This is a genomic window from Pandoraea sp. NPDC090278, assembly GCF_044772185.1.
GTDB lineage: Bacteria > Pseudomonadota > Gammaproteobacteria > Burkholderiales > Burkholderiaceae > Pandoraea.
In genome coordinates this window covers 571357-620735 of the sequence record NZ_JBIVYJ010000004.1, presented here as the reverse complement: position 1 = coordinate 620735, position 49379 = coordinate 571357, and the positions used below count along the sequence as shown (strand labels likewise).

Below are 49379 nucleotides of genomic sequence, written 5' to 3'. Positions count from 1 at the left end.
CGACGCCCGACGTTGAACGTCTCCCAGTTCAGAATGGCCTTCTCGCCCGTCTGCTCGATCTTGACGTTGGTGTTGCCTGCGGCGTCGCGCGATTGCGCGATGTCCTTCTTCGCGTTGATCCAGCCTGCGGTGAGACTGTTCGTGTCGACCTTCAGGCCGCCTTCGGTGAGCCCGTCGGGAATCGTTTCGGGAGACGCGGCAGCGGCCTGACGCGCCGCCGTCTGCGCGGCCTGCATCGCGGCGATGCCTTGCGCAGCTGTCGCGAGATTGGCGATGGAGTTCTGCAATGCCTGATTGGCGCGTTGCTGCTGTTCGCCCGGATTTTGCAGCGACGTGACGGGCATCCCGTTCGGCAGACGTCCCGTTTGTGCCGCTGTGGTCTGCGCAGCGCCGCGCGCGGCGAACCACGCACTGCTGAATGCCTGTTGTGCATGGGCCGCGCCGATCATGGCGCTGCTCGCGGCGAACACCGCGACTGCCTGCGCGAGCGGGCGGATGCGCAGCACGCGCAGTGGCAAGGAGGGCACGGAGGGCGAAGAAGAAGCTACGCGCTTACGCATGGTGGTTTCAATCCCGTCTGTCGTCTGGTGCGGCTGTGGGGCGGTGTCTCGCGACAACGCCAGCGAACAGCCTCTGGCAGGTTTTCGTCCAAACGTTCCATGCATAGGAATGCGAAAGGAACACTTGACGCTCTCGGGACTAAGACCCTTCGACGCAGGCCAATCGGCAAGGATTTATTTGAATCTTTCGTGACATGACCGAACCGTCACGGCGAACGCCCGGCTCGCGGCGTTCGGAGACTGCTTTGACTGAGGGGATCCGAGCCAATCAACCGAGCAACACGATGCCACCGGGCAGCGTGCGCGCCGACAGACTCAGTGAATGCTCGATCTGACCGAGCGCCACATCGAGCGAGCGGATCGCAAAGCGCCCGGTCACCGGACGCGCGGCGATCTTGTCGTTCAGAAGTACGACTTTCCCCGGACGATAGCGGTTGATTTCGTCGATGACATCGCCCAACGGCACCTCGGCAAAGCGCAAATAGCCGTCGCGCCATTCGGGCATGGCGTTGGCGTCGACATTGACCAGCGATTGCAGGCTGTGCGCGTCGTAGACGAGTTGCTGACGTGCACGCAGCGTGACACGCCCGGCGGTATGCACCACATCCGCCGCGCCTTCGATACAGGTCACGCAAACCTTGTCGGCCACGTTGCGCACTTCGACACGGGCGTGATGCGCAATCGTGCGTCCCGCGCCTGCGACGATTTCAAACGGGCGCGACGCCAGCGTGGTGTCTACGGCCGCTTCACCGCTCAGCAGGTCGATGCCCGGCGTACCGGCTGCAGTGCCCCCAGTACGAAGCGCCACGCTCGTGCGCGTATTCATTTCGACGGAGACGTCGCCTGCCAGCGCGACCGTGCGCTGCTCGCCGGTTCCGGTGCTGTAGTCGGCGTGAATGGATGCGGCACTGGGCAGCAGCCCGAGCGGCCCGCCGATAATGGCCACCCCGGCGGCCGTCGCGAATGCGCCCGCCGTGCCCGCCAGCACCCAGCGGCGACGCGGGTCGAAACCACGTCCGGTCTCCCGCTCGGCCTTCGTCTTCGTTTTCGTCTTCGCTTTGCGCGACGGGGCCGGACACGCGGCAACCGCCGCCTCGGCCGCCGCCGATTGCTGCGCCGCCTGCGTCAGCTGCTTCCACTGACGCTGTGCGTTCGCCAGCGCCTGTGCGTGTTTCGGATCGCGCCGCGCCCACTCGCGCAGCGCGTCACCGTCGGCGTGCGTCATCTCGCCGGACGCCATGCGTCGCACCCAGCTCATCGCCTGCCGCTCGGTGGCATCGAGACGCCGCTTGTGTGGCAACGGGGTATCTGGTCGGGACATCATGGCGTCACCTCTCGCATGAGACGGAAGGTCTCCTTTGCTGAGACGGTTTTGCCCCGCGCCATCGGCAATCCCCGGTTCATTCGGACCTCGGCATATGCGCCATGCAGTACTCATGCGCACGCTTGAGTTCAAGACCGACGAGGCGCGGCGACACACCGAAGCGGCGCGCCACGTCTTCATTCGACATTTCATGGACGCGCACCGCGATGAAGATCGCGCGACGGCGCGGCGGCAGATCGGCCAGCAGACGTTCAAGCGTGGCGATATCGTCGCGCGCTTCGATGGTCTGCGCGGGCCCCGGCGTCGGATCGATGAATTCGGTCATGAGCGCATCGATCTCGTCGTCGCTCATGTAACGACGTTCGCGCTGCACGCGGTCGAACGCCATGTTCATGGCGATGCGCATGAGATACGCGCCCGGACTCTTCACGTCGCTCTGTCGGTCGGCACGGTCGTCGAGATGTACCCACGTGTCGTGCAGGGCGTCGCTCGCCAGCTCGGCCGAGCCGAGTCGCCAGGTCAGTTTGCGTTTGAGATCTTCGTAACGCTGCGCGAGCAGGTCACGCAGGAAGGCGCGCGGCGTGTCGGCCATCTAGTGCTCCGTCATCGCCTGACACGGCGACTGAACACACGCAACACGACTCTCTCGACACCCCGTGGGCAACAGCAGCATGACGAACGGGCGCGTCGTATCCGCAGGCACGCGGCCGACATCGAGCCCTTGCAACCGTTGCACGATGGCCGCGTCCCGGCGTGCATCCCCGGTGGTATCGAGCAGACGCACCCGGCTGACCCGTGCATTCGCGCCGACCTGAACCGTCATCGCCAGGCGATAGTCGCCGGGCGAGAGCGTCGGCGGCGCGCACAAGGCGCTCAGCACGACATTCTGCAACGTCCCGTGGTAGCTCGCGGCAACGTTCGCCTCGCCGCGCTGCGCATCTTGCGAAACAGGCGAATTCACTGGCGCCAGCACGAACGCGTTCTCCGCCGTCAGCTCTGCCGCCACACCCGTGCCGGAGAGCATCTCGTCGAGCGCCTCATGCGGGGCGTGGATTCCGGACACGGCATGCGAACGACGGCCTTCCACCAGCGACGACGGGTAAAAGACAGACATGCGCGTGAGCGCGTCGAAGCGGGCGAGCGCGTCCTTCAAGGGGAGCTCCGGGATATCGAACGACTGCGCCTCATAGGCAGTCGTCCGGGCAATGGCGGCCGGACCGAACAGCAGACACGCGAGCCACCCAAGCGCTAATACGCCAGCCAGCCAACTCACTCCGGCGGGCGATTTCCGCATCCCCGTTGATCCACTAATGATTTGTAAGAATTCCTGACAATTCTCGTGTCCGATTGTGACGATGCTTTGACAATGCGCAGGATCGCCTTCTCAAAGAAAAAAACCCGTAACGCGCCCACGGGGTAGTAAGCGCGCTACGGGCCAACCAGTCGTCTACTGGACGTGATACTGCCGCGCGGGGAGGTCCCCAGGCTCGAGAGGAAAACGCGCTTGATGCGCCGCGCGGCGACGCTTCAGTTGAGCGTCATCGGTGCCTGCGACTCTGCGGCATCGACACCGGCGAGGGCGTCGCCCGGCGTAGCCAGGTCGTCACGCGGCGCGACGGTCTGACCGGTCGCCTGCTGCGTGAAGTTGCGCAGATGCAGGAAAAACTGTCCCATCATTTCGACCCACAGACGCATCGAGAAGCGCAGGAATTCCGACGTCACGCCACCGGCGACGAATACGTCCATCTCCAGCACGAGGAATTCGCCGTGTGCGGCCACGCGCGCAAAGCGGCGCGAACGATGCCATTCGTTGATGAGTCCTTCGGGCAGATCGCCACCCTGAATGCGCAGCGGGCAGCTCAGCGTGAGATCCAGATACTGATCGACGCCCGCCTGATTGCCCCAATGCACCTGATAGCCGATGCCGTGGCTGGCACTGTGCAGACGCGTCACCAGATCGTCTTGCTGAACCGAGACGGCGCAACCGGCGGCACGAATTGCGTCGGCCACCTGTGCGGACGTCATGAAAGTGATGACATCCTGGGGTGACGACTCGCTTGACGTCACCGGCGCGGCCGCTTGTGCTGCGTCGTGGTTGTCTTGTTGCATCGTGTTTTCTTCGTTCATGCCAGTGGTCCTCAACGTCCGTTTTTGATATCTGATACTGCGTTCTGATTACGCTTTACAGAAGCGCGACGGGGCGCGCTGCGCTTGCCCCGTCACGCCGTCTTACTTCGCGGCCTGAGCGGCTGGTGCAGCCGTGTCGGCCTGAGCCGACGGGGCAGGCTGTGCTGCCTGCTCCGCCTGCGGTGCCGGTTTGGCCGACGCGGCAGCCATCGCCTGCTGCTCGTCGAACTTGCCCTCGTAGAGCTTGTCGCCGTACTGCTGAGCGATCTGCTCATATTTCACGCGCGCCTGTGCGGCGAACGGCTGGCGTGCCACCACAATCGTCGCCACATCCATCGTCTCGTAGGCCGTCAGGATTTCCTGACCGACGGCATACAGACGGTCGTTCTTCTCTTGCGCAAGCTTGAGCGCGGCCCGTTGTGCGGCCGTCTCCTCGGCAAGCTGCTTGCGCTGCGCATCGGCCTGACGTGCGAGCTTAAGCAGTTCGTCGTACGCGTTGCGATACTGCGAGATCTGCGTGTTGGCCTTGTCGGCGATCGTCTTCACTTCCGACTGCGAGGCGCGGGCGTCCTGCGCCAGACGCTCACGCGACTGACGCTCCGCCGCCAACTGCTGCTGCGCGTCGTCCAGTTGCTTGCGCAGCGCTTCGGGCGAGTCCTTGCTGGCCTTGCCCGCAGTACCGGCGGTCGCACCACCGGCCTTGAGCGCCGCGAGTTCGTTCTTCGCCTGCTGAAGCTGATCCGTCGTCGTGCGCAGTTGCGTGCGCAAACGCTCTTCCATCGTCGGCGCGCCCTGCGGCGTCTGCGCCAGCGCGGCCGAGCTCACGGCGAGCAGCATGGCCGCTGCCGTGACCTTGGCGCCCGAGGTCAGACGCGACACCGTGCGCGGGGGCTGTTGGCTCATGACACCTCCTTAGAATCGCGCGTTGACTTCGATTTGCAGCGTGTCGATCGACAACGGCTGACCGTAGACTTCCTTCGTCGACAACCAGCGGCCCGTGATCCAGGCGTTCTTGTCGAATGCGTACGAACCGCCCAGGTAGTAACCCTTCGCGTTCGTACCACCGCCGTGGAACGTCGAATCGTTGTAGGCATCGGGCACGGCATCCGGCTCGATACGCTTGTAGCCGAACAACACGTTCCAATCGCCGCGTGCGGCCATGACCGGCTTGCCGAAGGTCGCCTGGAACATGTACGCGTTCGGACCGCTCTTGAAGTTCGCGCGCGTGGCCGTGCCCGACGCGAAGTTGTTCACGATGCCGCCGTTCGAGCGCGCCCACATCTCGCCCTCGTTGTAGGCCAGGTTGCGGATGTAGTTCACGTCGAAGCGCAGCGGGTAGCGGCCTGCAAGCACCGTATCCCAGCGCGCCGACAGATCGAGCAGCTGGAACTTCGAGGCGTAGCCTACATATTGCGGCTGCGCAGTGTTGGCCGGATCGAGCGGGTTGAGCGCGATGTTACGCAGCAGCATGAGCGTGTTGCCCTTCTGCATGAACGCCGGGCGCGACCAGTCCGAATCGCAGCTCGTCGCGCCAGCATACAGCGCGCACGGCGACGAGAGCTGACCCGTAATGTTGCGGAAGTCGAAGTAGCCGACCGTGCCGCGGAAGCTGTTCTTCGAGTCGAGCTTCCAGTTCGCGCCGAACTGCGTGCCGAGCATCCACTTCGTCTGGCTCGACATCTTGCTCTGGCTGTTCGACGGCGAGTTGTCGCCCGAGTATTCCAGCGGGATGAAGCCCAGCGAGCCGAACAGTTCGACGTTCGGGTTCGTCGGCAGCGCCTTGTTGAACTGTGCGGCGATGCCGTCGATGTTCAGGTCGCTCGAGAACAGCATGTCGCTCGTGACATACGGAGGCGCAAAGCGACCGCCCGTCACCTTCATCCACGTGAACGGCTGATACGACATCCACATCTGATCGAGCCAGACGCTCTTCTTGTTCAGACCGCCGCCCAACGTGCTGTTGGTCGAAACCGGGCTGTCGTCGTTGCTGCTCGCCAGACGCACACCGGCCTTCACCTGCTCGGACACGTCGGCAAAGATGCCGAAGCGTGCGCGCGCACGGAACTGGTTGGTGCGGTTCTGCGTGGTGTTGAGCAGCGGCGGGAGCGTGAGGTTGGTGTTCGAGTTGACGTCGAAGCCATTGCCCTTGTTGATCTGCGCCCAGTCGATCTGCGTGTTCGTGTTGCTGCTGGAGTAGAAGCGCGATTCGTTACGCAGGCGGAAGTCGCCTTCGATATGAATGCGCTTGGTCCACTCCGGCGTTTCGTTCGGCGCGGCCCAGCCTTCGGTCTTGGCTTGCGCCATGACTTCGTTCTTCACCTCGTCGCGAATCTGATCGCGCGTGGTCTGGGAGATGTACGGGATGCGCACGTCGCCCGGTTCGGCGGCGAAGCCTGCACCGGCAGCGGCGCCGACCACGGCAGCGCCCGCCGGGGCGGCAGCAGCTTGCTTCTGCGCCGCTTGCGACGCGGCATACGCTTCGGTCTCGGCCTGCGCGAGCAGCGCTTCGCCGGTGGCCTTGTCGATCGCGCCGCTCTTGATCAGGCCGCGAATGAGCTTGACCATTGCGGTCTCTTGCGGCGCAGCCTGCGCTTGCGCCTGTGCGAGTCCGGCGGTGCCCAGCAGCGCGAGCGCCAGTGCAACGGCACCCGCCGTACCGGCGGCCCGGCGGGGAACCGCCCAGCGCGCGCCCCCGTCAGTCATACGTTCCAGTGCTTTCATTTTGTGTGTGACTTTTGCGTAAAAAGGATGGTCTGCTTCAGCCCGGTCGGCCGCTTGCACTGTGTGACATGTGATGTCGGTCATGGGCGACGTCCCCGAATGCTCATGGCCATCGGATAGCGCAGCGACGCAGGCGGCTTCTCTTCCGCACGGAAGTCGCGCAGCATGGCGAGCACCGCTTCGTCGATGGTCGAGCTACCCGTGCCGCGCACCAGTTGCACACGCGTTGCACGGCCGTCGGCGTCGAGCCAGAGATCGATGCGAACGTCGTCGAACGCGAGCGTGCGGGTGCGCTGATCGCGACCGAACGCCTGTTGCAACGAACTGGCGAGCCAGGCGCTGTACGAGCGGCTGCCCAGACCACCACCACCGCCGGTCATGCCGCCGCCGCTGCCTGCGCCAATGCCGAAGGCATCGGTACCGGCCTGAGCGTCGCCATTGATCGTCACGGCGTCACCCAGATCCTTGGTCGGGCTGGGCGGCGTGTCGTCCTTGGGCGGCTCGACCGGATCGGCAGGCTTGGGCTCGACGACCTCAGGCTTGATCTTCTCCGGCGTCGGCTCAGGCGGCTTCTCCTGAGGCGGCGGCGGGGGAGGCGGCGGAGGCAGCATGAGCATCGGCGGGCTGTTGACCTCGCGGCGCATGCTGGCCTTGTCGGTGAGCAGATGCCAGAAGAGCGCTGCCAGACCGATGACCACGACGGCACCGACGATCAGTCCGCCACGACGCCGCAAAAGCGCGAGCGCCGGGCTGGATGCCGTCGAATTGACCGGGGGGCGAGACGCGAAATCGCGAGGTTTCACGCTGCGCTCCTTACTGCGGCTTGCCGGTCACGAGGCCGACCTGATTGAGATCGATGCGACGCAACAGGTCGAGCACTTCCACGACCTTGGCGTACTGCACCTGCGCGTCGCCGCGCACGATCACCGGGAAGTCGGGCGTGACTGCCTTTTCCGTGCGCAAGCGATCCTCAAGCTCGTTGAGCGTCACGGGATAGGCGTCGAGAAACACCTGCCCCGAGTTGTCGACCGTGATGGCCTTGGTCTTCGGCTTCTCCAGCGCCACCGAAGAACTCGCCTTCGGCAGATCGACCTTGATGCCGGGAATGCTGGCGTTACTCGTGAGAATGAAGATCACCAGCACCACCAGCAGCACGTCGACGAACGGCGTGATGTTGATGCCACCCGCGCGCTTCTTCGCAGCGAATCGCGTTGCGTTAGCCATGATTCGTCCCCGTCACGCGCGCTGCAGCACGGGCTGACGGCGGCGTTCGCCCTGCTCTTCTGCGAGGCGCGTCGTGAACTCGTCGACGAACACCGCCATGTCGGCCGACAGAGCGTCCGAGCGCGAGACCAGCCAGTTGTAGCCAAACAGTGCAGGGATAGCGACGCCGAGGCCAGCAGCCGTACACAGCAGTGCTGCGGCCATGCCCGGGGCTACCGAGTTGATATCCACCGCGCCCGCCATCGCCGCCACGACGAACACCAGCATGATCCCGATCACGGTGCCGAACAGACCCACGTACGGTGCGCCTTCAATCGACGTCGAGAGCCAGTTCATGCGCTTGCTCATCGTTTCGACTTCGCGGACCATCAGGCCGTCCATCGACGCGCGAATGGCGCTGATGGTCGCGTCGGAGACAGCGCTCGTGTCGTAGCCGAGTTCGTGGCGGCGGTGCAGTTCGTCGAGCGCGACTTCGTACAGGCGCCACAGCGGCGATTGTTCGCGCACTTCGTCAGGCACGCGGTTGGTGCGCGCGATCTGATCGAGCGGCGCGCCCGACGCCTGGCGAAAGTGCTCCATGAACACGGTGTTGGCGCGCGTCTTCGCGCTGTAGCTGCGGCTCTTCGTGATCATGATGACCCACGACACCAGCGCCATCAGGCCGAGTACGACCACGACCACCCAGGCGTCGACCGGCATGGCCGCGAGGATGAACGCGAAGTGGCTCTTGCCCGCTTGCTGTTCGTCCGGACCGAAGGCGATCAGACGCGATTCGGCACCTTGCGAGACGGCATCCGTCTGAATCAGTGCAGCAGGACGTGCCACCTTCGACAGGCGCACTTCGTCCACCGCGCCAGAGAAGCGGCCCAGACCACCCGTCACGCCATCGGCGTCGCCACCGATGATCGTCGGCGAATTCAGTGCCGGGAGTGCTGCGGCGACCGAACCGGCCGCGTGACCGGCGACGTACAGCGTCACCGTCTTGCCGTCGCTCGTCACTGCGAGATGCGACCACTGACCGGCCTGAATCGGCTGGCCCGGCTGGCTACGCTGACCACCGACCTGCACGAACGGCACGCCCTGATCGACACCCACGAGCAACTCGCTGCCGCCATCGCGACGCGTGTAAATCCCTTCGTTCGCGCCGAGCTTTTCCGGACGTACCCAGGCCGAGAACGTGAAGTTGCTACCGGCTGCGATGGACAGCGACGGCGAAGCAGGCAGCACCAGCGGCGAAGCGCCCGCCTGAATGCCACGACCGATGATCGCGCCGTCGAGCGTGACGACCGGGTTCTGACTGTTGTTGCCGTAAGCGGTCGTGTCGCGGGCAGGCACGTTCGGCTCGCCGAAGTGATAGACCGCCGTGTAATCCGGGTCGAACACGCGCTGACCGTTACCGGCTGCGGGAGCCTTGCGGTTGCCGTAGTACATCCAGATCTGCTGCTTGTTGGCAGCGGTCACGGCGGGCACGTCCACCCACACGAGGGCGATGCCCAGCACCGGATCGAATTGCTCGATCTGATGGTTGAGCACGGTCTTGTCGTCACCGGCGACGAAGCGCAGGTCCGCGCCGGTCTCGTTCACGCCTTCGAAGCTGAAGTTACCGGTGTGCAGGCGCAGCAGCATCGGCACACGGCCGGCGTCGCCCGTGATGTTGCCGCCTTGCGGACCGGCGTCGATGGTGATCGGCTTGCGGTACGCCCAATCCGGTTGCCACCAGGCGTGCGCGAGCACCGGCATCAGCGTGCCGATCAGCGCAAGCAGGAATGGAAGAATGCGTCGCATGGCTGTAGTTCTCCGTGTATACCGCCTGACGCATCGAGTGAGCGCACCAGGCATCAGGTCGTAAATGTTGTTTGGTTGAGTACGTTGATCAGTAAGTCGCCGTCACGCTGAAGTTGAAGCGCGGCTGGTAGCGTTCGGTACGCGGACCGTTCGTCAGCGGCCACGCGGCGTCGAAGCGGCCCGTCACGTGCGACGTGAGCTTCAGCGACGTGCCCACACCGAGCGACGCGAGCGAGTACGTCGAGGTCTGCTCCGGCAGCGCATCGCGCAAGCCCAGACGCGCACCGTCAAAGAACGCGTACGCGCGCCAGTTCGAGACGATGGGGGCGAGCAACGGGATCGGCGGCGTACGCCATTCGATCGAGCCGACCACGCCGTAATCGCCCGCGGCTTCCGCCGAGAGATAACCGCGCACCGAGTTCATGCCACCACCGGCGATCTGTTCGTTCGAGACCAGCGGCGAGTCGGTCATCTGCGTGGCCACACGCGCCGCCAGCTGCCATCCGCCGTCAATCGTGTACGTGCCGTTCGCATCGGCGCGCAGCACCGTGAAGCTCGGCGACGCCTTATAGCGCTTCGCGTCGAACTGCGCCGGGCTGCTGCCGTAGCCGAGGAAGCTCGACATGCCGGTCGTGATCGACGTGTTCAGACCGGCTTGAAAGCTCTCGTTCTGATAGAAGCCGCTGTAGCTGATGGTGATCGGGGCGTACTTGAGCGGCACCACGTCGCCAGCCGTACCGAAGCGCGTGGTTTCCGTGTTGTCCTTGAAGTCCACGCCCAGGCTGAAGGCGTGATACCAACTGCCCGTGTCCGGCACCGTGTAAGTGGTCTTCAGGCCGATGGCGTGGCCTTTGCCGAGCACCGTGGTGCCGCCGGTCGTGGCGACATTGCTGTCCGACTGATAGCCGTTGAGTTCGAGCGACCAGGGCGACGAGCCCAGCGGGGCGACGTACGACCCCGACCAGACCTTGCTCTGCTTGAAGTCCTGCGGCGCGCCGAAGAAGCTCATCGACACGCGATGGCCCAGTTGCAACAGGTTGTCGTAGCCGAGCGAGGCAAGCATGCGCAGCGGCTTCGTGTCGGCGCTGCGGTCGTTGTTCAGGCTGAAGCTGGCGCGCCACGGGTTCGTGTCTTCGACCTTGAGGTCGACGTCCATCGTGCCGGGCACTGCGCCTTGCTTCACCAGCGGCACGACCTGCTGCTCGCCGGTGCGGTTCAGCGCCGTGAGTTCCGCCTGTGCGGCGTTGAAGTCAGGCACCTTGCCTTCGGCCAGCGACGGCACGCGCTCGCGCACTTCGCGCGGCGAGTGATATTCCGAGCCGACCACGCGCAAACGTCCCAGCTTGGTCTCGCTCACCTTCAGATAGACGATGCCACCCGTGACCTGCTGCTCGGGCAGGTCGACGTACACCGACTGATAACCCTTTGCCTGATAGGCGGCGAGCAGCGCGTCGCGCGCGGCTTCGATGTCGGCGAGCGTGCGGTTGGGCCCCAGATAAGGCGTGACCGCCTTCTCGATGGTGCGGATGTCGAGCACCGTATTGCCGCGCACGATGTACTCGTTGATGTTCACCTGCTTGCCTGCGTCGGCGGATTTCTCCTTCGCGCCGTCGGCTGCAGGTGCGCCTGCCTGCGGCGCTACCGCAGGCGATGGGTCCGGTTGTGCTGCTTCGGTTTGCTGAGCAATCGCAACGCCATGAACAGTTCCCCCCAACGTGACTGCGCACACTGCCGCCCAGCGCAGCCACGGCCGGTTCGTTTTCATCAAACGCATATAGAAGACTCTGACTTGTTAGGTCGACGCGGCCCTGCCCGATGCAGTGCCCCCGGTGGCCTGGCGCTTACCCAAGACGCTTTCCTGACGCGTCAGGTATCGCCCGGCCGCACGCAATCCGTGTCGACATTTCTCTCGAATACGGATACCTAGACGGGTGAGCAGACGGGCAACTAACGTTTGTCACGAGAAATTCATCTTTCTCGAAAAGCGCGCAGCCTGACGTATGCTTGTTCGGTCGGAGTCCTGACGGATGACTATTATTTTTGACGGGGAGACGTGCGATGACGAGGCAGCGCAGCGGCACAGACGTTGGGGGTCAGATGAAAAATCGAATGGGCAAACTCGCCGTGACGATCGCAGCAACGGTGTTGCTGAGCACCGTGTCGCAGCTCGCCGCAGCGGCCGATGACGCCCCGCGCGTCGGTAGCGCCACACCGGCTTCTCGGGCGGGCTGCGTGGATGTCGAGGTGAACGGTCAGCGCTCGCCGTCCTACGACTGTCTGACGAATCAGTTGCAGCCAGCCTCGGCGCCGGGTTCGGGCCGCGCGCCCGGACTGGAATCGGAAGAGATCGCCAACAAGCCGAGCAATCAGATCGGCGGACAGTTCAACTGGAGCGCCACTTCTCAGCGCATGGGAAACAGCTTCGGCAACTCCGCCACGCCGCAGCGCCCGGCATCACCGCCGCCATCTGCGCCCATCGTGACGCCCGGCCGCTGAGCCACCGAGCTGACGAAAAAAATGCGCCACCCGGTGTGGGTGGCGCATTGTCTGTCAATGTCGGTCAATGCCGGTGGATGTCAGGCCAGCTCTCGCCTGTTCCGTCCGATCCCGCCGTGATACAGCGCGGGCGACGTCATGCCGAGCTTGTGCGCCATGATCACAAGATCGGCAAACGAGCGCGCTTCCATCTTGCGCATCGCATTTCCGCGATGAATTTTGACGGTGACTTCGCTGATGCCGAGTTCGTCGGCGATGTGCTTGTTCATCCGCCCTGCCGCCACGAGCGCCATGACTTCGCGCTCCCGCTGCGAGAGCCGCTGTGCACGCTCGATCACGTCGGTGCTCGCCCGCTCGCGTCCGAGGCGTTGCCGGTCGAGCGCCAGTGCCGCGCCTACCGCAGTGAATAGCACGCCCTCCGGCATCGGCTTGCTCAGATAATCGACCGCGCCTGCTTTCATGCCGCGCACGCTGGTCGTCACATCGGCGTGGTCCGTGATGAGCACGACGGGAATCGGGTCTTGCAAGTCGGTGAGGGCGTCCTGAAGCAGGAGGCCGCCGCCAGGCGTATCGAGATCGGCATCCAGCACGACGCACGCCGGTCCGGCACTGCGCTCACTGGCCAAAAAAGCAGCCGCGCTCGTAAAGCCGCGCGCCCGCAGGCCGACGTCGGTCAGTTGTGCACAAAGCGTGTCGTTCTCCGCCGGGTCGTGGGCCACGACGTAGACGGTCGCGATATCGCTGTCCGGAAGCGCATTCATGCAGGGGCGATGGTTTGATTCGGTGTGGCTGAGTATACGTCAGTCATGTGACGTTCAACACCGCAAAAAAGCACGAACGTGCTTGCGTTTTTCCGGTTCGAAGACGCGGCTTCCCTGCCGAAGCACCACCCGGCGCGGGGTTCGGGCGCTAATACGAAAAGACGATAGTGAGGCGACGGGAGTCGGCATACGCTCATGGACCGTCCTTCGTGGCACGCTGGCGGCCTTCCGGGCCGTGCCGGTGGCGTCCACGAGCGGCAGAAAACGTCCGCCGACTTCCCACCGGAGCCTCCCATGTCAAATCCCGACCTCATTCTGGTCAATGGCAAGTTCACCACGCTCGACCGTGCGAACCCGCAGGCGGACGCTGTCGCGCTCACCGGCGGCACCTTCACCGCCGTGGGCACGCGCGACGACATCATGCGGCTGGCCGACAACGCCACCCAGGTCATCGACCTCAAGGGCCGACGTGTGATTCCGGGCCTGATCGACAGCCACATGCACATCATTCGTGGCGGCCTGAACTACAACATGGAGCTTCGCTGGGACGGTGTGCGCTCGCTGGCGGATGCCATGCGCATGCTCAAGGCGCAGGTCGACCGCACGCCCGCGCCGCAGTGGGTGCGCGTGGTCGGTGGCTTCACCGAACATCAGTTCGCAGAGAAACGCTTGCCGACCATCGACGAGCTGAACGCCATTGCACCCGACACGCCGGTGTTCATCCTGCATCTGTACGACCGCGCGATCCTGAACACTGCAGCGTTGCGCACCGTCGGCTACACGAAGGACACGCCGAACCCGCCGGGCGGCGAGATCGTGCGTGACGCGTCGGGCAATCCGACCGGACTGCTGCTCGCAAAGCCGAACGCGACCATTCTCTACGCGACGCTTGCCAAAGGGCCGAAGCTGCCGCCGGAGTATCAAAAGAATTCGACGCGCCACTTCATGCGCGAGGTGAACCGGCTTGGCGTGACGGGCGTCATCGACGCGGGCGGTGGTTTCCAGAATTACCCCGAGGACTACAGCATCATCGAAGAACTGCACCGCGAAGGGCAGTTGACGGTGCGCCTCGCGTACAACCTGTTCACACAGAAGCCGAAGGCCGAACTCGCTGACTTCAGCCAGTGGGTCAAGCAAGTGAGCCCGGGGCAAGGCGACGACCTCTATCGTCACAACGGCGCTGGCGAAATGCTCGTGTACACGGCAGCCGACTTCGAAGACTTCCGCGTAGAGCGGCCGGAAATGGCACCGTCTATGGAGGGCGATCTCGAACCGGTGGTGCGATTGCTTGCGGAGAACCGCTGGCCGTGGCGTCTGCATGCGACGTATGACGAAACCATCTCGCGCGCGCTCGACGTCTACGAGAAGGTCGCGAAGGACATCCCGTTCGACGGCCTGCACTGGTTCTTCGACCACGCCGAGACGATCAGCGACCGCAACATCGATCGCATTGCGGCACTCGGCGGCGGCATTGCCGTGCAGCACCGCATGGCGTATCAGGGCGAGTACTTCGTGGAGCGTTACGGTGCGAAGGCTGCCGAGGCGACACCGCCGGTGCGTCGCATGCTGGAGCGCGGCGTGAAGGTCGGTGCGGGTACGGATGCGACGCGCGTCGCGTCGTACAACCCGTGGGTCTCGCTTTACTGGCTGGTGACGGGCAAGACCGTCGGCGGGCTGCGCATGGCGGCCCCGGGCAGTCTGCTCGACCGCGACGAAGCGCTGCGTCTGTGGACGGAAGCGAACACGTGGTTTTCGTCCGAAGTCGGCAAGAAGGGGCAGATCAAGGTCGGGCAGCTCGCCGATCTGGCCGTGCTCTCGGAGGACTACTTCAGTGTGCCGGAAGACGAGATTCAGGACATTACGTCGGTCCTCACGATGCTGGGCGGCAAGGTCGTGTACGGCGACGGCGACTTCGGCAGCTATGCCCCGGCACTGCCGCCCGCGATGCCCGACTGGTCGCCTGCGCGACACGGCGTAGGGTATCAACCGCGACAGCCCAACGTGCTTAACGTGAGCGTGAGTTGCGCGTGTGCGACGTCGTGCGGTGTGCACGGTCATGCGCACGCGAAGGCATGGTCGTCGAACGTCCCCGCGTCGGATGAGAGCGGGTTCTGGGGCGCGCTCGGCTGTTCGTGCTGGGCGTTCTGATTTCTCTACCGTTAGCAACCCACCGTTGAGGTCCGTCATGGCCACGATGCTGCCGTCGTCCGATCCCTCCTCGTCAATGGCACGCGAGACGTCTTTGCTGCCGGGCTGGGCCTACTGGCTTGCGCTGTTGCTGCTGTGCAGCGCGTATCTGCAAGGCGGTATCGACAAGGCGCTGGACTTCTCCGGAGCCATCGGAGAGATGCAGCACTTCGGACTGTCACCGGCGGCACCAATGGCGGTCGCAGTCATCGTGCTGGAAATCGGCGCGTCGCTGATGATACTGACGGGCAAGGGGCGGTGGTTGGGTGCGTTCGCGCTGGCGGCATTCACGCTGGCTGCCACGTTCCTGGCCAATCGCTTCTGGTCCGCCCCGCCGGACGCCCGCACGATGCTCGCCAATAGCTTCTTCGAACACCTCGGGCTCGTCGGCGGCTTTATCGCCGTAGCGTGGTACGACCTCAGAACGCGCGCCGCGCGGAGTCAATCATGAAGCTCTATCTCATTTCGCTCGCCGTGGGCATTCTCGTCGGCATCATCTACGGCGGTCTGGGCGTTCGCTCACCGGCACCGCCTGCGGTAGCGCTCATCGGCCTGCTCGGCATGCTGATCGGCGAACAGGTCGTGCCGCCGGTCAAGCGTCTGCTCGCAGGTGAGCCGGTGAACCTCGTGTGGTTCCATCGCGAATGCGTGCCGAAGATCACGGGACTGCCGGGGCCGGTGGCGCAGGCGTCGAAGGACGAGAGCAAGACCGAAGCGCCGAAGGCGTAAGACCCGACGGCGTCCATTGTGCCGTCGGCGGCTGACTCGCGCAGCACGATGTCACGCTACTTGAATGAACGCGCCGCCTCCGCCTGCTCGCGAATCACGGCGATCAACGCGCGCAGCGCCGCCGGGATGTGACGTCGGCCGGGATAGTAAAGCGCGAGGCCATCGAATGGCGGCGTCCAGGCTTGCAACACGCGCACCAGCGTGCCAGCGTCGAGATCTTTGTGCACATCCCACTCGGTCAGATATCCCACACCGACGCCCGAGCGCACAGCTTCAAGGATCAGTGCGCCGTCGTCCAACGTCATCGGCCCGTCCACATCGACGCGAACCATCTGGCCGTGCCGCTCGAACTCCCAGTGGAACATCTTGCCGCTCGGCATCCGCGTGCGAATGCACTGATGTTTTCGTAAGTCGTCCGGCGTACGCGGCGGCTTGTGACGGGAGAAATACGCAGGCGTGGCGACAACCGCGAAGCACTGTCGGTCGCCGAATGGCACGGCGATCATGTCCTGCGGCACCGACTCTCTCAGACGAATACCCGCGTCGAACCCTTCCACGACGATATCGATGAGACGGCCTTCCGTCACGATGTCCAGCTTGACGTCAGGGTAGCGCCGCGAGAATTCGATCAACACCGGCATGACCCGGTGCACCGCACCGGCAGAGCTATTGATGCGCAGAGTGCCCGACGGGGAATCGCGAAAGCTACCGGCTTCGTCGAGCGCCATTTGAATGGTCGAGAGCGCGGGCGCGACGCTGTTGACGAACTGCGCGCCCGCTTCGGAAAGCGACACGCTGCGCGTCGTTCGGTTAAAAAGCCGCACGCCTATGCGTGCTTCCAGCGCGGCGACGGCATGACTTAGCGCCGACGTCGATACGCCCATATCGTTTGCCGCTGCCCGGAAGCTGCGGTGACGCGCCACCGCCATGACGGCTTCCAGTTCAGTGAGTCCCGACGTCTTCATTGTCTTAAATTCCTCAACAAGGCATCCCGGATTGTACGGATATTCAGATCAATGACGGCCGACTATCTTGAGTCATCGAGACCGCCTTTCACCCCGCCCCCCCCACTCATCATGAAGATCATCGATCAGATTTATATCGACGGCGCTTTCGTCACCCCGCACGGTGACGAACTTTTCGATCTATTCAATCCGGCGACCGAGCAAGTCATCGGCCGCGTCCGTCTGGCAGACGCCGAAGACGCTCGGCGTGCCATTGCGGCGGCCAAACGCGCGTTCCCGGCGCATTCGCGAAGCACCAAAGCCGAGCGCATTGCCATGCTCCAACGCATGCATGCCGCCGTGTCGGCACGCGAAGACGATTTGCTCGACGCCATCATCGAGGAGTACGGCGCCCCCGTCGCGTGGGCGCGCTGGATGGCCCGTCATGCGAGCGATGTCCTGCTTCAGGCTGCGAAGACGCTGGACAGCTACGACTTCGTGCGCCGTGCGGGCACGGCAGAAGTCGTGATGCAGCCGCTCGGCGTGGCGGGACTCATCACGCCTTGGAATAGCGATGCGGGCTTCATCTGCGGGAAGCTGGCCGCAGCACTCGCCGCCGGTTGCACGGCCGTGATCAAACCGAGCGAGATGAGTGCGATCCAGACGCGCATCGTGACCGAAGCGCTGCACGACGCGCAGTTGCCGCCGGGCGTCGTCAATATCGTGACGGGACGCGGCGACACGGTTGGCGCGGAGATCAGCACACACCCCGACGTTGCCAAGATCTCGTTCACGGGGTCAACGGCAGTGGGCCGGTCGATCTTGCGCGCGGCGTCAGATACCTTCAAACGGGTGACGCTCGAACTTGGCGGCAAGTCGCCGATGATCGTGCTCGACGACGCAAACTTCGCTGATGCCATCCCGCTCGCGCTCAATGCGGGCTTCATGAACAGTGGTCAGGCGTGTGTCGCCGGGACGCGGATTCTCGTGCCGCAAGCGCGACTGCACGAATTCGAAGCGGGCATCGCGGCTGCCGTTGCGAACTTCCCGGCAGGCGATCCCCGCGATCCGAAGACGCACATCGGCCCGCTGGTCAGTCAAAAGCAATGGGATCGCGTGCAGCGCTACATTCGCATCGGCATCGAGGATGGGTGCGCGATTGGTCGCCGGTGGCGAGGGTCGCCCGGCCGGGCTGGACGCCGGGTGGTTCGTACGCCCGACCGTCTTCGGCGACGTGCGCAACGACATGACGATTGCCCGTGAAGAGATTTTCGGTCCAGTGCTCTCGATCATCGCCTACTGCGATGAATCGCAGGCCATCGCCATTGCCAACGACACGCCTTATGGCTTGCAGGCATACGTCTGCGCGACGGATGTCGAGCGCGCCGCCGCCGTGGCCGCGCAAATCGAAGCGGGGCGCGTGCTCGTCAACACCCTCACCCACGAACCTGCCGCGCCATTCGGTGGATTCAAGCAATCGGGCATCGGACGCGAGTACGGCACCTTCGGACTCGAAGCCTTCATGGAACCGAAGGCCGTGCTCGGGGTGTTGTAAGCGCAGCGGGTGAGCGCGACGGGCGCCGTCGAAACATAGCGACGTCCATCACGCCACCCGCTGTACCTGCCGTACCTTACTTGCCGATCTCGTAGCGAAGCAACAATGCCGCCACGCGTGCCCGGTCGACGTGAGGAATGCGCTCCATCCCGACGTACTCCCAGAATTCTTCGACGGCGGCGATGCCTTCGGTGCCATCTGTTAGCAGACACGCGATTGCATCCGCACGTCGTTCCGGCGGCAGAATATCGAGGCTCAGGATTAGCGCATCCATCACGCGCTGTCGGCGGCTGCCTTTGAAGAACTGCTCGCCGATGTCGCCGACGAACGCGGACCAAGCTTCGGACGCGCTCCCTGCCGTCGCTGCGACGCCCCACTTTTCGATGAGCGCGGGGTTCGCCTTCAACGGTTCACGGAAGAACATGAAATCCACCGCGGGCTTCGGTGCCGACGGGTCGGTCATCCGCCTCGCCGAGAGGATCGGCAGCGGATGCTCCGCGCCACGCGGCTCGACAAACACCGCGTCGGGGATGACCGACGGGCGAAACCCACGTCCGCGCATCATTTGAACCGTACTGAGATCGGCGCGAAAACGCTCGCGAAGCGGGCTCAAATGCTGGTGAAGCGTTCGCGTCGCCGTCGGTACGGCACTGATCGTTGCTGCACTCACGGGAATCATCGTGGACCTCCATTGTGGACAGGAGATCGCATCCTGACAGCGCTTCGTCTTCGGACTTTGCGATAGCGGCGGCGGGCTGTCAGTTCTGACGCTGCGGTGGTCACATGCCTGCGTTCGCAGACGTCAATTGCCGTTATCCGCCCATCGCCATGCGGGACGCTCGAGCGGGTGCTGACCGAGAATCGTCGTTGCCGAGAAGGACTTCTCCAATTGGATCGAGTTGCATTCGGGATCCTCTTCGAGCGCGGCGGCGAGACGCTGCGAGTGCGACACCACCCACAGTTGGCTACGCTGAGATGCGCGACGGATCAGGCGTCCCAACGCGGGCATGAGATCAGGGTGCAGACTCGACTCCGGCTCGTTGAGCACCATCAGCTCGGGGGGGCGCGGTGTGAGCAACGCAGCCGTCAGCAGCAGATACCGCAGCGTCCCATCGGATAGCTCCGCAGCGCTCAGCGGGCGCAGCAAACCGTGCTGGTGGAACTCCAGCATGAGTCCACCACGCCCCGCGCCATCGATCGTGACGCTCGCGCCGGGAAAGGCATCTTCCACTGTCTGCGCCAGCGCTTCGTGGTCGCCGATCTCGCGAATCGTCTGCCAGGCGGCGGCAAGATCGCGGCCGTCGTGATGCAACGCGAGCGTGCGCGTGCCGATTTGAGGCCAACGCGCGGGGGCGTCGGCGTCGGTGCGGAAATGGTCGTAGAAGCGCCAGTTGCGAATGCGCTCACGCACCGTGAACACCTCTGGGCAGGTGGTGTCGTTCGCGATGTGTGAGAAGAGGCTTTCGTAACGCGGCAGGCTGCTCGTGAGGACGTCCCACTCGCGTCCCGCCTTGCGTCGCACCACACTCCCCTGTCGGTCCACGAGCGTAGTGGCCGGGCGCAGAAACTCACCGGCCCAGATGCTCTCGCGCTTGAACTCCGGGTCGGCGCTGAACATGGAAACGCCGCCCGCGCTGCCCATCCCCATACAGATGGCATAGCCAAAGGTGTCGCTGCTGAAACCGAGACGCATGCGCCCACGCTTCTGGCGCGGGCCGCCCTGAATCGGCACTTCCCCACGACGCATGCGCGGACTGATCGTCTCCGGCCCTGCCCACAGCACAGAGCCGAGTCCTCCCTCGCGAGCGATGGGGCCGATGATGCCGTCGCTTGCCGTGCCAGCCAGCAGCCGTAGCGCGCGGTAAAGGTTGGACTTCCCGCTGCCATTCGCGCCGCTGATGACGTTAAGCCGGGTGAGCGGCATCACGAGCGACTGAATGGAGCGGTAGTTGTCGATGGCGAGGGCGGTAAGCATGGCAGGCGGAAGAACGTGTGGAAACGCAGCGGACGAGCGCGGGAATCAAGGACGGTGAGGTTCGCAGATTATCCCTTCGAGCACGTCGCGCTGCTGCTGTTCCCTAAATCCCACGCACAGCTTTCGCAGACGACCCGCTGCTCAAGGGACGCACAGCCGCGCCCACATGACATAAACTCCCCGTTTCGACCTCTCACAGCGACACCTCGCCCGCCCCGATGTCAGACGTTACCCCTGAACCGAAAGACAGCTCCGGCGTTGCCGTCATCGACCGCGCCTGCGCCATTCTGTTCGCGTTCAAACCCGACGACAGCGCCCTCACGCTGGCCGAACTGGCTGCCCGCACCGGTCTCTACAAGAGCACGCTGCTGCGCCTCGCAGGCGCGCTGATCCAGCACCGCATGCTCATGCGGCTTGAAGATGGCCGCTATCAGCTCGGCCCGGCCACGTTCATGCTCGGCGCGCAGTATCAGCGCAACCTGAACCTCGGCGACATTGTGCTGCCGCTGATGCGCGAGTTGGCCGATGCGAGCGGCGAAAGCGTGTCGTTCTACGTGCGGGACGACGCCGTGCGTGTGTGTCTGCATCGCGTCGATTCGACGCACGCCGTGCGATTCCACGTACGCGAAGGCGATGTGCTGCCGCTCGAACACGGCTCGGGGGGACTGGCGTTGCTGGCCTTCGGCGGCGAGACGGGAGACGTCTACGACCGCATTCGCGAGGTGGGTTACAGCGTATCGATGGGCGATCGCGAGCGCGATACGGCGGGGGTGTCGATGCCGGTGTTCGGTGTGCGTCAGACGCTGCGCGGCGTAGTGACGCTGGCCGGACCCAGTTCACGCATCGACCGCGCGTTCATCGACCGACATCTGACGGATCTGTTTTCGTGCGCCGCGCGCGCCACCGACGGACTCGGCGGTGACTCGCGGGCGCTGCGCGCTCAGTGGCGAGCGTCTGGCGCTCAGGGCAGCGAGCGCTCCGACTGACCGGTGTAGCGATATGGCAACTGACGCGGCAACGGGCCTTTGTTGCGCTCACCGCGTCCGCGCTGCTCCCACGCGTGCGACAGAATGCCCACGGCACGTGACAACACGAACACCCCTCGCGCCAGCTCCGGCGCAAACCCCAGCTCGGCATAGATCACGGCCGTAATGCCGTCGATGTTCATCGGCACCGGCTTTTGCTTGCGCGCCTTCAGGTGCGCTTCGATGCCGCGCGCGATGGCCGCGTAATGGCCTTCGATCACTCCTTGTGCCACGGCGTCGTCGACGATGGCGAGCAATCGCGTCGCACGCGGATCGACCGGATGGAAGCGATGGCCGAAACCCGGCAGGTACTTCCCGTGGGCAACGTTAAACGCAGCGATACCCTCGGCCACCGCGTCGGCGAGATCGGGGACGTCAGCCGTCGAGTCCGCCAGGCGCTGCGCGATGTCCTGATACAGCTCGACGGCCTGCTGCCCCGCACCGCCATGCACGTCGTCCAACGCATTGATGGCCGAGGCCATCGCACCGTTGAGCGGCAAGCCGCAGCTCGTCGCGATGCGCGAGATCGCAATCGATGGCGCGTGTGGTCCGTGATCGACCGACGCGACGAGCGCCGCCTCTAGCAACCGCGCCTGCGCATCGGTGGGCAACTCGCCGCGCAGCATCAGCCAGATCATCTGCGGAAAGCTCACGTTGCCGATCAGCTCCTGAATCGGATAGCCACGCACGTTGATCGATCCCGGGTGGATATCGATGATCGACGTGCTCCAGTAATCGGCGCACAGCGCCGCAGCATCGAGTGTCGGGTTCATGGTCAGATCACGCCGTCGGCGCGCAGTTGGTCGATGGAGGCCGTGTCATAGCCGAGGCCACTCAGCAAGTTCAGCGTATCCGCGCCGAGCGACGGTGCGGGTGCATTCGGGGCAGCATCGCCGCCGGAGAGACGGAAGCCCGCGCGCGTCACACGTTGCGGCTGCGCTTCACCCGGCACATCCAGTTCGCGCACGAACTCACGCGAAGCGAGATGCGGATGCGCGAGGACGTCGGGCACAGACAGAACGCGTCCGGCAGGCACACCGCTTGCGACGAGTTTCGTCTCCCAGTTCGCGGCGTTGTCGTGTGCGAGCGCCGCTTCGATTTCCACTTTGAGGGCGTGACGATTCTGCTTGCGCGTGTCGCGTTGCGCGAAGCGTGGATCGTCCGCGATATCCGGGCGGCCAATCAACGCGCACAGACTCACGAACTGACGCGTTTCGTTCGCCGCGATGTTGAGCAGGCCGTCGCCGGTGCGGAAGGTGCCGGACGGCGCAGCCGTGAAGTTCTCGTTGCCCATCGGCACCGGTGCGACACCTGCGTTGAGGTAGTTCGACACGACCCAGCCCATCGTGGCGAGGGTGGCTTCGAGCATCGAGACGTCGAGCATGCGGCCCTGCCCTGTCGTGCGCGCATCGAGCAGCGCCGCGCAGATGGCGAACGCGGCCGTCAGACCGCCAACGGTATCGGACACCGGATAGCCGACGCGCAACGGTGCGCTCTGCGCGTCGCCCGTCACGCTCATCACACCCGAAATACCCTGAATGATCTGATCGTAGGCAGGACGCGACGACAACTCACCGTCCGCACCGAAGCCCGAGATCGCGCAGTAGACGAGACGCGGATTGATTTCGCGCAGCACGTCGAAATCCAGACCGAGACGTGTCATCACGCCCGGACGGAAGTTCTCGACTAGCACGTCGCTCGACGCCACCAGATCTTTCAGGATGGCTTTGCCGCGCGGATCTTTCAGGTTCAGCGTGAGCGAGCGCTTGCCAGCATTCACCGCCACGAACGACGCGCCCATCTGACGTGCAGCCGCCGCTTTGTCGGCCCCGAGTCGACGGGCCAGATCGCCCCCTTCGGGGTTTTCGACCTTGGTCACGTCTGCGCCCATCAGCGCCAGTTGATAGGCGCAGAACGGTCCCGCGAGGACGTTGGAGAGATCGAGGACTTTCACCCCGGCTAGCGGCAATGCCATCGTTGGCTCCCAAGAATGCGTGTTTCGGTTGAAGCGAGATACATCGGGTCAGAACAAATCAATGCGAGATCAATGCGAGATTTCGTCGAGCGTGCGCTGGTTGGTACGCGGCCCGAACAGGCCGATGGACGCCATCACCATGACCATCGCAAACGTGATCAGCGCGAACACGCCCGTCACGTCGAAATGACGCAGGGCAAAGGCGATCATGAAGCCGGAGAACATGGCCGACAGGCGCGACATCGAGTACACGAAGCCCACAGCCCGGGCACGAATGCGTGTGGGGAACAGCTCGGTCTGATAGGCGTGATAGCCCACCGACAGCAGCGTGCCGCACAGCGTGATCGCCACACCGAGAATCATCAGCATGGCGGGCGACGTCTGCACCGCGAAGAGCGAACCGAAGATTGCGATGCCCAGCGCCGAGAGCACGACCAGCGTCTTGCGCTCGATGCGGTCGGCAATCGCCATGCCGATGAGCGGACCGAACGGATTCGAAATCGCAATCACGAACGAGTACATCAGGCTATGCGTAATCGTGATGCCCTTGGACACGAGCAACGTGGGCACCCACGACGCGAAGCCGTAGAAACCGATCGCCTGAAACAGGTTGAAGACCAGCAACGTGATAGCGCGACGGCGATACGGCTTTTGCCAGATTTCGCGGAACTTCGCCTTCGTCGCCGCAGGCTCGACGCTCAGCACCGGTGGCGGCAACGGACGGCCGGACTCACGTTGCACGCGCGCTTCCAGCGCCGAGAGGATCGCTTCGGCCTCGGCAGTGCGGCCTTGCTGCGCGAGCCAGCGCGGGCTCTCCGGCACGCGGCGGCGGATCGCCCAGACGATCAGCGCACCCAGCGCGCCGATGATGACCACCGTACGCCAGCCGTCCATCCCGAAGACTTGTTGCGGCACGAGCCACCACGACAGCAACGCCACCGCAGGCACTGCGAGGTACTGAATCAGGTGCATGAAGGCGAAGGCACGGCCGCGCAGATGCTTCGGAGCGAGTTCGCTCACGTACGTGTCGATGGTCACCAGCTCGACGCCGACACCGATCCCGGCGATCAGTCGCCACAAGTTGATCATCGGTGCGGTGGTCTGGAACGCCATGATGAGCGTGGCGATGGAGTACCAGAGCAGCGAGACGGTGAAGATCGTGCGACGGCCGTAGCGGTCGGCGAGCCCCGTCAGAAAGAACGTGCCGATGAACAGCCCCGCGAAGGACGCCGCCACGAACGCGCCGAGGCCCGACACGCCGAAGAACGACGCCGTCGTCGTGGAGTACAGCCCGCTTTTGACGAGGCCCGGGCCAACGTAAGCGGTGAAGAAAAGATCGTAGAACTCGAACCAGCCACCCAGTGCGAGCAACAGGATCAGCATCCAGACGGAGCGCGTGGCGGGCAACCGGTCGATGCGCGCATTGATCTGCCGACTCGCGTCGGACGGCCCGGAGTGGGCGGCGGGCGACTCGTGCACCGCGCCGACAGGCAAACTCGACATCTCAATCCTCCTTTGGATTGCATTGCAGGTCATTCCGCGAAGTTCTGCCCGACAGAATGACGTTCTGTTTTATGTGAAGTCGAAGGGTATGCCTCGACATGGAGGGCGGATATCGGGGTTTACGCGGAGTGGAGGCTGCGGCGGATCGTCGCCAGCGGACGTCTGCGATACCCGCGACGCCTCAGCGCCGACGAGCACGCGAGTCTTGCCTTAGTGCGACACAACCATCGCTTCAAGTTGGGCAGGTGCCATCAGCGCGAAGGCCGAGCGCATTTCGCGCGCTTCTTCTCCAGGGCTTCGGCCGAAGAAACGCTTGAACTCCCGATTGAATTGCGACGCGCTCTCATACCCGACCTTTGCCGCTGCACCCGCAGCGGTGAGGTTGTCGCGAATCATCATCAGCCGCGCCTGATGCAGGCGCACCGACTTGATGTACTGAATCGGCGACGTCGCCGCCACTGCTTTGAACTGCACGTGAAATGCCGGAACGCTCAGGCCCGCGTCGCGCGCCAGCGTTCCCACATCCAGTGACGCCGCGTAGTCGCTATGGATCCGCTGCAAGACGCGCGCAATTCGTCCGAAGTTTCCATGACTCGCCAACGCCGCCTGAATCGCCCCGCCCTGCTCGCCGAGCAGTACGCGAAACGTCAACTCGCGCACGATGCCCGGGCCTAACACGCGCGCCTCAAGCGGGGAGCGTAAAGCTCGGAGCAGGCGAATCGTCGTATCGGTGAGCGTAGCGTCCAGCGGCGTAGAGACGATGCCGACGGGCGGCGTCGACGACATCGGTGCCTCGCGACTCACGTCCATCATGAGATCGGCAACGGATGTCATCTCCAGGCTCACTGACACTGCCAGCAACGGCTCGTCGGGCGACGCATCGGTCTCGGTGGAAAACGGCAGCGGTACAGAGAGCACCAGATAGTGCTGCGGGTCGTAGCGATAGATCTTGTCGGCAAGGTAGCCACGCTTGTGGCCCGAACACACGATCACGATGCTCGGCTCGTACAGCACCGGCGTACGTCCCAGCGGCCGGTCGGCGCGCATCAGACGCACCCCGTCGAGCAACGTCTGTGTGTGCCCTTCTTGCGGCGCAAGCTGGCAGATCAACGCCGCCATCTCCTTCTGACGAGACATATCGGGTGTGTTTTCGGACGTCTGGCCGGACATGACGGACGCACCTCATGGCTACGAATAGGCCATAGTTTGCACGTTTATCGAAGACAACACATCCCTGAAAATAGGATTAGGCAATGATGCAAGAGACTTCTGTCTAGTCTGCCGAGCGTCGGATCTCTACGATTTCACCATGTTCACGACTCAGGAGCTTTCACACATGCAACAGCAATCACACAACGCCAAGGTCTGGTTTATTACGGGTGCAGCACGAGGCATCGGTTTGTCGCTCGCGCGTCAGGTGCTGGCACAGGGCGACGCCGTCGCCGCGACGTCGCGAACGTTGGAAAGCCTGCGGCAGACGCTGGGCGAGGACAGCGCGCAACTGCTGGCGCTGGAGGTCGATCTGAGCAGCGAGGCGAGCGTAGCGGCAGCTATCGAGAAGACCGTCGCTACGTTTGGTCGTATCGATCGTGTAGTGAACAACGCCGGGTATGGCCAGCAAGGCACCGTCGAGGCACTGACGGACGCCGAACTGCGTCGCAATTTCGACGTCAACGTGTTTGCACCGTTACATGTGCTGCGCTACGCGCTGCCGCATCTGCGTCAGCAGCGCAGCGGCCATATCTTCAACATCGCCTCCATCGTCGGCTTTCAAGGCGGCTATGCCGGATGGGGCAGCTATGTCGCCAGCAAGTTCGCGCTCGCTGGGCTAACGGAATCGTTGGCAGCGGAAGTCGGCGAGTTGGGCATCAAGGCGACGGTCGTGTACCCGGGTCCGGTGCGCACCGGCTTCCTGTCGAAAGACAGTCTGGTGCTGGCAAAACGTGCCATCGCCGACTACGCCGAAGCGCAGGCATCGCTCGACCTGCATCTCGATGGCATGGACGGCAAGCAGGCGGGCGATCCGGAGAAGCTGGCAGGCTTGATTCTGCAAGCCGCCGACGTTGCCGAGCCGCCACTGCACTTGTTTGCCGGGAAGATTGCTAACGCGGTAGCGGAAGATAAATTACAGGCGGTACGCCGGGATCTGGACAACTGGCGTGAGGCGTCCGACGCTACGGATTTTGCGGCTTGAATGGGCGCGTGACAGATTCGCTTCGTCCGAGCATGCCCGCTCTCGATAAGAGGGTGAGGCGTGCCAAAGCCACCGGACAACGGTTCGCGCCCTAGTTCGCCATCCCCACGACAATCGATCCAATCATTTGATCTCTCTCAAGTCGATTCGAATGGTGTGAACGGTGCCATCAAAGCTAGTTCCAACGACCATCCTGACCGTGAAGACGTCATCGGAGAAATCGTATGAGATGTATTTGTTCCCATCAGGGCTGGTGGATGGCTTAAATCCAGCTGAAGGCGGTTCCTGAGGAATTATTTCCTTCCACCGTCCGCCAAATGCACTTTCTACCGCCTTCAAAGGAAATGACCCTTCGGGAAAATTGATGATAATTGTCCCAAAAAAAGTCCCGCTATTTGTGAGCCCCGCGCCACCAGAATAGCTCCCAGATACCTCATCAATGAACGATCGCCTATCAGACTCAGGAAGCCCTAGAAATTCTCGGTCGCCCTTGATTTTTGAAAAAAAGACTTCTGCCCCACCCGTCAAATCAAGACCGAAATATCGAACGGAAACGCTCCCAACGAGATTTCCAAACCCATCTGTCGTGTACAACCCTTTGTCAACCAAAATTCTACTATTTACCGCATATAAAATATTTTTAATAATTCTTCTATATTTTCAGGATACTTGAACGGAAACAGCTCAGCGCCATCGGCGGTAAATTTACGACAGACTTCCGATTCATTTCGTTCGTTCAACTCGCGCCCGACTCCTCCCTCCGAATCTCGCGAGTTAATGCTCATCTCGTTTTCATTGGCAACACTCAAGCTCGACGAGCTGATCGCGACAACAAGAACAAGAATTTTTCGTGCGACGTGATATCCAGCTTTCCCCCTCCACCGCCGCCCTCTTGATATCACACCTCACCTCACAATTTTGACCATCGCAATCATCGACGTCCCGAGAATGAGAAAAGTGTCGATTGACACAGAAATTTCACAGGAGGCGCGATGTTCAAAAATTCAGAAGGGGACCGTATAGATGAGTAGCCTGCTACCGACCGGTCAGCGTGAACTTTATATGTCAAACGCAACACTTCGGGATTACGCGCCGTCCCATCAAAGGGAATCAATCCATAAGCCTGCGGCGACGTAGCGCGTTATCCAAAAAATCTGGAAAGCATATAGATGAGAAGAATTTTTTCCTCAAACTCCCCATACATACCCTTCTCATTTGTATTTCTTTTATATTTTTTCACTTCATTTTTCTACATCGAGCTCGGCAAGGGCTCTGCGTTGCTGTCCTTTATGGTGTTCATGTCCGCAGTCACCGCCGGAGCAGTCTTCATCGCCTTGGGACATCGTAGACGGGGTTTTTCGTATATCGCTGCCGGCATGACGCTCATCCTGATGACCATCTTTGATTCATCGGTTTATCATGAAATCCTGCAGTTGCGACAGCGTACTCAGTTTTACCTTTTTGAATCTCACTATAAGTCGCAGAGCTCGGACGGGTACGGCGAGTGGGATTGGGGCATGGAAGGAACCCAGCACTACCTTCTTGTTTACGACGAGAGTCACTTACTGCGCAGTTGGCAAAATGTGAATAGGGATGAGGCACATTGCACGGTAAATGTGAAGAAGCTCGGTGGGGATTTCTATGTGATCAAAGAATGGTGTCCCGGAATCTTTGGTTGACTCGGAAATCGCAATGAATCTGCAAGCGCTCGGTTGCATTGCGGTGGATCTGGAATCCATATCGCTTTAGCAAAGTGAGGATGCAGTTCAGGGACGATGCGTGACGTTCGACCCGCCGCTGCTGCCAGCTTGGAGGGGTGAAGACGCCAAGTGGAAGCATGCGGATGCGGCGTCCGTTCAGGCAGAACGAGATGTCGACATGTGTGCCGTCGACATCGTGGCCGTTACTGCCGAAAATATCGGTGATCTCGTGTTGGCGATTGGGGTACAGCCGACGGAACACGCCGATGCCGAACTTGCGGAATTGCGTCCTGGCGAAACCGAGATGGGTCGCGCGCGCCTCGTATCCGCGCGTCAGGATAAGCGTGAGTTCTTCGGGTAGTTGCGTCTGAATATGCTGAAGGGCCTTCAGCGCATCGGCATCCACATGCACATATCGCGCGGGCCATCGGGGGCTAACTCGTAGTCCGCCGTGGGAGCCGCGTGTCAAAGTTGTCATGGTCATGCAGGGACTTCTTGTGCGTCAGGTTGGACTGCCACGGAAAGCGTGCAGTTTAATCGACGCCGAGTCCCTTAGCGTCCAAACCTAGTCGATGTGCTTCATTCGCTCACCGGCCTTTTGTGCCCCGGCTTACCTGCCCAATCAGCAGACGTCATCACCAATCGGAAGCCAATATGCGACATCGGATTCGCCGGGTCCGCGCCGCGCCTCGCGCTGGTGCGGTAGCCGCTGCAATAGGTGTCGCTGCACAGAAACGAGCCACCGCGCGTGACGCGCTTCGGGGCATCGACCGGTGTCGCGCCGTCGTCCGGGTCGAAGCTTGACGTCGGGCCGGACGGATCGACGTTTCGGCCCCGACGTTTGGCCTGCATCGCGAATTCATCTGCACGGTACCAATCGGCCACCCATTGCCAGACGTTGCCCGCCATGTCGTGGAGGCCGTAGCCGTTGGGTGCAAACTGTCCGACAGGTGTCGTGCCGACGTGAATCTTCGGCGAGTCGACGACGGGGAACGGACGCGCATTGTCGTCCCACACGTTGGCCATCGATTTTCCGTCGGGACGTTTCGCCTCTCCCCAGGCGTAGTCCGCTTGCGTCAGGCCCCCTCGTGCCGCCACCTCCCATTGCGCTTCGGTCGGCAAACGCTTGCCCACCCACGCCGCGTAAGCCAGCGCATCGTCGTAAGAGACCTGCACCACCGGATGCTTCGCTTTGCCCGTCAGATCGCTGCCCGGCCCTTGTGGATGACGCCAGTTCGCGCCGGGGACAAATCGCCACCACGCCGAATAGTCCCGCAGCGACACCATCGCGTCGGTGCCGACGAACACCATCGCGCCGGGCACAAGCACCTCCGGCCGAGGTGCGGGCGTTCCCGGTGGCAATTGCACGCGTAAGTCTTCCCAGCGCGGTGGGCGCTCGGCTGTCGTGACGTAGCCCGTGGCGTCAACGAAGCGCGCGAACTCTGCGTTAGTGACGTCGTGAACATCCATCCAGAATCCGCTCGTCGTCACATCAAAAGCGGGACGTTCGTTGCGCTGTGCCAGACGGCTGTCGGTGCCCATCAGGAACGTCTGCCCCGGAATCCACGCCATCTTCTCCGGACCACGCTTGCCGTCGCCGATGAGCGGCAAAGTCAGAGGCGCGGGCGGATTGTTCGACTGGCCCCGCTGAACCAGCGCCGACGCATGTCGCGACGACGCCATCCACCCCATCGATACGCCCAGCAAGATAATCGCGAGCGCCCATGCAAGGTGATCGTGACGCGTCCCCTTGCTCATTCGATCACGCCCGGGGCCAGCACCACACCGACACGTTTGGCGTAGTCCACCCATCCCTGCTTCAGACGCGCGACGATGTCGGGATGGTCGACTGAGAGGTCCGTCGTCTCGCCACGATCACGGGTCATGTCGTATAGCTTCCAGTCAGGCGGTTCTGCGACCGGTTGCGGGCCACGCTTCATATGCACCGACAGCAATTTCCATCGTTCGTCGCGGACATAGCGATTCCCGCCGAACTCCGCCCCGAGCAGACTGCCATCGGGGAGATGACGTTGCGTCTTTCCTGTGAGAAGTGGGAGCAACGACGTGCCGGTCATTGGATTGACGGATTCGCCGCGATAGCGGTCGCCCGGATTCGGCAAGCCAGCCAGCTGGAGGAAGGTCGGAGCGAGATCGAGAACCGTCGTCAGTTGCGTCGCTTTCGTCTGACCGTTCGATTGCTTCGGCATCCGTACGATGGCGGGCACACTAACGCCCCCCTCGGACGGATACCCCTTGAACAACCGGAAAGGTGTCGCGCTTACTTCAGCCCAGCGGGTGCCGAGAGCGATGTTGGAGCGACGGCGTCCGAGATTTTCATAGCTGTTGTCATTGTTCGGGCCGTCCGGGTAGAACATGTCGACCTTCTCGCCTGACGGGCCATTGTCGGAGGCGAAGAAGATGAACGTGTTGTCGTACGCGCCGACCGATTTCAGATGATCGACGAGGCGGCCGATGTTGGCGTCCAGCGTCTCGACCATCGCCGCATAGACTTCCATCTTGCGGGCTTCGGTCTTCTTTTGCTCCGGCGAGAGTTGATCCCAGCGAGGATTCATAGGCGACGCAGGCAGCAAGGCAGCCGGACGGAAATCCGGCGGTAACAGTCCTAACTGCTTTTGACGTGCAATTCGCTCGTTACGGATCGCGTCGTAACCGGCGTCGTAGCGACCACGATAGTTGTCGATGCGGTCGTCCGGTGCCTGCAAGGGCCAATGCGGAGCCGTGTAGGCCGCATACGCGAAGAAGGGTTTGCCGTCGCCGAGATTCCGGTCGATGTACCCGATCAGTTTGTCGGTATAGCCGACGCTCGAATAGAAGTTCGGCGGCAACGTCACCATCTTGCCGTTCTCGCGATACGACGCCCGGTCGGCAGAGGTGACGGCGCCGGGTGCCGGAGCGAAGTGCGCAGCACCGCCCTGGAGCAACACGAACGACGATTCGAAACCGCGCGCTTGCGGGCTTTGCCCCGGCGTAAGACCGAGGTGCCACTTGCCGACCATGTACGTGTGGTAACCGCCGTCGCGCAGCAGGCTCGCAATCGAGAACGACCGCTCGTTGAGATACCCCTCATATCCGGGATGTCCGACTTGATAGATCTGCAGTGTCTCGGCCATCGTGCCCAGACCCGACTGATGGTGATCCGCCCCGGAGAGCAGCATCGCGCGGGTGGGCGAGCAACTCGGCGCGACGTGGAAGTTCGTGAGGATGCGTCCCGATGCGATCAGCGCGTCGAGGTTAGGCGTGCGGATCTCGCTGCCGAACGCGCCGATGTCCGAGTAGCCAAGATCGTCCGCAAGAATCATGAGGATGTTTGGCTTTTCGGGCGGGGCTGCCACAGCGCATACGCTGAACGTCGTTGCCACCAGTGCGCAGAGGCATGCGGTGAGCTTGTGCCGCATCTGCGCGCGCGGGTGTGTTCGTCGATGGTTCATGAGCGGCTCCTGTCAGAACGCATGGCTGATGCCCAGCGCCACGGCGCTGGTGTTCTCGCCGGGCATCGGGACCATGTCGAACGCCAGCGCATAGCGGCTGTTGCCTCGGTTGTTGATGCGCGCGTAACTCGCATAGAGGCGCGTGCGTTTGGACAGGCTGTGTTCGATGCCGACGTACAGGCCTGTGGCGTCGCCGTTCGAACCACCGGCTTCGTTGCGATTGACGAGCGACACGACTAGCTCGTTTGCGGGGGTGATCGAATAGCGTCCGCCGATCTGCCAGTCGAAGCCTTGCTGCGACGGCTTGCCGGTTGTGTACACGCCGGAATAGCGATGCAGCGCCGCCGTGATCTTGTATTCGCCGCGAATCCAGTATTCGCCGACGAGCCAAACGTCCTGCATGCCCTCACCGGGACGCGCGTTGTTGAAGTTGTCGTAGACGACGGACGCGAACCACGGACCGGTCGAATAGCGTAGGCCGGTACTCGTCCCCTGCCCGCTCTTGGGGCGTTCGCCCGGCTGGAGGTTTTCGCCTTGCTTGCCGAGCGACAGCGACGAGATCACCTGAAAGCCCTGCCACTTCGGCGATTCGTACTTGACGGTGTTGTTCTCGAGCCAGCGCTCGTACGACGCGATGACGTTGGTGATGACGCTGTAGTTGCCGGTGTAGGTGGGATCGATGCGTCCGTAAGTGGTAGCAGACGTCACCCGCATGCGGCCGAGCAGGAATCGACCGAACTCGCCTTTGAGGGCGACGTAGGCGTCGCGTGCGGGTGGGACGGGGGTTGTGCCGTTGTTCACGCGCAAGCGCCATTCCAGAACGGCCTGCGCTTCGAGGGTGTCGGTGATCTTTTCGACGTCGCGAAAGACGAAGCGTGACGTCTGAAGTCCGCCGCTCTGAAGCCGTTGCGTCGTGGTGTTTTGTGCCCGGATCGACTCGACGTAGCTGTCGACGAAGCCGGACAAAGTCGGGCCGGTTTGCGCCCAGGATGCTCCCGCACACTGCGCCAACGCGAGTGCGGTGCAGGCCTTCTTGTACATGTCTCCTCCTGTGCGCCGGACGACGCGCCACGATGAATAGCGGTGCGTTTCAGGCGCAATGGCCCGGTGACGCCGTGGCGTCCCGGTGCTCGATATGGGGATATTTCGATGGCGGGGTCTGGCCTTACTTGTTGAGGCTCAGGACCCAGTGGGCGAAGCGCTCGGCTTCGTCGTCGGGGATGGCGTTCGCGGGCATGGGGATGTTCCCCCACTTACCGGTGCTGCCCTGGAGAATGCTCTTCTTGATCTTGGCGAGCGCATCCGGATCGTTGCGATAGGACGCCGCAATCTCACGGAACGACGGCCCGACCTTCTTGCTGGTCATGTCGTGACAGGCACGACACGTCTGCTCGCTGGCTGACGGTGCGGCCCAGACGCTGTGCGCCTGAACGGCGGCGGCTAGCGCGATGGCGATACTTAACGAAACCCGGGAAAACTTCATGGATACCTCGCAAATAAGCGATTCCCAGGGCCGAGGAATCGTGGTGGACTAAAGGAGTTTTTATGTATACATATTTATGTAAAAGAATACATTTAAACAATTCGGTGTACATGAAAGGTTTGGGATTGGTTATTCCAAGGGGTTATAGCGGGGGGATTCGTGGACAAGGCGTCGAGCGTGCGGGCGTCACGGGTCAGGGGTCTTTCCAAACGCTCACAGGTGTCGTGACAAATCTTCGCTTCATCCAGCCATTTGTTCCTGCTTCAATGAATTAGCGAACGACGTGCATCGCGATTTTGATGCCGTCGTTTCTTTCGTCTGTAATTCAATTGGAGTCGGTAGACATCATGAGCAACTGGCCAGAAACCCTTTCCCATCTGAAAAAAGCCGCTGGCACGCTGGCACAAGTTAACCCGCCGGTTGTGAAGGCCTTTCAGGCGTTGAACCAATCGCTCGATCAGGGCACGGCGTTGGACGCGAAGACGCGCGAACTGATCGCCCTTGCCGTTGCCGTCACGACGCGCTGCGAAGGGTGTATTTCGTCGCACGCCGCGGCGGCGCAAAAGCTGGGCGCGTCGCGTGAAGAAGTCGCTGAAGCACTAGGCACTGCAATTGCCCTGAACGCTGGCGCGGCCTTCGTCTATTCGACGAAGGCGCTCGAAGCGTACGATCAATTCGGTGGGTAAGTCGCGAACAAGCCGCTAAATGCAATGCGGGCCGATCCGTTGATCGGCCCGATGTTTGTCGGCGTTAGGGCGCTAGCTGGAAATCGTTGTTAGCGCTGGAAGAAACGTCGATCCAGCGAGTAAGCGCCGCCACCGCGCGCGACGATGTAAAACGCCAGCAACGCCATGAGGACCGGGTACTCAATCCCGCGATCGATCCACGGCCAGGTCGGTCCGAGTGCGTAACTGATCCCCACCATCTCCAGGACAAAGAGCAAAGCCACGGCACGCGTGAATAGACCCAGCGTGAGCATGATCGCGCCGACGGTCTCAAGCAGCATGACGAGAAATGCCAGTTGCGGCGCGAACGGTAGCCCCATCACGTTCTGGATAAGGTTGATCGAACCGGCCATCGGATCCGCCATCGAGCCATGCGATGCGCCTAGCACTTTGGGAAGACCGTGGGTGAACAGCACGATGCCGAAGGCGGTGCGCAGCAATGCATACAGCGCTGGCTCGCAGTGTTGGCAGATGCGTCGCCAAGCTGCAAACACCCCCAGCATGGGCGATGCGGTCTTTCGATTCGTCGCGTCGGTTGTCATCGTGATTTCCAATCTGGTCCGGTAAAGCGGAGTGTCCCTGTTTGGTCGCCGGGGATAAATCCCACGAATTTGGCTAGACAATTCAAATCGAGATAACAATCGGGCTCGGGACGCTGTGGTCTTGATGCGCTCGTCGCCGACGATGCCAGTAGCGCCGTAAACGCACAAAGGGCCTCCTTTTCGGGAAGCCCTTTTGTTTGTCGTCGGCGGAGCGAGAGGGAGTCGAAGCATGATCCAGACGCCCAAAGAAACCAACATGCGGAGCGCACACTATCCTGCACGGGGCATCAGACCTTCGCTCACCTTTCTAAAATTCAGTTGCCTCTGTAGGTCGCATAACCGAATTGACTTAGAAGCAAAGGAATGTGGTAGTGCTGGGTTGCATCTACGACACGGAACATCACCGGAATTTCCGGGAAAAACGTGTCCTGCTTCATCTTCCCAAAGTATTCCCCTGTTTTGAAGATCACGCGATATTCACCTTTGGTGAAGCGCTCGCCCTTCGGGAAAAGAGATCTGATTCGCCCCTGGGCATCGGTCTCGCCCGACGCAATTTTCTGCCACGCGCTTCCATTCATCCGCTCAAGCTCAACAACCACGCCAACAGGAGGCTTGCCGGTTTGCTGATCGAGGATATGCACACTAATAGGATTAACGTCCGCCAAGGCTACGCGGACTGGCAGTAGACAAAAAGCAAGAACAACGAAAATGCATTTTTTCAACATACGTTATCTCTCAATGGTCAAAAATTACATATACCGCGCTAGACCAACCGGCGGGTTAATGTGCGCGTCACTAATCGTACGTGCGATCAACTCACCAAAAAATAGGAAATTTCGCAAATTCTATGGTGCATTTGCCAAAGCAGAGCTATGCAATAGGCGATCCGTAAATCACGCCCCGCAACGTATGTAGAATGCGCCGTGTCGAGGCCAAGCCGGTGAACCTATGGTTCAGTTCGCATTACTTCTTGTTTCAGCGACGGCCCTCGTTGCGACGATCATCGCAGCGGTAAGAGATGTTGATCACCGCCGATATTGGACGGTCTGTGCATGCGTCATGCTCGCTGGATTCGCATGTTGGATCGCGTTCGCTGCAATCGGATCGGAGGTCGATGCGCAAGGTTTTTTGCGTGAGCCATTCGCACTGGTGCCAGTAGGGATGCTGATGGTAGTCATCGGTGTAATTGGCAGCTTGGTACGCGGAGCCGTGACGCTATATCGCCGCCAATCGCAGGGCACCAAATGATGAGGCTGCTCTGCGATCAGCGGATCGCTCAACGTGGGCCGACTGGCCTCTTCCGGGGAAGCTGCGCGTCGTAGTTCTCAGCGGTGTCGATGCCGTCAACACGCCCCAGACCGACGACCAGCGCGTCGAGTAGATGACGCACCGCTGGCACCATGCCGCGCCGCGTCGGGAAGATGGCGTGGACGAGTGCTGCAGGCGTCGACAGGTCCGGCAGGAGGTGGATCAGGCGCCCTGCCCGTATGTCGACGGTCACGAATTCCTTCGGGAGCAATGCCACACCGACGCCCGACATGACCGCTATGCGCAAGCTGGCCAAATCGTCCATCGCCAGTCGGGGCCTGTGAATGAGCGACGTCGACTGCCCGTTAGCGTCCGTTAGATGCCAAGTGTGGCGCTCATTCCTTTCTGTCATCGAGACTGTCGGCCAGTCACCTAGTGAGGCCAGGGACGCTGGCGCTGTGTGCTTTGCCGCGAGTGCCGGACTGGCCACGAGAATCAGCGTCGACCGTCCCAATTGGCGCACCGCGAGATCCGTGTCATCTAGCGGCGGCAGGCGCACACGAATCGCAAAATCCAGGCCCTCCTCGATCACGTCGACACGCCGGTTGGTCGCATCGACCAGCACCTGAACTTGCGGATTGTCCTGAACGTATTGGGAAACGATCGTCGCGATACCAAGACTCAGCAGGCCCAGCGGGCAACTGATGCGCACGGTGCCTTGCGGCTCGCTTCGCGTACGATCGATGAGTTCCTTGGCCGCTCGCGACTCCTCGACAAGCGCAAGGCAATGCCGATGGAACTGCCGACCAGTTTCCGTCAGCGACAGACTGCGGCTGGTCCGGTTGAGCAAGCGCACGCCGAGTTCTTCTTCCAGCGCACGTACGCGTCGACTCAGCTTCGACGTCTGAAGATCGAGGCTACGCGCGGCTGCCGTAAAACTGCCGCGCTCGACCACTTCGGCGAATAGCCGGAGGTCGTTCAGATCCGTAATCGCATCCATGGACTTGGGGGCGCCGCATTTGCGCCGATTGTTCTATTCAGGGCAATGATACTTTGCATTCTTGGATATATGCAGAAGATCGTTGCAGAAATAGCATGACGTTCATTCACTGATGCGATGGCTAGGGTTGTTGCGCGCTCAGGGCTTCCGAACCAAGGAGAATGACATGCTTACCCACAGACGTTGGGAATCGTTAGACGCCGCCGACCATGGCTGGCTTCGCGCGAGGTATCACTTCCAAGTCACCCCGTCAGGCAATCCTGCGCATCAGGCACTCGGCCCGCTCAAGGTCTGGAACGACGATGAGATTGCAGTAGACAGCGGATTTCCCTTTCACGGACATCGAGACATCGAGATCGTCACCTACGTTCGTCAGGGTGTGCTTGGGCATCGCGACACGCTGGGCTCGGAAGGCACGATCCACGCCGGCGATGTGCAGGTGATGAGTGCCGGCACTGGCATCCGCCATTCCGAATTCAACAAGGGGGACGTGCCGCTCAAGGTCTATCAGATCTGGTTGCAGCCACGTGAACTGGGTGGGCAACCGCGCTGGGCGACCAAGCCGTTTCCGGCGGATGCAGAGGCCGGACATTTCACGGTCTTGGCCAGTGGCTACGAAGATGATGACGGCGCGCTGCCGATCCGGGCAGATGCGCGTCTGCTCGGTGTAAAGCTGCGCGCTGGCGACGCGATTCACCATGAACTCGAACCGTCGGGACACGCATATCTCGTGGTCGCTGCCGGACGCATCGGCATCGATGGGGAACTTATGGGCCCACTGGATGGCGTGGCGATCACCGACGTCCGGAGTACGGAAATCCTTGCTTTTGAAGACGCAGAACTGGTCATGGTGGAGACCGGCTAAGCGTCATGTTGCCTCCTATCCCCACCAATTTTTTCTATTTATCTGTTTGGAGATTGTCATGGAACGCTACAAGTTTCTTCCGTTGCTCGGACGCATCCTGCTCGGTGCGCCATTTCTGATGGGCGGATTGGGCAAGCTCGGCGCTTATGCCGCGACGGTCGGTTACATCACGGCTGTCGGATTGCCCGTGCCGCCGCTAGCCTACGTCGTCTCGGTCATCGTTGAGGTCGGCGGCGGCTTGCTGCTGCTATCCGGTTATCGCGTTCGCCCGGCGGCATTGGTCCTCGCCATCTTCTCGCTCGCGACTGCCGTATTCTTTCATCGCAACTTCGCCGACCAGAACCAGATGATTCACTTTCTCAAGAACGTGATGATGGCCGGTGGCCTTCTTCAGATCATTTACTTTGGGGCGGGCGCGTTCAGCTTGGACTCGCTGCGAAAATCGGCGAGCGTTCGCGCCCCGGTGCCAAGCGCGTCTTGATCTGTGGCGGCTCGGACGTGCGCTGATTTTTCCTTCAAGCCGGTGAAGATGCGATTCCGGGCGCCTGGCGCCCTCGAAGTCGGGTCGACAATCTGGTTCCCGTCGCGCACCAATCGCGATAAGTTGAAAGCCGACTTTCTCGATTTGTAGTTGCTGCCTCTGTCATCGATGGCACGGCGCTTTTTATTCTTTAAACGACGTAAACGCACAAAGGGCCTCCCACTGGGAAGCCCTTTGTTTGTACTTGGCGGAGAGAGGGGGATTCGAACCCCCGATAGGCTATTAACCTATACACGCTTTCCAGGCGTGCGACTTAAACCGCTCATCCATCTCTCCTGAATGGTCGCGCATTATAGCAGGTCGGCGACAACATCTCACCCTCTTTCGTGAAATGCAGCGTCAAATTCCTTTGGACGCCCGTCGTTACGGGCGTCGGAGATGGTCCACAAGATGGCGGTCGCGCTCGCTCGGGCGGCCACCCAGCAGGCTGAACGCGATCGCAACCGCGAATCCCACTGGCACGCCAAACGCCCCCGCCGAGATCGGGTCGACGCCCCACCACCGGGTGCCCGCGAAGCCCGTCAGGCGGGTGAAGAACGGGTACGTCGTCATGATGTAGTACACACACACCAGCAACCCGCTGACCATCCCCGCCGTCGCGCCCAGACGCGTCGTCCGCTTCCAGAACACCCCCAGCACCAGCGCCGGGAACAGACACGACGCCGCCAACGAAAACGCCGCCCCAACCAAGAACAAAATATTCCCAAGCTTCAACGACGTCACATACGACGCAAACATCGCCACGCACAACAGCAATATCTTCGACGTCGTCACCCGCTTCTGACTCGACGCGTTCCGGTCCACCATGTGGAAGTAGACGTCGTGCGACAACGCGTTCGCAATCGTCAGCAACAGACCATCCGCCGTCGACAACACCGCTGCCAACGCCCCTGCCGCCACCAGCCCCGATATTACGTAAGGTAGCCCTGCAATCTCCGGTCCTGCCAGCACCAGCATGTCCGGCTGCATCCATATCTCCCCCCACTGCACCACACCGTCGCGGTAGACGTCCGAGATATCCAGTTGCACCGGCGTCGCGTGACGCCATTGCGTCACCCATCCCGGCAAGTTGTCGTAGCGCGCACCCACCAGATGCAGCAGCACGTCGTACTTGAGCATCACCGCCAACGCTGGCGCACTCACATACAACAAGGCGACGAAGAACAACGTCCAGCCCACCGAGCTACGCGCCCCCTGCACCGTCGCGGTGGTGCCGTAGCGCGTCAGGATGTGCGGCAAGCTCGCCGTCCCGATCATCAGACACACCATCAACAACAAGAAATTCAGACGCTGCGAGTTGCGCGTCGTGTCGTCACGCGCCGGAAACGGCTCCGTCATTGCTCTGGGTGGCTCACTACGCTCGACGTACTGGTTGCGCATCTCCAGCCACTGGTTCTGCGCCTCGCCCACATCCCGCGGAAACGCCTCCAGCTTCGCTTCTAGCACCTTCACGTCCCGCAGCGGCCCGTTGCGACGCTTCGTGTCCAGCAACTGCCGCTCCAACTCCGCCCGCTCGCTGAAGAACGTATCCGGCAATCCATCCAGCCGACGCTGCATCTGCTCCGCCTGCTCACGGTAGTAGTCGCGCACCTCTCGCTCCGGCACAGAATTGCGCAACTCCTTTTCCAGCACCTCGACCTTCGCTAGCGCCTCGCCGTAGCTGAACTGCGGGAACCAGCCGTTGCCCGTCTGATGGCCGATCATCGCCGTCGGCACCAGGAACGCCGTAATCATGATGATGTACTGCGCGACCTGCGTCCAAGTCACAGCACGCATGCCGCCCAGGAACGAGCAGACGAGAATGCCCGCCAGCCCGAAGAAAATCCCGATCGTGAACTCGACACCGATGAAGCGCGACGCGATCAGCCCCACGCCCTGAATCTGCGCGACGAGATACACGAACGAACACAGAATCGTCGAGAAAACGCCCAACGCACGCACGAGATTGCTGTCGTATCGCGTGCCCAGGAAGTCAGGCACCGTGTAACGCCCCATCTTGCGCAAGTACGGTGCAAGCAGGAACGCCACCAGACAGTACCCGCCCGTCCATCCCATGACGTAAGCGAGGCCGTCGTATCCGGAGACGTAAAGCGAGCCCGCCAGCCCCATGAACGACGCGGCGCTCATCCAGTCGGCGGCGCACGCCATGCCATTGAACATCGGCGGCACGCGACGTCCGGCGACGTAATACTCGGCTGCGTCGGACGTGCGAGAGATAAGACCGATCACCGCGTACACGGCAATCGTCACGAAAAGGAAGGCGTAGCCGATCCACACGCCCGGGCCGTTGACGCGCTCAAGCAAGCCGATCATCAGCACGAACGCGAGAAATCCCGCCGTGTAATACAAGTAGTAGCGCAGCAACCTGCGCGTGAAACTCATCGGTAGGTTTGCGCCGAAGCGGCGCGAGAAGAAGCACTGCCTGCGCTACGTGATGTGGCGGGCGCCATCGCAGGGTCCAGCGCATCGTCCGCAAGCCCGAGGCTCTTGCGGCGCTCCTGACGCAATCGCATCAACGCGTCGCGATAGCGCGCGTCGTTACGTCGCTGCATCAGCGCGTAGAAGGCGATAAGACCGATGTCGATCAGGATCGAGCCCTGCGCCCCCATGTAGAACGGCAACGGCCATCCCGCGATTCGCACCGACGCCCACTCACGCGCCCAGAACTGAGGGACGAACGTCACCACGAAGCCAATCGCCATTAGCACCGCCACAAGCCACAACGTCCGACGCCAATGACGCGCCGCAATTGCGGCCGCTTCGCCATGCCAGTCGATGTCGATTTCAGCAGAGGACAAGGGGAGTGAGCCGACGGAATTGTGATTTGAATCGGACGAACGGGATTGCGTTTCGCGCCCGTCAGCGTCAATCGTCCCGGATGACACGAACGACGTATGATCAGGATTCGCGCCGCCATCGGATAACGGGCTCGCCCCCAACAACGAACGCGGCCTGCCCTCCGACGTGACATCAGAGGGCAGGCTGCCGACCTCGTCGGCCGTCGGCGCAACAGCGTTGCCGTGCGCGCCAGGCCGCGAGCGTTTCGTCATTGCAGGCGCAGCGGAATCGAACCCGCGCTTACTGCGCTTGCTTCAGCTGGTCCAGAATGGCCGGATTTTCGAGCGTCGACGTGTCCTGCGTGATCTCTTCGCCCTTCGCGATCACACGCAGCAAACGACGCATGATCTTGCCCGAGCGCGTCTTCGGCAGGTTGTCGCCGAAACGGATGTCCTTCGGCTTGGCGATCGGACCGATTTCCTTGCCCACCCAGTTACGCAGCTCCAACGCCAGTTGCTTCGCTTCGTCACCGGTCGGACGCGAACGCTTGAGCACCACGAACGCGACAATCGCCTCGCCCGTCGTATCGTCCGGACGTCCCACCACCGCAGCCTCCGCCACGATCGGGTTCGCTACCAGCGCCGACTCGATTTCCATCGTGCCCATGCGGTGACCCGAGACGTTCAGCACGTCGTCGATACGGCCCATGATCGTGAAGTAGCCGGTCTTCGCGTCGCGAATCGAACCGTCACCCGCCAGATAAATCTTGCCGCCCAGCTCCTGAGGGAAGTAGCTCGACTTGTAACGCTCCGGGTCGCCCCAGATCGTACGAATCATCGACGGCCACGGACGCTTGATCACCAGCATCCCGCCCTGACCGTTCGGCACGTCCTGACCGGTTTCATCGACGATGGCCACCGCAACCCCCGGCAGTCCCAGCGTGCACGAACCCGGCACCAGCGGCGTTGCACCCGGCAACGGCGTGATCACATGACCGCCCGTCTCCGTCTGCCACCACGTGTCGACGATGGGGCAACGACCGCGACCGACGTTCTCGTAGTACCACATCCAAGCTTCCGGATTGATCGGCTCGCCGACCGACCCGAGAATGCGCAGCGACGACAGGTCGTACTTCTTCGGATGCACTTCCGGCGTCTGCTCCGCCGCCTTGATCAGCGAACGGATGGCCGTCGGCGCGGTGTAGAACACCGTCACCTTGTGACGATCGATCATTTCCCAGAAACGGCCAGCGTTCGGATACGTCGGCACGCCCTCGAACACGACCTGCGTCGCGCCCACCGCCAGCGGGCCGTACGCGATGTACGTGTGACCGGTGATCCACCCGATGTCGGCCGTGCACCAGAAGATGTCGTCCGGCTTCATGTCGAACGTCCACTGCATTGTGAGCGACGCCCACAGCAGATAGCCGCCGGTGCTGTGCTGAACGCCCTTCGGCTTGCCCGTCGAGCCCGACGTGTAGAGGATGAACAGCGGATGCTCAGCGCTCACCCACTCCGGCTCGCACTGGTCCGATTGCGTGGCGACGAGGTCTTGCAGCACTTCGTCGCGACCGGCTTGCATGGCGACGTTACCGCCCGTGCGACGGTAGACGATCACCGACTTCACATGATCGCAGCCGCCCATTGCCAGAGCTTCGTCGACGATGGCCTTCAGGGGCAGCGCCTTGCCGCCGCGCATTTGCTCATCAGCAGTGACGATAGCGACTGCGCCTGCGTCGATCACGCGCTCGTTGAGGGACTTGGCCGAGAAGCCGCCGAACACGACCGAGTGCGTAGCACCGATGCGGGCGCACGCCTGCATCGCGACCACGCCTTCAATCGACATCGGCATGTAAATGACCACGCGGTCACCCTTTTTCACGCCACGGGCTTTGAGCGCGTTCGCAAAGCGGTTCACGCGCGCAAGCAGATCACGATAGGTGACGGGGGTCACCGTGCCGTCGTCGGCTTCGAAAAGGATGGCGGGTTTGTCGCCCAGGCCCGCCTCGATCTGGCGGTCCAGGCAGTTGTAGGAAGCGTTGATCTGACCGTCTTCGAACCACGTGTAGAACGGGGCGTTGGTCTCGTCGAGGACTTTGGTGAACGGCTTGTGCCAGGCCAGATTCTCACGCGCCTGACGCGCCCAGAATCCCTCGTAATCCTTCTCGGCCTCGGCGCACAGCGCCTCATAGGCTGGCATGCCGGAAATGTTCGCTTTGGCGACCAGCGCCTGCGGCGGCGCGAAAACGCGCTGCTCCTGCAATACCGATTCAATTGCTGCCATGAGTTGTCCCCTCTTATGGATATGCAAATACGATTGCAATCAAGCCAAAACACATCGCTAACGTCATCTAACGTCACATTAAGACGAGCGACTTACTAACGCCTTACACTGGTGCATTCGACTCCCGTGCCTTGCGTGCGGGACTCACGCAAAACGCGTTGTCGCAGTGCAGCAAAGTGTGGCGTAATCGCTACAATCCTACGCTTATCACCCTCGTCCCGCCACCCCGGAATCGCCCGGAGCGCCCGTGAATTCGACATCTACGCCTCAAACGACTAGTCCCAACCCCGCGGCCACGCACGCCGCACCGACCGGCACCGACCGCCTGTTTGCCCGCTTTCCGAGTTTCGCGCTGGCGCTGGCGATGACGTTCGTCGGCACCAATGTCGGGATCGGCAAGACGATGGTCGCCGTCATGCCGGTGGCCGCCTTTGCGCTCTGGCGCTTCGTGATCGCCATCATTGCGCTAGCCCCGCGCTATCGACCGTCGGCCATGCGACGCGTGACCCGCAGTCAATGGGGCCATCTCTTCGTGCAGACGTTCTTCGGCACGTTCCTCTTCACGTTACTCATGCTCTACGGCGTGCGCATGACGACGGCCACCGCCGCTGGAGTCATCACCGCGACGCTGCCCGCCTGCGTCGCGCTGCTGTCATGGGCCGTGCTGCGCGAACACCCGTCGCGACGTACGCTCATCAGCATCGCGCTGGCGATTGCCGGGGTGGCGCTGCTCAACGCCTCGCGCGGCGACGCCCACGGTGCGGGCGGGGCCGACGCCAGCAGCGGCGCATGGCTGGGTAACGCGCTGGTGCTGGGGGCCGTGGTCTGCGAAGCGATCTACGTGATCGTCTCGAAGCGCCTTGCGGCGGAACTCTCGGCCATCGACATCTGCGCCTATACGCATCTGATCGGCGGCGCGTTGATGCTGCCGCTGGGCATCGTCGGGTTGATGGCGGTGGACTACTCGGCCCTCACGCCTGGTCACTGGGCGCTCATCGTCTGGTACGGGCTCGCCGCGAGCGTCTTCTCGTTCTTCCTGTGGATGCGCGGGATTCGCCACGTTAGCGCACAGCTTGCGGGGGTCTTCACGGCGATGGTGCCGGTCGCAGCCACCGCCTATGGCGTGATATTTCTGGGCGAACGGCTGTCCGTCGCCCAGGGCAGTGCGCTGGCGCTAACGGTCGCGGGGATCGTGCTCGCGGCGCTGCCGTCCGCCGGATCGCGAAAGACGCTATTGCCAGCCCGGGACTGAATCGGACGCGGCGCCCTCGCCAAGACGTTGTAAAATGCCGCCCATGACGGATGGCGCGCCGCGCTATCCGTGCCAGTGCACTTTGCTTGCGATTTGCTTAACCGATAACTAAAGCCCGCGTCACGAGGCGCAGGTCTACACCCCGTCAAAATAGCCATGTCGACTCCCGGCCGCCCGTCCGATGCGCCGCCGCGCACCGCTCGTCCGATGCGTCCCCTGCCCCGCGTCATCTTCTTCAGTCGCTGGCTGCAACTGCCGCTGTACCTCGGGCTGATCGCCGCGCAAGGCGTCTACGTCTACAAATTCCTCGTCGAGCTGTTCCACCTGGTGACGCACGCCGCGACCTTCGACGAAACGCAGATCATGCTCGTCGTACTCGGTCTGATCGACGTGGTGATGATCTCGAACCTGCTTATCATGGTGATCATCGGCGGCTATGAGACCTTCGTCTCGCGCCTCGGTGTGGAAGGCCACCCCGACGAGCCCGAATGGCTCGACCACGTGAATGCCGGTGTCCTCAAGGTGAAGCTGTCGATGGCGCTCATCAGCATCTCGTCGATTCATCTGCTCAAGACGTTCATCGATGCGTCCCAGCAAACGCCGCACACCATCATGTGGCAAGTGATCATCCACTGCGCTTTCCTGCTTTCCGCCGTGGTCATGGCCTACGTCAACAAGATGACGAACGACAGCCATGCGCCCGCGTATGCGTCCGCACAGCATTGAACAGCATTCAGCCGTAGCAAGTCAGTACAAAAAAACCAGTCCCCACTAAGTCGAGAGCCGTTTCATGTCTACCGTCATTAAAGAAGACGACGTCATTCAGAGCGTCGCCGGTGCCCTGCAGTACATCAGCTACTACCATCCGGACGATTACATCCAGGCACTGGGTCTCGCCTACGAGGCCGAAGAAAGCCCGGCCGCCAAGGACGCCATCGCGCAGATCCTGACCAACAGCCGCATGTGCGCCGAAGGCCGCCGTCCGCTGTGCCAGGACACCGGCATCGTGACCGTGTTCGTGAAGGTCGGCATGAACGTGCCCTGGGACGCCAAGCGCAGCCTCACCGACATGATCAACGAAGGCGTGCGTCAGGCTTACATGCACCCGGACAATGTGCTGCGCGCCTCGATCGTCGCGCCGCCGGAAGCCGGTCGCAAGAACACGAAGGACAACACGCCCGCCGTCATCCACTACGAAATCGTGGAAGGCGACAAGGTCGACATCACGGTCGCAGCCAAGGGCGGCGGCTCGGAGAACAAGTCGAAGTTCGTGATGCTCAACCCGTCCGACTCGATCGTCGACTGGGTCGTGAAGACGGTCCCGACGATGGGCGCCGGCTGGTGCCCCCCGGGCATGCTCGGCATCGGTATCGGCGGCACGGCCGAGAAGGCCATGGTCCTCGCGAAGGAATCGCTGATGGACCCGATCGATATCCATGACGTGATCAAGCGCGGTCCGCAGAACTGGAACGAAGAGCTGCGTATCGAGCTGTTCGAGAAGGTCAACGCTCTGGGCATCGGCGCGCAGGGCCTCGGCGGTCTGGCCACCGTGCTCGACGTCAAGATCCTCGACTACCCGACGCACGCCGCGTCCAAGCCGGTCGCCATGATCCCGAACTGCGCAGCGACGCGTCACGCGCACTTCACGCTGGACGGCTCGGGCCCGTCGTTCCTCGCAGCGCCGTCGCTCGACGCCTGGCCGAACGTCCACTGGGCACCGAACACGGAAACCAGCAAGCGCGTCGATCTGGACACGCTCACGCCGGAAGAAATCACGAGCTGGAAGCCGGGTCAGACCCTGCTGCTCTCGGGCAAGATGCTCACGGGCCGCGACGCCGCACACAAGCGCATCGCCGATATGGTCGCCAAGGGCGAACCGCTGCCGGTGGACTTCAAGGGCCGTGCGATTTATTACGTCGGCCCGGTCGATCCGGTGCGCGACGAAGTCGTTGGCCCGGCAGGCCCGACCACGTCGACCCGCATGGACAAGTTCTCCGATCTGATGCTCGGCAAGCTCGGCCTGTCGGTGATGATCGGCAAGTCGGAACGCGGCCCGGCAGCGATTGAAGCCATCAAGAAGCAAAAGGCCGCCTATCTGATGGCCGTCGGTGGTGCCGCCTACCTCGTGTCGAAGGCGATTCGCGGCGCACGCGTGCTGGCCTTCGAAGACCTCGGCATGGAAGCCATCTATGAGTTCGACGTCAAGGACATGCCAGTGACGGTGGCCGTCGATTCGACCGGTGTCTCCGTGCACCAGACCGGTCCGAAGGAATGGCAGGCCAAGATCGGCAAGATTCCGGTCGCGGCTGAGTAAGTCTGGCTAAGTCTGACGTCACGTCAGCTAGTTGAGAAAGCCCGGATTCGTCCGGGCTTTTTTTCGTCTTCCGTCGGGTGGTCGACTGCGGTTGAGACGGTGAAAAATGTCACGGAAGCGAGCGAGAATAACTCGCATTACCATTCACGAAAAGCCTTGTGGGGCTTGGCTTTCCGCGCTTTTCAGGCTACTCTTCAACCGCTCGCAAATTGCTTAAGACAGGGATCCAAAATGAAAGGCGACAAGAAAGTCCTCGAACTCCTCAATGCCCAGCTCACGAACGAGCTGACGGCGATCAACCAGTACTTTCTGCACGCCCGCATGTACAACCATTGGGGCCTGACCAAGCTGGGCAAGCACGAGTACGACGAATCCATCGGCGAAATGAAGCACGCCGACAAGCTGATCGAACGCATCTTCATGCTCGACGGCCTGCCGAACCTGCAAGATCTGCACAAGCTGCTCATCGGTGAGAACACCGAAGAAATTCTGCAGTGCGATCTGAAGCTCGAATACCTCTCGCAGAAGACTTGCAAGGAAGGCGTCGCTCACTGCGAAAGCGTGAAGGACTTCGTCTCGCGCGAAATCTTCAACGAGATCCTGCACGACACCGAAGAACACATCGACTGGCTGGAAACGCAGATCGATCTCATCGGCAAGGTCGGCATTCAGAATTACCAGCAGTCGGGCATGGCGTCGTTCGAAGAATAAGCCCGACACCCCGCAAAACCCAGATAATAAAAGCGCTCCACAGTACTGTAGGCACCGTATCCTCCGATATCGGGTCGCAGGCTTTGCGCTAGAATTTCGGGGCCGACAACTTGTCGGCCCTTTTTCATTTGCCATGCCCTCCAACGCGCCGATTGGCGTCTTCGATTCCGGCCTCGGTGGCCTCTCGGTCCTTCAGGCCGTTCGCGCTCTGCTTCCGCACGAGTCGCTCATCTATGTCGCCGACTCCCGCTACGCACCGTACGGGGAACGCCCGGACGCCTTCATCCAGCAACGCAGTCTCGCCATCGGCCGATGGCTGCGCGAGCATGGTGCCAAGGCATTCGTCGTGGCCTGCAATACGGCGACGGCGCATGGAGTAGCCGCGCTGCGGGCCGATGACGCCTGGCCGGTCGTCGGTGTCGAACCCGGGATCAAGCCTGCTGCCGCTACGTCGCGCAGCGGTGTGATCGGCGTGCTGGCCACCGCAGCCACGCTGCGCAGCGCCCGCTTCGCGGATTTGCTCGCACGTCATACCGCACAAGGACAGCGCTTCCTGTGTCAGCCCGGGCATGGACTGGTCGAACGCATCGAAGCCGGGGATGTCGATTCGCCCGCTGTGATGGCGCTGCTCGACAAGTACATTGCGCCCATGATTGCCGAAGGCGCCGATACGCTCGTGCTCGGCTGTACGCATTACCCCTTCCTGATTCCCGCCATCCAACGACATTTCGGCACCGCGCTGACGTTGATCGATACGGGCGCAGCCATCGCCCGTCAGCTTCAGCGCCGCCTTGAAGAGGCCGATCTGGCCGCGCCCGAAATATCAGGAAGCGCAGTTGCCAGCGGCAGCATCCAGTTGTTCACCACCGCGAACGCCGCAGCACTGCAAACCATGGCGGATCGGCTGATGCCCGAAGCGCCTGACGTCACCGGTTCGACTGCTGCAACCGGCGTAGCGGGCATATCCGCCACACCCGGCGCTGTTTCCAGTCCCCCCGCCGCACCCCGCGTAGCCACTGTCGAGATCGCCGAAACCGCGCCGCAAGCCGCAGCCGGTGTGGCTTTGCCGTAAAACCTTCCCATCATTCCTGCTTGACATCCTGTCCGTATATCCATGAGGGGTATATGGAATAGGCCCACGGCGCTTGCAAAAGGTGCCAACTTAAATAATAATTATTCTCATTAGTGTTACATTTTGACGTTTTCATCATGATCGTCTGCGTCTGTAAATCCGTTTCCGACCGTCAGATCAAGGCTTGCCTCGACGCCGGTGCCACCACCATGGAAGATCTTCAGATCGACCTTGGCGTTGCATTGTGCTGCGGCAAGTGCGGTCCGTATGTCCAGGAGATGGTGACCGGTGCCACGCCGTGCTGTGGTCGCTCGTGCGGTGGCTGCTGCCA

At 62.2% G+C, this 49379-nt stretch carries 48 protein-coding genes, 1 tRNA gene and 1 pseudogene (1 of these 50 running past the window's edge); 18 read left to right on the top strand and 32 right to left on the bottom strand.

Features of this window, described 5'->3' with window-relative positions; genetic code table 11:
* From ACIQWO_RS17935 to ACIQWO_RS17885, 11 genes are all read right to left on the bottom strand, one after another.
* On the bottom strand, positions 1-560 hold a 560-nt coding region (locus tag ACIQWO_RS17935), incomplete at its 3' end, for a hypothetical protein (RefSeq protein WP_402826821.1).
* A 268-nt stretch (positions 561-828) separates the two neighbouring features.
* A complete protein-coding gene (locus ACIQWO_RS17930) occupies positions 829-1884 on the bottom strand; it encodes a FecR family protein (RefSeq protein WP_402826818.1) in 1056 nt (351 codons plus the stop codon).
* A gap of 76 nt (positions 1885-1960) precedes the next feature.
* Complete coding sequence (locus ACIQWO_RS17925; RefSeq protein ID WP_402826815.1) at positions 1961-2476, bottom strand: RNA polymerase sigma factor; 516 nt, start codon at positions 2474-2476, stop codon at positions 1961-1963.
* Complete coding sequence (locus tag ACIQWO_RS17920) at positions 2477-3178, bottom strand: STN domain-containing protein (protein WP_402826812.1); 702 nt, start codon at positions 3176-3178, stop codon at positions 2477-2479.
* A 233-nt stretch (positions 3179-3411) separates the two neighbouring features.
* A complete protein-coding gene (locus tag ACIQWO_RS17915; protein ID WP_402826809.1) occupies positions 3412-4011 on the bottom strand; it encodes a YbjN domain-containing protein in 600 nt (199 codons plus the stop codon).
* A gap of 102 nt (positions 4012-4113) precedes the next feature.
* A complete protein-coding gene (locus ACIQWO_RS17910; RefSeq protein ID WP_402826806.1) occupies positions 4114-4914 on the bottom strand; it encodes a hypothetical protein in 801 nt (266 codons plus the stop codon).
* A 9-nt stretch (positions 4915-4923) separates the two neighbouring features.
* Positions 4924-6714 (bottom strand): putative porin, encoded by a 1791-nt coding sequence (locus ACIQWO_RS17905; protein ID WP_402826803.1) that lies wholly within the window; start codon positions 6712-6714, stop codon positions 4924-4926.
* 98 nt (positions 6715-6812) lie between these two features.
* Positions 6813-7535 (bottom strand): energy transducer TonB, encoded by a 723-nt coding sequence (locus ACIQWO_RS17900; RefSeq protein WP_402826800.1) that lies wholly within the window; start codon positions 7533-7535, stop codon positions 6813-6815.
* Positions 7536-7545: 10 nt separating this feature from the next.
* A complete protein-coding gene (locus tag ACIQWO_RS17895; protein ID WP_039396424.1) occupies positions 7546-7956 on the bottom strand; it encodes a biopolymer transporter ExbD in 411 nt (136 codons plus the stop codon).
* A 12-nt stretch (positions 7957-7968) separates the two neighbouring features.
* Complete coding sequence (locus ACIQWO_RS17890) at positions 7969-9741, bottom strand: DUF2341 domain-containing protein (protein ID WP_402826796.1); 1773 nt, start codon at positions 9739-9741, stop codon at positions 7969-7971.
* Between the two features lie 88 nt (positions 9742-9829).
* On the bottom strand, positions 9830-11515 hold the full coding sequence (locus tag ACIQWO_RS17885) for a ShlB/FhaC/HecB family hemolysin secretion/activation protein (RefSeq protein ID WP_402826793.1): 1686 nt from the start codon (positions 11513-11515) through the stop codon (positions 9830-9832).
* Between the two features lie 323 nt (positions 11516-11838).
* Here ACIQWO_RS17885 and ACIQWO_RS17880 point away from each other — a divergent pair, with 323 nt between their 5' ends.
* On the top strand, positions 11839-12237 hold the full coding sequence (locus ACIQWO_RS17880) for a hypothetical protein (protein ID WP_402826790.1): 399 nt from the start codon (positions 11839-11841) through the stop codon (positions 12235-12237).
* Between the two features lie 80 nt (positions 12238-12317).
* Here ACIQWO_RS17880 and ACIQWO_RS17875 read toward each other — a convergent pair whose 3' ends face one another.
* The gene (locus ACIQWO_RS17875) at positions 12318-12998 is read right to left on the bottom strand and encodes a response regulator transcription factor (RefSeq protein ID WP_402826787.1); all 681 of its coding nucleotides are present in this window, start codon (positions 12996-12998) and stop codon (positions 12318-12320) included.
* 294 nt (positions 12999-13292) lie between these two features.
* Between ACIQWO_RS17875 and ACIQWO_RS17870 the strand changes: the two genes are divergently transcribed.
* The 3 genes from ACIQWO_RS17870 to ACIQWO_RS17860 all read left to right on the top strand — a co-directional run bounded on the left by ACIQWO_RS17870 (position 13293) and on the right by ACIQWO_RS17860 (position 15914).
* The gene (locus ACIQWO_RS17870; RefSeq protein WP_402826784.1) at positions 13293-15146 is read left to right on the top strand and encodes an amidohydrolase; all 1854 of its coding nucleotides are present in this window, start codon (positions 13293-13295) and stop codon (positions 15144-15146) included.
* 76 nt (positions 15147-15222) lie between these two features.
* Positions 15223-15636 carry a DoxX family protein gene (locus ACIQWO_RS17865; RefSeq protein ID WP_402826890.1) on the top strand — a complete coding sequence of 138 codons (414 nt, stop codon included), beginning with the start codon at positions 15223-15225 and terminating at the stop codon, positions 15634-15636.
* The gene (locus tag ACIQWO_RS17860) at positions 15633-15914 is read left to right on the top strand and encodes a XapX domain-containing protein (RefSeq protein WP_402826781.1); all 282 of its coding nucleotides are present in this window, start codon (positions 15633-15635) and stop codon (positions 15912-15914) included. The genes ACIQWO_RS17865 and ACIQWO_RS17860 overlap by 4 nt, the downstream gene beginning before the upstream one ends.
* Positions 15915-15970: 56 nt before the next feature.
* Here ACIQWO_RS17860 and ACIQWO_RS17855 read toward each other — a convergent pair whose 3' ends face one another.
* Positions 15971-16879, bottom strand: coding sequence for a LysR family transcriptional regulator (locus ACIQWO_RS17855; protein WP_402826778.1), 909 nt, complete (start codon positions 16877-16879; stop codon positions 15971-15973).
* Between the two features lie 111 nt (positions 16880-16990).
* Here ACIQWO_RS17855 and ACIQWO_RS17850 point away from each other — a divergent pair.
* Positions 16991-18413: pseudogene (locus ACIQWO_RS17850) on the top strand (aldehyde dehydrogenase family protein).
* A gap of 76 nt (positions 18414-18489) precedes the next feature.
* On the opposite strand, the gene ACIQWO_RS17845 reads toward ACIQWO_RS17850, so the two are convergent.
* Together ACIQWO_RS17845 and ACIQWO_RS17840 are read right to left on the bottom strand one after the other, a co-directional pair.
* Complete coding sequence (locus ACIQWO_RS17845) at positions 18490-19092, bottom strand: hypothetical protein (protein ID WP_402826775.1); 603 nt, start codon at positions 19090-19092, stop codon at positions 18490-18492.
* Between the two features lie 123 nt (positions 19093-19215).
* The gene (locus ACIQWO_RS17840) at positions 19216-20388 is read right to left on the bottom strand and encodes an AAA family ATPase (RefSeq protein WP_402826772.1); all 1173 of its coding nucleotides are present in this window, start codon (positions 20386-20388) and stop codon (positions 19216-19218) included.
* A 218-nt stretch (positions 20389-20606) separates the two neighbouring features.
* On the opposite strand from ACIQWO_RS17840, the gene ACIQWO_RS17835 reads away from it, so the two are divergent.
* Entirely contained in the window at positions 20607-21374 is a 768-nt protein-coding gene (locus ACIQWO_RS17835) for an IclR family transcriptional regulator (protein WP_402826769.1), read from the top strand.
* Here the strand turns inward: ACIQWO_RS17835 and ACIQWO_RS17830 are convergent.
* The 4 genes from ACIQWO_RS17830 to ACIQWO_RS17815 form a co-directional block, all read right to left on the bottom strand.
* On the bottom strand, positions 21350-22186 hold the full coding sequence (locus ACIQWO_RS17830) for a citryl-CoA lyase (protein ID WP_402826766.1): 837 nt from the start codon (positions 22184-22186) through the stop codon (positions 21350-21352). The genes ACIQWO_RS17835 and ACIQWO_RS17830 overlap by 25 nt on opposite strands.
* A gap of 2 nt (positions 22187-22188) precedes the next feature.
* Positions 22189-23388, bottom strand: a complete 1200-nt coding sequence (locus ACIQWO_RS17825; protein WP_402826763.1) for a CaiB/BaiF CoA transferase family protein — start codon at positions 23386-23388, stop codon at positions 22189-22191.
* A 69-nt stretch (positions 23389-23457) separates the two neighbouring features.
* Positions 23458-24891: an MFS transporter gene (locus ACIQWO_RS17820; RefSeq protein ID WP_150575738.1), complete on the bottom strand. Its 1434-nt coding sequence runs from the start codon at positions 24889-24891 to the stop codon at positions 23458-23460.
* A gap of 210 nt (positions 24892-25101) precedes the next feature.
* Positions 25102-26061, bottom strand: coding sequence for an AraC family transcriptional regulator (locus tag ACIQWO_RS17815; RefSeq protein ID WP_402826759.1), 960 nt, complete (start codon positions 26059-26061; stop codon positions 25102-25104).
* A gap of 166 nt (positions 26062-26227) precedes the next feature.
* On the opposite strand from ACIQWO_RS17815, the gene ACIQWO_RS17810 reads away from it, so the two are divergent.
* The gene (locus ACIQWO_RS17810) at positions 26228-27085 is read left to right on the top strand and encodes an SDR family oxidoreductase (RefSeq protein ID WP_402826756.1); all 858 of its coding nucleotides are present in this window, start codon (positions 26228-26230) and stop codon (positions 27083-27085) included.
* A 123-nt stretch (positions 27086-27208) separates the two neighbouring features.
* On the opposite strand, the gene ACIQWO_RS17805 is transcribed toward ACIQWO_RS17810, so the two are convergent.
* Positions 27209-27679, bottom strand: coding sequence for a hypothetical protein (locus ACIQWO_RS17805; RefSeq protein WP_402826753.1), 471 nt, complete (start codon positions 27677-27679; stop codon positions 27209-27211).
* A gap of 575 nt (positions 27680-28254) precedes the next feature.
* Between ACIQWO_RS17805 and ACIQWO_RS17800 the strand changes: the two genes are divergently transcribed.
* Positions 28255-28764 (top strand): hypothetical protein, encoded by a 510-nt coding sequence (locus ACIQWO_RS17800; protein WP_402826750.1) that lies wholly within the window; start codon positions 28255-28257, stop codon positions 28762-28764.
* Here ACIQWO_RS17800 and ACIQWO_RS17795 read toward each other — a convergent pair.
* The 5 genes from ACIQWO_RS17795 to ACIQWO_RS17775 form a co-directional block, all read right to left on the bottom strand.
* On the bottom strand, positions 28733-29269 hold the full coding sequence (locus ACIQWO_RS17795) for a hypothetical protein (RefSeq protein ID WP_402826747.1): 537 nt from the start codon (positions 29267-29269) through the stop codon (positions 28733-28735). The two genes, ACIQWO_RS17800 and ACIQWO_RS17795, sit on opposite strands and share 32 nt — an antisense overlap.
* Before the next feature lie 95 nt (positions 29270-29364).
* Positions 29365-30543: a formylglycine-generating enzyme family protein gene (locus ACIQWO_RS17790; protein WP_402826744.1), complete on the bottom strand. Its 1179-nt coding sequence runs from the start codon at positions 30541-30543 to the stop codon at positions 29365-29367.
* Positions 30540-32234: an arylsulfatase gene (locus tag ACIQWO_RS17785; RefSeq protein WP_402826741.1), complete on the bottom strand. Its 1695-nt coding sequence runs from the start codon at positions 32232-32234 to the stop codon at positions 30540-30542. Before ACIQWO_RS17785 ends, ACIQWO_RS17790 begins: the two co-directional genes overlap by 4 nt.
* A 12-nt stretch (positions 32235-32246) precedes the next feature.
* Positions 32247-33275: a porin gene (locus tag ACIQWO_RS17780; RefSeq protein WP_402826738.1), complete on the bottom strand. Its 1029-nt coding sequence runs from the start codon at positions 33273-33275 to the stop codon at positions 32247-32249.
* 124 nt (positions 33276-33399) lie between these two features.
* Positions 33400-33717: a c-type cytochrome gene (locus ACIQWO_RS17775; RefSeq protein ID WP_402826736.1), complete on the bottom strand. Its 318-nt coding sequence runs from the start codon at positions 33715-33717 to the stop codon at positions 33400-33402.
* Positions 33718-34061: 344 nt separating this feature from the next.
* On the opposite strand from ACIQWO_RS17775, the gene ACIQWO_RS17770 reads away from it, so the two are divergent.
* A complete protein-coding gene (locus ACIQWO_RS17770) occupies positions 34062-34403 on the top strand; it encodes a carboxymuconolactone decarboxylase family protein (RefSeq protein WP_402826887.1) in 342 nt (113 codons plus the stop codon).
* 89 nt (positions 34404-34492) lie between these two features.
* On the opposite strand, the gene ACIQWO_RS17765 is transcribed toward ACIQWO_RS17770, so the two are convergent.
* Positions 34493-34984 carry a DoxX family protein gene (locus ACIQWO_RS17765; protein ID WP_402826733.1) on the bottom strand — a complete coding sequence of 164 codons (492 nt, stop codon included), beginning with the start codon at positions 34982-34984 and terminating at the stop codon, positions 34493-34495.
* Positions 34985-35298: 314 nt separating this feature from the next.
* A complete protein-coding gene (gene uraH / locus ACIQWO_RS17760; RefSeq protein WP_402826730.1) occupies positions 35299-35709 on the bottom strand; it encodes a hydroxyisourate hydrolase in 411 nt (136 codons plus the stop codon).
* Between the two features lie 223 nt (positions 35710-35932).
* On the opposite strand from uraH, the gene ACIQWO_RS17755 reads away from it, so the two are divergent.
* A complete protein-coding gene (locus ACIQWO_RS17755) occupies positions 35933-36232 on the top strand; it encodes a DUF3955 domain-containing protein (RefSeq protein ID WP_402826727.1) in 300 nt (99 codons plus the stop codon).
* Between the two features lie 28 nt (positions 36233-36260).
* Here ACIQWO_RS17755 and ACIQWO_RS17750 read toward each other — a convergent pair whose 3' ends face one another.
* Positions 36261-37232: a LysR substrate-binding domain-containing protein gene (locus ACIQWO_RS17750; RefSeq protein WP_402826724.1), complete on the bottom strand. Its 972-nt coding sequence runs from the start codon at positions 37230-37232 to the stop codon at positions 36261-36263.
* Between the two features lie 166 nt (positions 37233-37398).
* On the opposite strand from ACIQWO_RS17750, the gene ACIQWO_RS17745 reads away from it, so the two are divergent.
* On the top strand, positions 37399-38097 hold the full coding sequence (locus tag ACIQWO_RS17745) for a pirin family protein (RefSeq protein ID WP_402826721.1): 699 nt from the start codon (positions 37399-37401) through the stop codon (positions 38095-38097).
* Positions 38098-38155: 58 nt separating this feature from the next.
* On the top strand, positions 38156-38578 hold the full coding sequence (locus ACIQWO_RS17740; protein WP_402826718.1) for a DoxX family protein: 423 nt from the start codon (positions 38156-38158) through the stop codon (positions 38576-38578).
* A gap of 245 nt (positions 38579-38823) precedes the next feature.
* On the opposite strand, the gene ACIQWO_RS17735 is transcribed toward ACIQWO_RS17740, so the two are convergent.
* From ACIQWO_RS17735 to acs, 4 genes are all read right to left on the bottom strand, one after another.
* Positions 38824-38914, bottom strand: a tRNA-Ser gene (locus ACIQWO_RS17735).
* 87 nt (positions 38915-39001) lie between these two features.
* On the bottom strand, positions 39002-41020 hold the full coding sequence (locus ACIQWO_RS17730) for a sodium:solute symporter family protein (RefSeq protein ID WP_233328080.1): 2019 nt from the start codon (positions 41018-41020) through the stop codon (positions 39002-39004).
* On the bottom strand, positions 41017-41436 hold the full coding sequence (locus tag ACIQWO_RS17725) for a DUF4212 domain-containing protein (RefSeq protein ID WP_402826715.1): 420 nt from the start codon (positions 41434-41436) through the stop codon (positions 41017-41019). The genes ACIQWO_RS17730 and ACIQWO_RS17725 overlap by 4 nt, the downstream gene beginning before the upstream one ends.
* A gap of 280 nt (positions 41437-41716) precedes the next feature.
* A complete protein-coding gene (acs, locus tag ACIQWO_RS17720) occupies positions 41717-43699 on the bottom strand; it encodes an acetate--CoA ligase (RefSeq protein WP_402826712.1) in 1983 nt (660 codons plus the stop codon).
* A 325-nt stretch (positions 43700-44024) separates the two neighbouring features.
* Here acs and ACIQWO_RS17715 point away from each other — a divergent pair, with 325 nt between their 5' ends.
* From ACIQWO_RS17715 to ACIQWO_RS17690, 6 genes are all read left to right on the top strand, one after another.
* Positions 44025-44951: a DMT family transporter gene (locus tag ACIQWO_RS17715; protein ID WP_402826884.1), complete on the top strand. Its 927-nt coding sequence runs from the start codon at positions 44025-44027 to the stop codon at positions 44949-44951.
* Positions 44952-45107: 156 nt separating this feature from the next.
* Positions 45108-45677, top strand: coding sequence for a TIGR00645 family protein (locus ACIQWO_RS17710; protein WP_402826709.1), 570 nt, complete (start codon positions 45108-45110; stop codon positions 45675-45677).
* A gap of 64 nt (positions 45678-45741) precedes the next feature.
* A complete protein-coding gene (locus ACIQWO_RS17705; protein WP_402826706.1) occupies positions 45742-47265 on the top strand; it encodes a fumarate hydratase in 1524 nt (507 codons plus the stop codon).
* A 231-nt stretch (positions 47266-47496) separates the two neighbouring features.
* Positions 47497-47976: a bacterioferritin gene (gene bfr / locus ACIQWO_RS17700; protein ID WP_039396360.1), complete on the top strand. Its 480-nt coding sequence runs from the start codon at positions 47497-47499 to the stop codon at positions 47974-47976.
* A gap of 133 nt (positions 47977-48109) precedes the next feature.
* Positions 48110-49048, top strand: coding sequence for a glutamate racemase (gene murI / locus ACIQWO_RS17695; protein ID WP_402826703.1), 939 nt, complete (start codon positions 48110-48112; stop codon positions 49046-49048).
* 137 nt (positions 49049-49185) lie between these two features.
* Positions 49186-49379, top strand: the 5' portion of a protein-coding gene (locus tag ACIQWO_RS17690; RefSeq protein ID WP_150575713.1) for a bacterioferritin-associated ferredoxin. The gene runs 70 nt beyond the window's last position; the window shows 194 of its 264 coding nt (coding positions 1-194); it begins with the start codon at positions 49186-49188; its stop codon lies beyond the right edge, outside the window.

Coding starts and splice junctions, on each gene's coding strand:
- ACIQWO_RS17920 (WP_402826812.1), bottom strand. CDS start 3,178: ATGCGGAAATCGCCCGCCGGAGTGAGTTGGCTGGCTGGCGTATTAGCG.
- ACIQWO_RS17765 (WP_402826733.1), bottom strand. CDS start 34,984: ATGACAACCGACGCGACGAATCGAAAGACCGCATCGCCCATGCTGGGG.
- ACIQWO_RS17820 (WP_150575738.1), bottom strand. CDS start 24,891: ATGTCGAGTTTGCCTGTCGGCGCGGTGCACGAGTCGCCCGCCGCCCAC.
- ACIQWO_RS17890 (WP_402826796.1), bottom strand. CDS start 9,741: ATGCGACGCATTCTTCCATTCCTGCTTGCGCTGATCGGCACGCTGATG.
- ACIQWO_RS17790 (WP_402826744.1), bottom strand. CDS start 30,543: ATGAGCAAGGGGACGCGTCACGATCACCTTGCATGGGCGCTCGCGATT.
- ACIQWO_RS17915 (WP_402826809.1), bottom strand. CDS start 4,011: ATGAACGAAGAAAACACGATGCAACAAGACAACCACGACGCAGCACAA.
- ACIQWO_RS17780 (WP_402826738.1), bottom strand. CDS start 33,275: ATGTACAAGAAGGCCTGCACCGCACTCGCGTTGGCGCAGTGTGCGGGA.
- ACIQWO_RS17835 (WP_402826769.1), top strand. CDS start 20,607: ATGTCAGACGTTACCCCTGAACCGAAAGACAGCTCCGGCGTTGCCGTC.
- ACIQWO_RS17930 (WP_402826818.1), bottom strand. CDS start 1,884: ATGATGTCCCGACCAGATACCCCGTTGCCACACAAGCGGCGTCTCGAT.
- ACIQWO_RS17810 (WP_402826756.1), top strand. CDS start 26,228: ATGCAACAGCAATCACACAACGCCAAGGTCTGGTTTATTACGGGTGCA.
- ACIQWO_RS17705 (WP_402826706.1), top strand. CDS start 45,742: ATGTCTACCGTCATTAAAGAAGACGACGTCATTCAGAGCGTCGCCGGT.
- ACIQWO_RS17755 (WP_402826727.1), top strand. CDS start 35,933: ATGGTTCAGTTCGCATTACTTCTTGTTTCAGCGACGGCCCTCGTTGCG.
- ACIQWO_RS17905 (WP_402826803.1), bottom strand. CDS start 6,714: ATGACTGACGGGGGCGCGCGCTGGGCGGTTCCCCGCCGGGCCGCCGGT.
- murI (WP_402826703.1), top strand. CDS start 48,110: ATGCCCTCCAACGCGCCGATTGGCGTCTTCGATTCCGGCCTCGGTGGC.
- ACIQWO_RS17775 (WP_402826736.1), bottom strand. CDS start 33,717: ATGAAGTTTTCCCGGGTTTCGTTAAGTATCGCCATCGCGCTAGCCGCC.
- ACIQWO_RS17830 (WP_402826766.1), bottom strand. CDS start 22,186: ATGAACCCGACACTCGATGCTGCGGCGCTGTGCGCCGATTACTGGAGC.
- ACIQWO_RS17785 (WP_402826741.1), bottom strand. CDS start 32,234: ATGAACCATCGACGAACACACCCGCGCGCGCAGATGCGGCACAAGCTC.
- ACIQWO_RS17885 (WP_402826793.1), bottom strand. CDS start 11,515: ATGCGTTTGATGAAAACGAACCGGCCGTGGCTGCGCTGGGCGGCAGTG.
- ACIQWO_RS17845 (WP_402826775.1), bottom strand. CDS start 19,092: ATGATTCCCGTGAGTGCAGCAACGATCAGTGCCGTACCGACGGCGACG.
- ACIQWO_RS17730 (WP_233328080.1), bottom strand. CDS start 41,020: ATGAGTTTCACGCGCAGGTTGCTGCGCTACTACTTGTATTACACGGCG.
- bfr (WP_039396360.1), top strand. CDS start 47,497: ATGAAAGGCGACAAGAAAGTCCTCGAACTCCTCAATGCCCAGCTCACG.
- ACIQWO_RS17855 (WP_402826778.1), bottom strand. CDS start 16,879: ATGAAGACGTCGGGACTCACTGAACTGGAAGCCGTCATGGCGGTGGCG.
- ACIQWO_RS17870 (WP_402826784.1), top strand. CDS start 13,293: ATGTCAAATCCCGACCTCATTCTGGTCAATGGCAAGTTCACCACGCTC.
- ACIQWO_RS17800 (WP_402826750.1), top strand. CDS start 28,255: ATGAGAAGAATTTTTTCCTCAAACTCCCCATACATACCCTTCTCATTT.
- ACIQWO_RS17875 (WP_402826787.1), bottom strand. CDS start 12,998: ATGAATGCGCTTCCGGACAGCGATATCGCGACCGTCTACGTCGTGGCC.
- ACIQWO_RS17840 (WP_402826772.1), bottom strand. CDS start 20,388: ATGCTTACCGCCCTCGCCATCGACAACTACCGCTCCATTCAGTCGCTC.
- ACIQWO_RS17865 (WP_402826890.1), top strand. CDS start 15,223: ATGGCACGCGAGACGTCTTTGCTGCCGGGCTGGGCCTACTGGCTTGCG.
- ACIQWO_RS17825 (WP_402826763.1), bottom strand. CDS start 23,388: ATGGCATTGCCGCTAGCCGGGGTGAAAGTCCTCGATCTCTCCAACGTC.
- ACIQWO_RS17895 (WP_039396424.1), bottom strand. CDS start 7,956: ATGGCTAACGCAACGCGATTCGCTGCGAAGAAGCGCGCGGGTGGCATC.
- ACIQWO_RS17795 (WP_402826747.1), bottom strand. CDS start 29,269: ATGACCATGACAACTTTGACACGCGGCTCCCACGGCGGACTACGAGTT.
- ACIQWO_RS17860 (WP_402826781.1), top strand. CDS start 15,633: ATGAAGCTCTATCTCATTTCGCTCGCCGTGGGCATTCTCGTCGGCATC.
- uraH (WP_402826730.1), bottom strand. CDS start 35,709: ATGTTGAAAAAATGCATTTTCGTTGTTCTTGCTTTTTGTCTACTGCCA.
- ACIQWO_RS17910 (WP_402826806.1), bottom strand. CDS start 4,914: ATGAGCCAACAGCCCCCGCGCACGGTGTCGCGTCTGACCTCGGGCGCC.
- ACIQWO_RS17740 (WP_402826718.1), top strand. CDS start 38,156: ATGGAACGCTACAAGTTTCTTCCGTTGCTCGGACGCATCCTGCTCGGT.
- ACIQWO_RS17815 (WP_402826759.1), bottom strand. CDS start 26,061: ATGTCCGGCCAGACGTCCGAAAACACACCCGATATGTCTCGTCAGAAG.
- ACIQWO_RS17880 (WP_402826790.1), top strand. CDS start 11,839: ATGAAAAATCGAATGGGCAAACTCGCCGTGACGATCGCAGCAACGGTG.
- ACIQWO_RS17750 (WP_402826724.1), bottom strand. CDS start 37,232: ATGGATGCGATTACGGATCTGAACGACCTCCGGCTATTCGCCGAAGTG.
- ACIQWO_RS17710 (WP_402826709.1), top strand. CDS start 45,108: ATGTCGACTCCCGGCCGCCCGTCCGATGCGCCGCCGCGCACCGCTCGT.
- ACIQWO_RS17925 (WP_402826815.1), bottom strand. CDS start 2,476: ATGGCCGACACGCCGCGCGCCTTCCTGCGTGACCTGCTCGCGCAGCGT.
- acs (WP_402826712.1), bottom strand. CDS start 43,699: ATGGCAGCAATTGAATCGGTATTGCAGGAGCAGCGCGTTTTCGCGCCG.
- ACIQWO_RS17745 (WP_402826721.1), top strand. CDS start 37,399: ATGCTTACCCACAGACGTTGGGAATCGTTAGACGCCGCCGACCATGGC.